Source organism: Agrobacterium sp. RC10-4-1 (assembly GCF_014138475.1).
Lineage (GTDB): Bacteria > Pseudomonadota > Alphaproteobacteria > Rhizobiales > Rhizobiaceae > Agrobacterium > Agrobacterium pusense.
In genome coordinates this window covers 399,442-457,112 of the sequence record NZ_JACJIT010000002.1, presented here as the reverse complement: position 1 = coordinate 457,112, position 57,671 = coordinate 399,442, and the positions used below count along the sequence as shown (strand labels likewise).

The following is a 57,671-nucleotide window of genomic DNA, read 5'->3' as shown; positions in this document are numbered from 1 at the left end:
GCGCCGCCGATCACAAGACCACGACCGCCCGCCTCATCGATAAGCTCCCATGCGGAATGACCTTCGGGGTTCTTGAAGGTCGAGCCGCCGGTCTGTTCGCGGATTGGCTGCACGGTTTCGCGGTGATGACGCACCGCATCCATATCGGCGCGGATTTTCGCCTTGTCCTCGGGATAGCCCTCGAAGAGCGCACCGGTGAAGATCAGGCCTGCGTCGGCGCCGGAATGACGATAGCTGTAGCCCATATCGGCATTGGAAAGCACATGCTGGTTGCCCTGACGGTCGACCGCGTAGACTTCCACGACACGTTCACGCGTCTCGCCGCCGTTTGCGCCCGCATTCATGCGCAGCGCTCCGCCGATGGAGCCCGGAATGCCGTAATAGAAGTGGAAGCCGCCAATGCCATTATCCATGGCCATGGCTGCAATATGCTTGTCCGGGCAGATCGCGCCCGCCTTGATGCGGTTTTCACCGGCAAGCTCCACCTGACCGAAGCCCTTGGCGGACAGGCGCACGACCACGCCCGGAATACCGCCGTCACGCACCAGAAGGTTCGAGCCGACGCCAACCACGGTCAGCGGCACATCTTCCGGCAGAATTTTCAGGAAGGCAATCAGATCATCCGTATCGTGCGGCTGGAACATCACCTCCGCAAGACCGCCGGCTCTGAACCACGTCACGCGGTCCATAGGCGCATCCGGTGTCAGACGTCCCCGCAATTCCTTTACCCCGTCGCCGAGCCTCCCCAGCAATTTAACCCCATCGACCTGTCTCATTCAGACTTTCCTGATATGCTCTTCAATTCCGAAGGCAGCGACGCTGCCCATTGCGTGATATTCCCAGCCCCCAAGAGAACCACGAAATCACCCGGATTCGCAATGGCTGCGACCTGTGACGCAAGGTCCTCCCGCTTTTCGAGGAAACGCGCGTCACGGTGGCCAGCGGCCTTGATGGCCGAAACCAGCGCTTCGGAGCTTGCGCCTTCGATGGGATCTTCGCCCGCTGCATAAACCGGAGCAAGAAGAATCGTATCGGCATCGTTGAAACAATGCGCGAAATCATCAAACAGGCTCGAAAGACGGCTGTAGCGGTGTGGCTGGTGCACGGCGATGATGCGGCCCTTGCAGGCTTCCCGCGCCGCCTTCAGCACAGCCTTGATCTCGACCGGGTGGTGACCGTAATCGTCAAAAACCTGCACCCCGTTGGCTTCACCCGTCAGCGTGAAACGTCGCTTGACGCCACCGAAGGAGGCAAGCCCCTTCTTGATGTCGGCTTCCGAGATGCCTAGACGATTGGCAACCGCGATTGCCGCTGTCGCATTCGAAACGTTATGGCGGCCGGGCATCGGCAGGACGAGGTCCTTGAAAGAGAAAATCTTGCCGGTGCGGCGACGGCGGATTTCCACGTCGAAGACCGAGCGCGTACCGTCGATGCGGACATTCGAAAACCGCACGTCGGCCTGCGGGTTCTCGCCATATGTGATGACTTTGCGGTCTTCGATGCGGCCAACCAATGCCTGCACTTCGGGATGATCGAGGCACATGACGCCGAAACCGTAGAAAGGCACGTTCTCGACGAACTGACGGAATGCGGCGCGTACGGCATCGAAATTGCCGTAATGGTCGAGATGTTCCGGATCGATATTGGTGATGACGGCGACGTCGGCCGGCAGCTTCAGGAAAGTGCCGTCGGACTCGTCGGCCTCCACCACCATCCACTCACCCTCACCCATGCGGGCATTGGTGCCATAGGCATTGATGATGCCGCCATTGATGACGGTCGGGTCGAGATTGCCGGCTTCTAGGAGCGTGGCGACCATGGAGGTCGTCGTCGTTTTGCCGTGCGTGCCGCCGATGGCGATGGCGTTACGGAAGCGCATCAGCTCGGCCAGCATTTCCGCGCGGCGCACGATCGGCAGGTGCTTTTCCCGCGCGGCGACGAGCTCCGGATTGTTCTTCTTGATCGCGGTCGAAACGACGACGACCTCTGCATCGCCGATATTGTCAGCCGTGTGGCCCACAAAAACCTCGATGCCCTTGTCACGCAGACGCTGCACATTGGCGCTGTCGGCCTGGTCCGATCCCTGTACCCGGTGGCCGAGATTGTGAAGCACTTCGGCAATGCCGCTCATGCCGATCCCGCCTATGCCGATGAAATGCACAAGGCCTATGGCTTTCGGCATCTTCATGCCCCAACTCCTTCAATGTTCTTCTTGAATTCCTGTACGGACCGGCCGGAGGCAATCGCCTCCACCAGATCGGCCAGCACATCCGCCGCGTGCGGTTTGCCGGTTGCCTTCGCCGCCGCCGCCGTTGCGGAAAGCCGCTCGGGTTCGGCAAGCGCCGAGGACAGCAGGCCAGAGAGCTTCTGCGGCGAGAGCTCCGCCTGCTTGATGACGCTTGCCCCACCCGCCGCCGAAAGCGCAGCCGCGTTCGCCGCCTGATCATGATCCAGCGCATGCGGATAAGGCACGAGGATCGACGGACGGCCGATCACCGAAAGCTCCGATACCGTCGAAGCGCCCGAGCGGCTGATGACCAGATCGGCCTCGCCGATACGCGACGCCATATCGCCGAAGAAGGGCGAAACATCCGCCTTCACGCCGAGCTTCTGGTAGGACGCGATGACGCTGTCCTTGTCTTCCGGCCGCGCCTGCTGGGTGACGACGATGCGCTTGCGCTGCTCGTCTTTCAGGAGGCAGATTGCGGCGGGTACCGCGCTCGAGAAAAACTGCGCGCCCTGGCTGCCGCCAAAGACAACGAGCTGGAAAGGCTCGCCTGTCTGCGAGGCCGTGTAGGGTATTTCAGATGCCGCCAGCACCGCTGGGCGCACCGGATTACCGGTCGCGACGGTCTTGTCGGAATATTGACCATTGGCGGGCGGCAGGAAGCCGCCGGCAATTGCCTTTACCCGCCCGGCAAGTGCCTTGTTGGCGCGGCCCATCACGGCGTTCTGTTCGTGAATGATCGACGGCACTCCAAGCCCGGTGGAGGCCAGCAGCGGCGGCACGGTCGGATAGCCGCCGAAACCGACAACCGCGACCGGCTTCAGTTTTGCGACCAGCCGACGCGCCGCGCGCAGGCCAACCCAGAGCTTCCAGAGCGAACCCGCCACGGAAATTGGGTTTTTGGAGCCGATGGTGGCAGACGGAACCACATGAATTTCATCTGCCGGAAACTTGCCCGCATAACGCTCGGCGCGACTGTCGGTGACGAGATGCACCTGATAACCGCGTGCCTTCAGCGTATGCGCCAGCGCTTCTGCCGGAAACACATGGCCGCCGGTTCCACCGGCGGCAAGAAGAACAATACCCTTGCTCATGATCGTTTACTCCGCGGGAACGCCGGAACCAACGCGGAAGAAACTCCGCTCCTGCGCCCGCTTTTCGGGTCTGTGGCGTGTCAATGCCAGAAGGAAACCGGCGGTCACGCATATCGCCATCATTGACGAACCACCATAGGAAATCAGCGGCAAGGTCATGCCCTTGGCAGGCATCAGTTCCAGATTGACGCCGATATTGATCATCGACTGCATGCCGATCTGCAGCACAAGGCCAGCCACGGCGAAGCGGCAGAAATCGTCCTTTTCCTTGAAGGCGTGCGACAGGCCGCGCAGCACGATGAAGGCGAAGATGGCAACAAGAAACATGCAGAAAACGATGCCGAATTCTTCCGCCGCAACCGAGAAGATGAAGTCGGTATGGCTATCGGGAATGATGCGCTTGACGATACCCTCACCCGGTCCGCGACCGAACCAGTCGCCACGAATGATCGCTTCACGCGCCGTGTCCACCTGGAACGTGTCGCCCTCACCCGTCCAGAAACGGTCGATACGGCCGGCCACGTGCGGCAGCATGAGGTAGGCGGAGATGATGCCGCCGACGCCGAGACCACCGAGCATGATGATCCAGAACCACGGCACACCCGCCATGAAGAACATGCCGCCCCAGACAACGGAAGTCAGGATCGTCTGGCCGAAGTCAGGCTGGGCGATGAGAAGTGCGGCCACGATTCCGAAGGTGATGATCGCAAAGAGATTGCCCGGAATTTCCGGATGGCGCGCCCGCTCTGCAAAAAGCCATGCGCAGACGATGACGAAAGCCGGCTTCATGAATTCCGACGGCTGGATCGAGAAAGTGCCGATGGAAATCCACCGCCGCGCGCCCTTCACCTCGATGCCGAAGAACAGTGCAAAGATCATCATCAGCAGCGAGGCGATCAGCATGATGACCGCCACGCGGCGCACCTGGCGCGGCGACAGGAAGGACAAGCCGACCATGATCGCCAGCGATGGCACCATGAACATGGCCTGACGCTCAACGAAAAAGAAGCTGTTGAGGCCGATACGCTCGGCAACGGCCGGCGACGCCGCGAAGGACAGCATCAGGCCGATGCCCATCAGCGCGATGAATGCCGCCAGAAAGAAACGGTCGATGGTCCAGAACCATTCCGCGACCGGACCGCGATCAACTCGGCTTACCATGGCCTTCAGCCCCCTTTTCCAGAGTGAACGAGCATCGTCATGCCATCGAGCGCCGCGACCTGCGCGACAAACGAATCACCTCTGACTTCAAAGTTCTTATATTGATCGAAACTTGCGCAAGCCGGGGACAACATCACGATATTGCCGGGCGTCGCGTCTTTTTCCGCATCCGCCGCCGCATGCTGCACGGCCTTGTCCAGGGTGCCGGATATTTCGTAGGGCACCGCTTCACCGAGCGTCGCTGCAAATTCCGCCGCCGCCTCGCCGATCAGATAGGCTTTTGCAATGCGCGGGAAAAGCGGTGAAAGGCTGGCAATCCCGCCGGCCTTCGGCAGACCGCCGGCAATCCAGTAAATGCGGTCAAAGCTCGAAAGCGCAGGTGCCGCCGCATCGGCATTGGTGGCCTTGCTGTCATTGACGAAGGTGACATTGCCGCGTCGGCCAACCGGCTGCATGCGATGCTTGAGGCCAGGGAAGGATTTGAGACCTGCACGAACTTCATCCTCGGAAACACCGACTGCAAGGCAGGCCGCAATTGCCGCCGCCGCATTTTGCGCATTGTGGCTGCCGCGAAGCGTCTGGATACCATCGAGATCGACAAGTAGCGACGAAGTTCCCCCATGCGCCCGCAGGATGCGGCTGCCCTCGGCATAAAGACCTTCGGAAACGACATTGCGCTTGGAAATGCGCTCAACCCTGACGCCGGCACGCTCAACGCGATCGGCAATCAGCGTCGAGTAGCTGTCGTCGACACCGACAATCGCCGTGCCGCTGCCGGCAACAAGCCGTTCCTTGACGTCGGCATAGTGCTGCATCGTGCCATGCCGGTCGAGATGATCGGGAGTGAGGTTGAGAAGAATGCCGGCAGTCGGATTGATCGTGGGTGCCAGGTCAATCTGGTAGGACGAGCACTCAACAACGTAGAAGCGCTGCGCCTTAGGCGGATCGAGGCTCAGTACCGCCGTACCGATATTGCCGCCAAGCTGCGTATCGCGACCAGCCGATTTCAGAATATGTGCGATCAGCGCCGTGGTGGTCGACTTGCCGTTGGTCCCGGTAATCGCAATGAAGGGGCAATCCGGCGCGTGGGCACGACGTTCTCGGACAAAGAGCTCGATATCGCCGATGATCTCGACGCCGGAGGCTTTCGCCAGATCGACGGACCAGTGCGGCTTCGGATGCGTCAGCGGCACGCCCGGTGCCAGCACGAAGGAGGAGAAACTCGACCAGTCAATCGTCCGAAGATCCGCCGTCTTGATGCCCTCGGCCTCGGCCTTTGCGACACTGTCGGGATTATCATCGAAAGCCACGACGTCGGCACCGCCGGCGACCAGCGCCCGGGCCGTGACAAGACCCGAACCGCCGAGCCCGAAAAGAACGACTTTCTTACCCTTGAACGACGTGACCGGGATCATCGCTCACCTCAGCTTCAGGGTAGCGAGGCCAAGCAGCGCGAGGCCAACGGAAATGATCCAGAAACGGATGACCACCTGGCTTTCCGTCCAGCCCTTTTTCTCGAAATGGTGATGGATCGGCGCCATCAGGAAGACGCGCCTGCCGGTGCGCTTGAACCAGAAGACCTGGATGATGACCGACAGGGTTTCCATGACGAAGAGACCGCCGACGATGACCATGACGATCTCGTGCTTGGTGGCGACTGCGATGGAGCCGATCAGGCCACCCAGCGCGAGCGAACCCGTATCGCCCATGAAGATGGCGGCGGGCGGCGCATTAAACCACAGAAAACCGAGGCCGGCACCGATGACGGCGCCGACAATAACGGCGAGTTCACCCGTGCCGGGCACGAAATTGATCTGCAGGTAATTGGCAAAAACGGCGTTACCGGCGAGATAGGCGATCACACCGAAAGTGGCGGCCGCGATCATGACCGGCACGATGGCGAGCCCGTCGAGACCGTCGGTCAGGTTCACCGCATTCCCCGCGCCGACGATGACGAAAGCACCGAACAGCACGAAGAAATAACCGAGATTGATCACAAATTCCTTGAAGAAGGGAAAAGCGATGGAGCTGCCGAGCGTGCCGCCATGCGGTGCCGAGGCAAGCGCCATCTTCATCATGAAGAACACGGCAATCGCCGCGATCAGGAATTCGATGCCGAGACGAGCCTTGCCGGAAAAACCCTTGTCGCTCTGTTTCGTCACTTTCAGATAATCGTCGTAGAAGCCGATGGCTCCGAAACCAAGCGTCACCATTAGAACGGCGACGACATAGACATTCGACAGGTCGCCCCACAGAAGCGAACCGCCGAGAATGCCGGCGAGGATCATCAAGCCGCCCATGGTCGGGGTGCCGGCTTTCTTGAAATGCGTCTGCGGCCCATCGGCGCGAATCGGCTGGCCTTTGCCCTGGCGCACGCGCAGCGAATTGATGATGGCCGGTCCAAACAGGAAGACGATCAACGCAGAGGTGAACATCGCCGCCCCCGCCCGGAAGGTGATGTACCGGAACAGGTTGAAGATTTGAATTTTATCCGACAGTTCGACGAGCCAGATCAGCATAATTGCCCTTTCAAAAGGCTATTTCAGACTTGGCGTTCCGTCTCGGGGAATGCCGGATACTTGTCAAGCAGGGCGGCGACAATCTTGCCGAAACCAAGCCCAAGTGACGATTTTACCATCAGCGCGTCTCCCGGTTGCACCCATTGCAGGGCGAAATCGGTGAGTTCCGCCGTCGTCGGGAACCAGATGACGGTGACGCTGTCAGGCAGCGCGTCCCGCAAAGCGGCCATCGCCTCGCCTGCCAGCCACACATGTTCGATACCCGCCGCAAGCAATGGCCCGGCCAATTCCTCATGCAGTTGTGCCGAAAATTCGCCCATCTCCAGCATGTCGCCGAGGACGGCAACGCGACGGCCATGGCCCTGCGTCGGCGTTTCCGCCAGCACCGCGATCGACGCCCGCATGGAGGCAGGATTGGCGTTGTAGCTTTCATCGATCAGAAGGAAGGAGCCGCCGTTGATCTGCAGATGGTGGCGCTGGCCACGCCCCTTCACCGCCTCAAGCGATCCCAGCGCTTCGAAAGCACGGTCGAGATTGGCGCCCGTGATCGCCACTGCGCCAAGCACCGCCATCGCATTGTCCGCAATGTGCCGGCCCGGAATGTTGAGATGCAGCTCGCTGGTTTCGCCGTTCAGGATCGCCCAGATCGTCGAGCCAGTCGTCGTGCTCTCGAAATCCGCGAGGCGGAAATCCGCCTTGGCATGCTGACCGAAGGTCAGGATGTGTTCGATGCCCTGCTCCTGCGCGGCCTCTTCAAGCTGCTCGAACTGGGCATTGTCACGATTGAGGATGACGGAACCGCCCTGCTCCACGCCCTCGAAAATCTCCGCCTTGGCGGCGGCGATCTCTTCGATGTTGTTGAAGTTGCCGAGATGGGCAGGCGCGATGGTGGTGATGATCGCCACATGTGGGCGGACCATCTTCACCAAAGGCCGGATTTCGCCGGAATGGTTCATGCCGATTTCGAACACGCCGAATTCAGTATCGGCGGGCATGCGGGCAAGCGTCAGCGGCACACCCCAATGGTTGTTGAAGGAAGCCACCGCCGCATGCACCCGGCCCGATGGCGCGAGCGCCTGCCGCAGCATTTCCTTCGTCGTCGTCTTGCCGACCGAGCCCGTCACCGCGATGATGCGCGCCGATGTTCTTTGACGCGCCGCGATGGCAAGCTTGCCAAGGGCTGCAAGAACATCTTCGACCACGATCATCGGCACCGTCAGGCGGCCGAGCGCTGGCAGCTTGGCTTCAGCAACGACCAGAAGTCCTGCCCCGTTGGCAACCGCGAAACTCGTATAGTCGTGACCGTCGACACGATCACCCTTGATGGCGAAGAAAGCTTCACCCGGCTTCACCGTCCGGCTGTCGATGGAAATGCCGGTGATTCCTGTCGGCAGGTTGCCCACCGGGCGTCCTGCGGTGATGGCGATCATATCGGCGACTGTCCATAACCAGCTCAAATTTTCGATCCTTCCAGCGCTGCCAGTGCAGTGCGCACCTGTTCATGATCGGAAAAAGGCAGTGTCACGGAGCCAACGATCTGCCCTTCTTCATGCCCTTTGCCCGCGACGATCAGCGTATCGCCATGCGACAGCATCGATACCGCATGGCGGATCGCCTCGGACCTGTCGCCAATTTCCAGAGCGTCGGGCGCCGCCGCCATCACCTCGGAGCGGATCGTCGCCGCGTCTTCCGAGCGCGGATTGTCGTCCGTGACGATGACGATGTCGGAAAGACGGGTCGCGACCTCGCCCATGATCGGGCGTTTGCCCTTGTCGCGGTCGCCGCCGCAGCCGAAAACGGTGATGATGCGGCCGGAGGTGAAGGGCCGGACCGAGGTCAGCACGTTTTCCAGCGCATCGGGCTTGTGGGCGTAATCCACATAGGCAAGCGCGCCGTTTTTCGTTTGTCCCACTAATTCGAGACGGCCGGCAGCGCCGACAAGCTTTTCGAGCGCCTTGAGCGCCGTTGCGGCGGGAACACCCGTCGACATGGCAAGACCGGCGGCAACAAGCGCATTGGCCACCTGGAAATCACCCGCGAGCGGGATATCGACTTCGTGGATGACGCCGTCATGATGCACTTCGATCATCTGCTTGTGGCGGAAATGCTCAACGCGCTTCAAAGCGAGATATTGCCCGTTCCGTCCGACGGTGCGGACATCGAGACCCGCTTCGCGCGCCGCATGAACCGCCTTGTCCGACCAAGGATCGTCGGCGAAGATCACGGCGGGAGCGCCTTTTTCCATCAGCGTACCGAAAAGCCGCATCTTCGCGGCCATGTAATCCTCGACGGTCGGATGGTAATCCATATGGTCGCGGCCAAGATTGGTAAAGCCGGCGGCAGAAAGGCGCACGCCATCGAGGCGGCGCTGGTCGAGACCGTGGCTGGAAGCTTCCATCGCCGCGTGGGTGACGCCCTCGCTCGCAAGCTCGGCCAGAAGCGCATGCAGCGTCACCGGATCGGGCGTCGTCAGCGCGCCATAATCCTCCCGGCCGGGAGCGATGACACCGGTTGTGCCGATCTGGGCTGCGGCATGGCCGGCGAAAGCCCAGATCTGCCGCACGAAGGAGGCAACCGAGGTCTTTCCCGCGGTGCCAGTGACGGCGACCATGGTTTCCGGTTGTTTTCCGTAAAAGCGGGAGGCGGCAAGGGAGAGATAAAGGCGTGGGTCGGTCACGACCAGAACCGGCACTTCGGCTTCCACCGCGTGCCCGGAAACAACGGCAACGGCACCCTTGGCAACCGCATCCTTTACATAGGTCGCACCATCAGCCTTGGTGCCAGAAACCGCAACGAACAGGCTGCCCGGCGCAGCCTTGCGGCTGTCTGCGGTGATCCCCCCGATTTCGATCGCCCCGATCTCAGACAGGAGCAATTCTTTCAATTCCGGAAACGCATTTCCGGATATATCTCGCAAATTCATCGACTGTTTCCGTCTTGTCCCCCCGGCACGAATCGCCGGAACATCATAAGCTAACAATCAATAAGACACGAGCAAGGCCGAGCCATCCTTGCCGAACTTCGGCTTCACACCCAGCACCGCCGCCGTGCGGCTGATGATATCGTGCACCATGGGTGCTGCGGACGTGCCGGCGAGTGCCGCGCCATTGCCCTTGTCGGTCTTCGGTTCGTCGATGAAGGACAGCACCACATATTGCGGATCATCCATCGGGAAAGCCGACAGGAAGGCGTTGAAGTTCTTGTCGTGCACATAACGGCCGTTGACGACCTTATCGGCCGTGCCGGTCTTGCCGCCGACGTTGAAGCCATCGACGCGCGCATTTCGGCCTGAACCGTTGACGCCGTTCCATTCGAAGAGGAAGCGCATATCCTTGCTGGCGCCGGGTTTCAGCACCTGCTTTGCCACCTGATCCGCCTGTTCACGGGTGCGCGGCAGGAAGGTCGGCTCGATGAGTTTGCCGCCATTGACGAGTGCCGCACCGGCAACCGCCGTCTGCAGCGGTGTGGTTGAAACGCCATGGCCGAAGGAGATGGTGATGGAGTTGATCTTCTTCCACTCACGCGGCTGCGAAGGCAGCGCTACTTCAGGCAGTTCGGTCTGCATGCGGGTGAGAAGACCAAGCCGCGTCAGGAATTCCTTGTGCCCTTCGGTGCCAACGGTATCGGCAATCTTGGCCGTACCGATATTGGACGAAAACTGGAAGATTTCCGGCACCGAGAGCATGCGGCCCTTGCCGTGGAAGTCCTTGATGGTGAAGCCGCCGATGCGGATCGGGTAACGCGCGTCGAACATATCACCGAGGCGGACGCGGCCCGAATCAAGACCCATGGCAATGGTGAAGGATTTGAAGGTGGAGCCCATTTCGAACGTGCCGTTCGACATGCGGTTGAGCCAGCCTTCTTTCGCGCCTTCGGCCGGGTTGTTCGGATCATAATCCGGCACCGAGGCCATGGCCAGCACTTCGCCGGTATGCACATCCAGAACCACGGCACCGGCGCCGATCGCCTGGAACTTGGTGATGGCCGAAGTCACGACTTCGCGCACGATGGACTGCACGCGCAGGTCGATGGAAAGCTTCACAGGCTCGAGCGGCTGATCGCTCGTCATGCCGAGCGCCGTGAGATCGGCAAGACCCTGGCTGTCGACGTAACGCTCCATGCCGGCAACACCGCGGTTGTCGATATTAACGTGACCGACGACATGCGCTGCGGTCGGCCCGCCGGGATAGAAGCGGCGTTTTTCCGGACGGAAGCCGATGCCGGGAATGCCGAGCGCGAGAATCTGGCTCTGCTGCTTTGGCGTCAACTGGCGGCGCAGCCACTGGAACCGCGAATTGGAGGAGAGCTTCTGATAGGTCGTGCGCTGGTCGAGATCCGGCAGGACGGTGCGCAGCTTTTCGATGGCCTCGTCAATATCGACGATACGATGGGGCTCGGCAAACAGCGAGACGGTGCGGATATCGGTGGCCAGCACCTCGCCGTTACGGTCGAGAAGATCAGGGCGCGACGCCATCAGCCTGTCGGCCGGCGCGATGCTCGACACCGTCTCCTGCTCTGCCATGCCATATTGCACCAGACGGCCGCCGACGACGGCGTAAAAGGCGACGAAACCGAAAATGAGAAGGCCGACGCGGCTTTTCGCCTGCGCCGCGCGCTTCTTGCGCGCGCCTTCAAACGCCGCATGATCGGTGTGGATGCCGGTCGTGCTGGCGGAAAAGTGAGCCTTGCTCTTCAAAACCATGGCGCGGGAGAGAAAAGACATCAGCGGTTCACCGATCCTGTTATCGTGTCGTCCATGTCGGTTTCATCACCGGCGGTGGCGGAGGCAACGGGCACGGGTGCCGGTGCCGGGCGAGAAACACGGGCACGCGGCGTAGGCACCGGCACGCCGTTGACGGCAATCTGGCCTGCCGGCGGTGATTTTGGCTTGGAAGCGCCACCCAGCGTCGCGCCGGGTTTGGAGCCATTGACGGCAGCGGCGATGACATCCTCGACGCTCATGCCTTCAGGCTCGGGAGGCTGCGGCAATTGCGAACGCAGCATCGGCAGCTCGCGCGGCTGCGCCAGTTGCGTCGGCAGTGTCGGCGAAAGACCGAGTTCCGTTTGATAGGCATTGACGAGACGGTGCAGACGGTTCGGCTGCGTCAGCAGCGCCCAGTCAGCGCGCAGGAGATCGATCGTATCTTTCTCAAGCTTGATTTCCGCCTCCAGCTTGCGGACCTCCTCAAGCTTGAGATCGGCCTTGTGCTTGATCGAATAGGTCACGACCGCCGCAGCGACCATGACCCCCATCAAGATGACATCGAAAGTGCGCAGCATATCAGCCTCCCATCTTTTCAAGGCTGGCGAGATCGGGAAGCTCGAATATCGAGAAATCCGCAGCGCGCGCCGGTGCCGTGGTGCGCAGGCCCGCGCGGAGCTTGGCCGAACGGGCCCGCGGATTGAGCTCCGCCTCCTCGTCGCTGGCAGCAATCATCGGCTTGCCGATATTCTCGAAAATGGAGGGCTTGTCCTCCACCATCGGCAGATGCCGGGAACCGGCTGCCTTGCCCGAACGGTCGGAGAAGAATTTCTTGACGATACGGTCTTCCAGCGAATGGAAGGTGACGACGACCAGCCGACCTCCGGGCTTCAGAACCTGCTCGGCGGCAAACAATGCCTGCGCCAGCTCACCCAGCTCATCATTGACGAAAACACGCAGCGCCTGGAAGACCCGCGTTGCCGGATGAATCTTGTCCTTGGCTTTCCGTGGCGTGACGATCTCGATCAGGCCCGCCAGATCGCGCGTGGTGCGGAAAGGCTCTTCCGCCCTCTTCTTCTCAATGGCGCGGGCAATGCGACCCGGCTGCTTTTCTTCCCCGAGAAAACCGAAGATGCGGATGAGATCACCAACCTTGGCGCGGTTGACGACATCGGCTGCCGAAACGCCGGAAGCGGACATGCGCATGTCGAGCGGGCCGTTCTTCTGGAAGGAAAAACCGCGCTCGGCCTCGTCGATCTGCATGGAGGATACGCCGATATCGAGAACGACGCCATCAAGGCCGCCCTCGGGCGCATGTTTCGCGAGATCGGAAAATTGCGATTGGATGAGCGAAAGCCGGCCGCCATTGGCTGCGACCATTGCCTGACCGCCGGAGATCGCCGTTGGATCGCGGTCTAGTGCGATGACATTTGCGCCGTGATCGAGAATGGCCTGGGTATAGCCGCCGGCGCCGAAAGTGCCATCCAGAATAATTTTGCCGGGGGCGGGTTCAAGCGCGCTGATGACTTCACGAAGCAGCACGGGGATATGGCGCTGAGGTCCGCCATCGGCATCAGAAGATCGTCCGCCAGAATTCGCCGCCATTGAGTGTCCCCGTCCTAGGCGGGGCGAGCAGCCGAAAAACCGCGCCCCGCTCTTGCTTCCGCCTGCGCCGCCAAAAACGCATCCGGTTGCCAAAGCTGAAAATGATCCGCTCGTCCGACGAAGGTGACCTCGGTAGAGATGCCGGTGAATTCCCGCACAAAATCCGTCACCATCAATCGACCTTCCTGGTCGAGCTTCATGAAAACACCGCCGCCGTGAACCAGCAGCGACATTGCGTTCGCTTCCGGCGAGAAGGCATCCATGGACGCAATCTGCCGCTCGTAGCGCTCCAGCAGATCCGGACCGCCGACACTGATTGCCGGAAACGCAAAATCCTGGAGACAGTAAAGCTCCTGAACGCCGCGCTTGGCCAGCACCGAACGAAACGGAGACGGAACCGAAACGCGCCCCTTGGCGTCGATCCTGTTCGTCACGTTCGATAAAAAGCGGTCCATTACTCAACTCGCCAAAACCGCATGCCGCAAAGCGATTCATCCGCCCCGCAGCCGACACCGGTACGCACGACACATCGCCAAGCGCCAGGGCGACATGCCCTGCAGCAGCCCCTTGCAGGCTCCTCACTCGTTTCAGCGATTGCGGGTCAAAAACACGACCCAATGTGGTGTGCATTTGGGATACCATGGGACACTATGGGCGTCAATGGGATGAAGCCGGCACGATACCGCCTTCGCATCGGAAATTCATAAGCCGTTAAGTTTAACGAATGGTTTACTTTGCGCGCAGCAACCCGCCTTCACGACGCAAAAATGCATCATGGAAAAATATATTTTCTTTTATGAAACAACAGGATGTCTTCATCCCGCCAAAATTTCCACCCTCGAAGCCGAAGAGGAAATTCGCCAGTTGGCCTGTAAGCCGGGTTCTGTATGGCCCCGGTTTGACCCGGAACGTGGCAGCCATTCATCTGGGACGGCATTTGCATGCCGCCTCGCGCAACCCACCCGGATGACGGGCCCGGAAACCGGCTGTGAACGGGCTTTCGCCCGCCCCGTGTCATCCCTATTCGGTCTTGCTCCCGGTGGGGTTTACCTTGCCGCCGCTGTTACCAGAAGCGCGGTGGGCTCTTACCCCACCCTTTCACCCTTACCATGCGGATGCATGGCGGTTTGCTCTCTGTGGCACTTTCCCTGGGGTCGCCCCCGCCGGACGTTATCCGGCACCGTATTTCCGTGGAGCCCGGACTTTCCTCACCTTACCGTCTTTCGACATTGGTAAAGCGCGGCTGCCCGGCCAACTGGCATGGGCTGCATAACCATGTTCCGCAGCGAAAGCCACCGAAAAGCGACGGCCAAGATTAAAGAAACGCGGGTTTGAAATCCGTCGAGAAAGCACCGTCGGCGATTTCTCCGTCTCGTAGCAGCAACGCGCCAAGCCGTCCGATCTCATCGGAGCTCTTGGCCGCCGTGCCGTTACCACCGGTCAGAACGGCGATGCGCGGCGAGGCTGTGAAACCAATGGCGGGATAACCGCTGCCGGTTTTGGAGACGACACAGGCGGCCATCGAGACACGCGAGAGATCGATGGCAGGCACCAGCGTTCCGACGATGTCAGCGAGATGATCCCGCACGCTTTCACGGCCGCCGGAGCGGAACCATTCCCGGATTTCCGGATCACTGCCGAGCCGCTTGTCATCGGGATCGCCGCCAATCTTCAGGTAGAATTTGCCATCGGGATAGCGGACCGGCGGCAGAAGATAGATATGTTTTGTCGTGTCGCGCGGCTCGTAGATCAGCGACGGCATGCCGGCATATTGATCCAGATCACCCTCATCTATCTCAAAGAAAGCAATGGTGCGTGCATAGACATCCAGCGCTACCGGCTGGGGCAACAGATCTTTGGTAATCGAGAAGCCGCCAGCCGCCACCAACACCCGGTCTGCGGTGTAAACCGCACCTGATGCCGTATGAACCGATGCCCGGCCACTTTCTTCCCGCGTGGAAACAACGATATCGTCGATCAGCGTAACACCCGCCTTTTCCGCCAGTATGGTCTGTGCTTTCACCAGCGCGCGGGGATTGACGTAACCGGCATTATTTCTCTCGAAGACGCCTTCGCAGCTCTGTTCGAAGGAGAAATAGGGAAAGCGGCTTTTCAGGCTCTGGTCATCCAGGAGTTCCGTGGAAACCCCGAGCCGAGCCGCCGCCTTCAGAACATCATCGACAAAGGGATTGGCGCCGCCCCGCTCAGGTCCAACCATCAGGCAGCCGACCGGCGCGTAAAACTCGACACCGCTGCGTGTGGCAATATCGCCATAACGTGCAATGGAACGGTTAGCGAGCAACGCCCAGTCGGCATCGCCATCGATGGTGCGGGTAATCCGCGCCTCGTCATAATGGCTGGCGAAGACGCCTTGATGCGATTTTATATCTGCAGGCTCACCGGGACCGATCAGCGCGACGCCATCCACTGTTTCGGCCAGATGGCGGGCGGCGGCGGCGCCCATCATGCCGCGGCCCACGACGATATATTTGAAATGTCCCGACATGCCGCCCCTCTTTACCCGCTCACTTCCGTCGAAACCTTTTAGCCGCTTCGCCCGAAAATGTCAGACGAAAACCGGGGCCATTTCGGCGGCGAACTCATCCTCTGCCAGCTGACCGTTCAAAAGCAGCACGGCTCCCAGCCGTCCGATTTCGTCCGAAGATTTGGCGGAAACGAAATTGCCGCCGGTCAGAACCGCGATGTTGGAAGATTGCGTATAGCCGATGTAGGGATAGCCGCTGCGGGTGATGGAGGCGACACAAGAGCCGGAGGTCACGGGGCAGCCGGCAAGCTCCGGCATCAGTGATAGCGCCCGCTTCTTCAAAAACTCCACCTCCTCAGGCGTGCCGTCCGAATGGAACCAGCCAACCGCTTCAGCCAGCGTTTCTAGCCTGCCCTTCTCGCTCTCGCCGCCGATCTTCAGATAGACCTTGCCGTCGGGATAACGCACCGGCGGCAGGATGTAGACGATGTCGTCCTCGGTCTCCGCGAGGACGATGGTGGATGGCATCGCTCCAAACAGGGCCTGCCTTGCCTCATCCAGTTCGAAAAACACGATGGTTCGGCCCGTTGCCGCCATATCGACCGGCGATGGAAGAAGTTCTGCCATGTTGGTAAAACCGCCGGCGGCTACGATGACCTTTTCGGCGGTGTGGATGGCCCCTTCGCGGGTCGAAACCTCAACGCCACGGGAGGTATCGCGAATATGCGCCACCGTCTCGCGCAGCAACCGTGCGCCCTGCGCTTCCGCAATGGCGCACTGCGCTTTCACCAGGGCGCGTGGATTGACGTGACCGGCATTCCGCGCCTCGAAATAACCGCCGTGATCGGCTGGCAGGGAGAACATCGAAAACCGGTCGGCAAGCACATCATGGCGCAGCGTCTCTATGCCAAGGCCTAGACGGTCGGCCGAGGAAAGGGCGCGCGAGACATAATCACCGGCAAGACCCTTGCCGTTGCCGGTGAACAGGCAGCCCGCTTCGGTGAAAAAGCGGATGCCGCTCTTAGCCTCGATCTCGGCATAACGGTGGATGGAACGTTGCGCCAGTTCCGCCCAGACGGGATCACCGTCAAACCCGCGAGTGATGCGCGCCTCGTCGTAATGGCTTGAGAACACGCCTTTATGGGTCTTGCGATCGGCGGGTTCACCCGGGCCGATCAGCGCCACGTCATCCGTTTGCACTGAGAGATGCCGCGCCGCAGCCGCTCCCATCATCCCGGCCCCGACGACGATATATTTGAAATCCGGCATGTCATGCTCCGTATCAGCTTTGCTTCTGACTACAGCATGCCGGGTGGAAGCGGAATCGCTTTTCGCAATTTCTCAGACGATGGAGGCCTCAGCCGGCCAGCAGCGCCTGCACCTTGCCGCAATAACGCTTGGAGACCGGGTTCATGCGGGTAGCGCCATGGCCGGCATTGTACCGCAGGATCGTGCTGCAAACCTGACCGCCGCCCAGCTGATGCGCCGTCGCCAGATATTGCATTCCCCAGCGAATATTGGTCTCGGGATCGTAGAGTGCCTTGGTCGTGCCGCGATAGCCCATCATCCGCGCCGTCGCCGGCTTGATCTGCATCAGCCCGACCTCGCCTGCGCTACCACGAGCCTTGGGGTTGAACTTGCTTTCAACCGAAACCACGGCATGCGCCAGATTGGTGGGAACGCCGTAACGCTTGGCATATTTGACGATCAGATCGGAATAATCGTTCCTGAGCGAAGAAGGCAGGCTCTTTTCTGGCATGGGATAACCGGGCTTGCGGAAGAAATTCTCCAGCGTCACGGTTTTGGTCTTCACGTCTTCGTCTTTGGCAAAAGCAATCCCCGCCTGCGAAGCGAGTACAGCAATACCCACTACGACAGCAACAACAACCCTGTTCATATGTAGAAAAAGTCTCCAGATCGGAGGACCGGAACAATGAATCGGCACAATTAGTCAACGCCCGGAAAGTCGATCGCGACTCTCCGCTGTCCGGTCTCCTTGATTGATATTGACGGCAGGTTCCCCTGAAGAACGTCACCGCATACAGTGCTGTTCTTAAACTTCCTCAATGCGGATTAACTGTGGCAACCCCAAAAAAGCGACTTGCGGAGCGCGGCAAACCGGGATTCGTTTTCCAGAATCTGCGTTCAGGCGACCGAAAATTTCGGCAGGCGGGCAATCAGCCGGTGCAGGGTGTCAATGGTGGAAAAATCCGCAATGCCATCCACCAGTGCGGGCCGGAAATGCCTCTGGAACGCCGCCACGGCGCCCTCGGTTTTTTCACAATAATTGCCCGTTATTTCAACGCCGTAACCATAGATGGACAGCATAGACTGCAGCGCTTCGACGGGCTGGCCATGGTCGCCGCGCTGGAAAAAACGCCCGCCGCGGATTGGCGCGGGTTCAACCCAATGGCCGACACCGTGCTGCGACAGGATGTCCCACGGGAATTTTTCGCCCGGATCGACCTTGCGGATCGGCGCCACGTCCGAGTGGGCAAGCACCCTTTCAGGGGCGATATGCCACCGCTGGCCGCAATCGCGACATAATTCGATGACGGCTTCCACCTGCTCCATGGGGAATTCCGGCAGCCCGCCGGGATGACCCTGATTGGCGATTTCGATGCCGATGGAGCGGGAGTTGATATCCTCGTCCCCGGCCCAGGAGCTTTTTCCGGCGTGCCATGCACGGCGGGTTTCCGGCACAAGCTGGATGATGCGCCCGTCTTCGAAAACAAAGTAGTGGCTCGACACCTGGCTTTCGGGATTGCAGAGCCACGACAGAGCACCATCGGCTGTCGTCATGCCGGTATAATGAAGAAGAATGATATCGGGACCGGGCACGCCGATCCTCTCGCCGTGATTAGGCGAAGGCGCAACAGTTGCGCCCCCGAAATCCGGGGTAAAATCCGGCAGACATTCACTCATGCGACGCGGCGTTCTTTCTCGATGGCCGCATAGGCGGCGTTGAGAGCCGCCATACGCTCATTCGCAGCCGCATGCAATTCCATGGGAACGCCACGGGCGATGAGCTTGTCGGGATGATGCTCCGCCACCAGCGAACGGTAACGCTTGCGGATATCCAGGAAGTCGTCGGACGGCGAAACACCGAGCACGCGGTAGGGATCGCGCCCATCCATATGCACATGCCGCGCCATGATCGTTTCGAAATGATCTTCGGTGATATGGAAGATTTCCGCGATACGGCCGAGGAAGGCAAGCTCACGCTCGTGGATCAGGCCATCCGCCTTGGCGATATGAAAAAGGCCGTCGATGACGCTTTCCAGCATCTCGCAATTATCGTGACCGGAACCGCAAAGACCGGCCAGCCGCTCCGCATAGGCTTCGTAACCCGCAACGTCCTGACGTGCGAGGTTATAAAGACGGGCAACGTTTTTGGCTTCTTCTTCCGGAAAATCGAAAATCTGCCTGAAGGCCCGTACCTCGGCATCGTTGACGATGCCGTCGGCCTTCGCCATCTTGGCGGAAAGCGCGATGATGGCCACGGAAAAAGAGACCTTGCGGCGCGTTTCCGGATCACCTTCGAACAGGGTGCGGATGGCTTCCACCACGCGACCAAGCGCGTTGCCTGCCGCGTCGCCGATTGCGCCGAGCAGCCGTTCCCACAGGGATGAAATTTGCAAACAGGCGAAATCGAACATCATGACCGCAAGCATGACGGGATATTGCCGCGAATGCAATATCCACAGCGGGTAAGCGGCATTAACTTTTATTCATCTTTGCGACAGTTTTGCTTCAGGAACAAGATAGCGGGGTGAACGGAACTCCGGGTTTTCCACAGGGCACTGGGCCCGTGTCCGCAATGGGCCTATTGAAACGATTATATTTGCCCGGTCAGGTCAAGCCGCTGAAAAAGCGCGAGAAATCGGCGTTTTTCTTGATAAATTCACTTTACACCTACACGCGGCTGTCGCATCCATTTGCCAGACATGTCCAGACATGTGTTTGAGTATACGCAAAAGGAGAGCCATGATGGCCAAACAGAAAGTCGCAATGCTGACCGCGGGTGGCCTTGCGCCCTGTCTCTCTTCGGCCGTGGGCGGCCTGATCGAACGATACAGCGATATAGCGCCTGAGATCGACATCATCGCTTACCGCTCCGGTTATCAGGGCGTGCTTCTGGGTGATCGCATCGAAATCAGCAAAGACATGCGGGAAAAGGCGCATCTGCTGCATCGTTACGGCGGCTCGCCGATCGGCAACAGCCGCGTCAAGCTTACCAACGCCGCCGATTGCGCCAAGCGCGGCCTCGTCAAGGAAGGCGATAATCCGCTTCGTGTCGCTGCCGAGCGGCTGGCGGCTGACGGCGTCACCATTCTTCATACCATCGGCGGTGACGACACCAATACGACCGCAGCGGACCTCGCCGCCTATCTCGGCGCCAACGGCTACGACCTCACCGTCGTCGGTCTGCCGAAGACGGTGGACAATGACGTGGTTCCGATCAAGCAGTCGCTTGGCGCCTGGACGGCCGCCGAAGTCGGCGCGTCCTTCTTCGACAATGTCAGCAACGAGCAGAGCGCAGCCCCCAAAACCTTCGTTATCCACGAAGTCATGGGCCGCCATTGCGGCTGGCTGACGGCGGCTACCGCCCGTGCCTATATCCAGAAGACCAACGGCAACGAATATGTCGAAGGCCTGATGATGAACACGCAGATGAAGAACATCGACGGCATCTACCTGCCGGAAATGGCCTTCGACATCGAAGCGGAAGCCGAGCGCCTGAAGGAAATCATGGACAGACACGGCTACGTCACGCTGTTCGTCTCCGAAGGTGCCGGCCTCGATTCCATCGTCGCTGAACGCGAGGCTTCCGGCGAAGCGGTAAAGCGCGATGCCTTCGGCCATGTGAAGATCGACACGATCAATGTCGGCGGCTGGTTCCAGAAGCAGTTTGCCAGCCTCATCGGCGCAGAACGCTCCATGGTGCAGAAATCAGGCTATTTCGCCCGCTCTGCCCCCGCCAATGGCGACGATCTGCGCCTCATCCAGGGCATGGTCGATCTCGCCGTGGAAAGCGCACTCAACAAGGTCTCCGGTGTCACCGGCCACGACGAAGACCAGAATGGCAAATTGCGGACCATCGAATTTCCGCGTATCAAGGGCGGAAAGCATTTCGACCTCTCTGCCAAATGGTTTACCGAAGTGATGGAACATGTCGGTCAGCCGTTCACAGCGGCCTGATTTTACGGTAGGCTAAAATAAGACGGCGACAGGGAGGGCAAGGAGGAAGAGAATGTCTGGACAGGCCTGGCTGATTTTTTGCGCAGCATGTGCCGCGGTGTTCGCACTCCCCTCTCCCCTTGTATTTTCTGTCGCCTCTTATGCCGCCATCCGCGGCAAAAAGACGCTTTTGGCTTCCGTCAGCGGCGGCGCTCTCGGTATCGTAACCGCCATGACGATTTCAGCCATTCCTGTGGCCGGCTTTGCCTATATGCCGCAGTCTTTCGTGGAAATCGTGCAATGGGCCGGACTCGGTTGGCTGATGCTGTTTTTCCTGTGGACTTTCGCCACTCCCGCCGCCCAGGCGGCCAATGCCGATAATGACAATCTGGCTGGCAAGTCCGGGAGCGGAACGTTCCGCGATTGTTATGCAACCGCCGCCCTGAGACCGCGCTATTTCACCTTCTTCCTGGCGCTGTTGCCGCAATTCATTTCCACCACCGGCAATGCGGTAGAGACGTTTGCCGTGGCGCAGGCCGCAGTCCTGCTTCTGGCTCTGGCCATTCTCATCGTGCAGGGGCTGTTTCCCGAATCGACTCTGGCACTGGTGCGGCGCATGTCTGGCGACAAGAAAATCCGCCAGAAGTACCGCACGCACTTCATTTCCGGCCGTGCGGTCAGCGCCGGATACAGACGCATCGCGGCCTGAAACACTGCAAGTCGCCTCCCGGCTTGCCGCTTTCCTTACAATAGGTTAATGAAGCTCGACGGGACACTGCCTGCTTCGCTCGACGCGGGGGTATCGAAAGACAGGCATAACGAAGGCGGCAACATGCGAAATTCGGGCAAATTCCGCGGAAGAAGGACACTTCTTCTGTCTTCCACCGTGGGTCTGGCACTGGCATTGAGCGCATGCACCAGCGTCGAATATACCGCGAAGGATGGGCCAAACGGCCCTAAAATCGCAACGGTCGACCCCGCGACCACTCCTGCGTCGACATCCGCGCAGCCGGTAGCGACCGAGGCCGCAGCAGCAACTCCGACAGCTGCATCGGTTCAGACCGCCGAAACCGCAGTCTCTTCTCAGGCAGCAGCACTTCCCACAGCCGTCGCCGTCAAGGGCGGACGCGTGGCGCTGCCGCCGGCTTCCGAAATAGCTGCCGCCGCTGCGATCACTGCCCAGATGCAGCCGCAGCAGACCGAGGTCGCCCAAGCCGCCGTGGCGGCATCTGCACCCACCGCGGCCGCAGCACTCGCACCGGCAAGCGCCGCTCCCGCGGCGGCAGCCATCGAAACGGCGGCTGCGGCGGCCAAACCTGCCTCCCATAATGCCGCGGCCGATCTGCCGCAGGTGGTTGCCGTCAAGGGCAGCTTCCCGCCGGCACCGCCGCCGCCCGGCTCACCCTCCATCGGCACCGAACTGACGGCCGAACGCAAAGTCATTCCGCTGCCCAAGCCGGACAGCACCGTTCTCGCCTATGCCGCCGGGCCGACCAACGCCGCCCTTGCCGCCATCCGGCAGAATGAAGCGATGACCGCGCCGCTTAATACGCCACCTGCCGGACGCGAAAAATTGAGCGGGCTGATTTCCAAATACGCCAGCATGTATGATGTACCGGAAGATCTGGTTCATCGCGTGGTGCAGCGCGAAAGCCGGTATAATCCCGGCGCCTATAACAGCGGTAACTTCGGCCTGATGCAGATCAGGCACGCTACGGCACGCTCCATGGGCTTCGATGGCCCCGCCTCGGGCCTGTTCGACGCCGAAACCAATCTCAAATACGCCGTCAAATATTTACGCGGCGCATGGGTGGTAGCGGGCAACGACCGCGACAACGCCGTCAGGCTTTACGCGCGCGGTTATTATTACGATGCAAAACGCAAGGGCATGCTGCACGTTCTGCGCAAGTGATCGCCTCTGGCGTCGCTCTGAGCGCGGCGCAGCCGTTTGCCTTCCTTGAACGTCGAGCATTTTCCTTTCGCCATCCCTGGTTTTGTCCCAAGGATTTGAAAACCCCGCAAATATCAGGACGTGCAGATCCTCGGGACGAGCCCGAGGCGACGTATCCGTAGCGGCGCGAGTTGCCTCCCCATCTGTGGCTGGGGCGGTTCTTTGTGTCCCGCAGTGCCGGCCCCGTCTGGTTTTCCAGCGTCTCCATCATTCCCCACCTTCGCCCACAGCCCCTGTCATCAAACTGTAGCGTCACGGCTGTAGACGCCTCTCAATCGACTGAGAGGTGAACAAATGACGAGTGCGGCACCCAAGACCGGCTTCAGCAAGAACACGAAACTGAAGTCCGCATTGCTCCAGCACAAGGCTCTCTCGAAAAGCGGCCTCTCCGAACGGTTCTTCGGCGTTCTCTTCTCCGGCCTCGTCTATCCGCAAATCTGGGAAGATCCCGAGATCGACATGGAGGCGATGGAGCTGGGCGAAGGTCACCGTATCGTCACCATCGGTTCCGGCGGCTGCAACATGCTGGCCTATCTCTCGCGCAACCCGGCCAGCATCGACGTGGTTGACCTCAATCCGCATCACATTGCGCTGAACAAGCTGAAGCTCGCCGCCTTCCGCCATCTGCCCGCCCATCAGGACGTGGTGCGTCACTTCGGCCGCGCCAATATGCGCAGCAACAGCCACGGTTACGATCGCTTCATCGCCGAACATCTCGATGCCACGACCAAGGCTTACTGGTCGAAGCGCACGCTTTCCGGCCGTCGTCGCATTTCGGTGTTTGACAGGAACATCTATCACACCGGCCTGCTCGGACGCTTCATCGGCGCAGGCCATCTCATGGCCAGGCTGCACGGTGTGAAGCTCACCGAAATGGCCAGGGCCCGGACGCTCGAAGAACAGCGCCAGTTTTTCAACAGCAAGGTCGCGCCGCTCTTCGACAAGAAGGTGGTCCGCTGGTTGACGAAACGCAAAAGCTCCCTCTTCGGTCTCGGCATACCGCCCCGCCAATATGACGAACTGGCAAGCCTTTCCGATGACGGCACGGTTGCCTCGGTTCTGAAGCAGCGGCTGGAAAAACTCGCCTGCAACTTTCCGCTGAGCGACAATTATTTTGCCTGGCAGGCCTTTGCACGCCGTTATCCGGAGCCGCATGAAGGCTCTTTGCCCGCCTATCTCAAGTCGGAATATTACGAGACAATCCGCAACAATACGGCGCGCGTCGCCGTGCATCACGCCACCTACACCGAGCTTCTCTCCAAAAAGCCGGCAAGCGCCGTCGACCGCTATATCCTCCTGGACGCGCAGGACTGGATGACGGATGTGCAGCTCAACGAATTGTGGTCGCAGATCAGCCGCACCGCCGCATCGGGCGCTCGCGTCATCTTCCGCACCGCAGCCGAAAAGAGCGTGATCGAAGGCCGGCTTTCCCCCGATATCCGTAATCAGTGGGTCTATCTGGAAGAGCGCTCCAGCGAGCTCAACGCCTTGGACCGCTCGGCCATTTATGGCGGTTTCCATATTTACCAGAGGGCTATGGCATGAAAACCGTCGGTGAGAATGTAAGTCTTGCAGATAGTGCACATGCGAGCCTGATGGACCGCATGTATCGCCACCAGCGGCATATCTACGATATCACCCGCAAATATTACCTTCTTGGCCGCGACCGGACCATTTCCGGCCTGAACGTACCAAAGGGCGGCACGCTCCTGGAAGTCGGCTGCGGCACCGGTCGCAACCTGCTGCTGGCCGGCCGCAGGTTTCCTGACGCCAAACTATTCGGCCTCGACATCTCCGCCGAAATGCTGCTGACCGCAGCCGAGAATTTCGCCGGCAGGGCGGAACGCCCGATTTTGCGCGTGGCCGACGCCACCGCTTTCCGCCCCTCCGAGTTCGGTCAGCCCGACGGGTTCGACCGGGTCATGATTCCGTATGCGCTGTCGATGATACCGGACTGGGAAAAGGCAGTGGAACAGGCGCTCAAGGCGCTGAAACCCGGTGGCGCGCTGCATATTGTCGATTTCGGCCAGCAGGAGCAGCTGCCGAAGTGGTTCCGCACGCTCCTGCACGGCTGGCTCACGCGCTTCCATGTTACGCCCCGCGCGAATCTTCGCTATGTTCTGGCCAATATGGCAGGCCGTTTTGATGGCAACCTCGAATTTGAGGAAATCGCCCGTGGTTACGCCTGGCGGGCTGTCATTACCCTTCCGGTCACTGAAGCGCAGCAACCGAAAATCCACCGCATCCTGGCCGAGGCCTGATTGCAGAAGGTAGAACGGACCCCGCGCAGCGCCGAGGGGCGTCACCGTCAAGGCTCCTGCAGCGCCTTATTCGGCGATGAATGCGCAAATCGCTTCAAATCCAGCGACTGTCGGGTGCAAAAAGCACGTTGCCACTTGCCATATCAGTTTGTTTACCATGTTATGCGTAAATCGGGAGATACGGCGCGCCGTTTTGGCGGCCGTATAGGGGCAATATTTTCATCAGGGTTCCAATGCGGCTGCGTTTATCGGCACTATTGTCGGCTTTGCTATTGATCGGCGGCTGCACCTCCACGAGTTACGATCTGCTCGAAACCGCGTCCGTATCCAAGCCAAAATTTTCCGATACCGACCCGCAGGATTTCGGCGTCAACAACCCGCACCGCCATGAGGTGCACGGCATCGACGTGTCCAAATGGAATGGCGATGTCGACTGGCAGACCGTGCGCAAGTCGGGCGTGTCATTCGTCTTCATCAAGGCAACGGAGGGGTCGGATCGAATCGATCCGAAATTCGGCGACCATTGGCGCAGCGCCGCAGCCGCGAATATTCTGCATGCGCCTTACCACTTCTATTATTTCTGCTCGACGGCAGACGCGCAGGCCGACTGGTTCATTCGCAACGTGCCGAAGGACGCCGTTACTTTGCCACCGGTTCTCGACGTGGAGTGGAACCCTGCCTCCCCCACCTGCAAGACGCGCCCGGCCCCCGGCATCGTACGCGCCGAAATGCAGCGCTTCCTCGACCGCATCGAAGCCCATTACGGCAAACGTCCGATTATCTATACCTCGGTTGATTTCCACCGCGACAATCTCGTCGGCCAGTTCAAGGACTATCATTTCTGGGTGCGGTCCGTCGCCGCGCATCCGACCAAGATCTATGAAGACCGGCAATGGGCCTTCTGGCAATACACCGCAACAGGCGTCGTACCCGGCGTAAATGGCCCGACCGACATCAACGTCTTTGCCGGAAGCGAGAAAAACTGGCGGAAATGGATCGCTTCGGCCAAATAGGACGGCCAAGAAGCAACACTTTCCAAAATTCGGCGTTGTTCAACCACGTCAGATCGCCCGATCCGTTTTTTTGTCGCAAACATATGGGTAAAGCGGGCTAACAACCTATCGAGGAAATTCCCATGCCCACGTTCCGGTCGCGCAGCATAATCTTTGCCGCCGCTCTGTCTCTTTTGTCTTCCAGCGCAGCCCTCGCCACGCCACCGGTTGCATCGCCTGACGATCCCAAGCAGGTGGCCTGCGGTGGTGATCTCGGTACGTTTCTTGAAGGCGTCAAGGCCGATGCGCTTGCCAAGGGCATTCCGGCAGATGCGATCCAGAAGGCATTGGCGGGCGCACAGATCGACCAGAAGGTGCTATCGCGTGACCGCGCGCAGGGCGTTTTCCGCCAGACTTTCCTCGAATTCTCGCAGCGCACCGTCAGCCAGGCTCGCCTTGATATCGGCCGCAAGAAGCTGCAGGAGCTCTCCTCCACCTTCGCCCGCGCCGAAAACGAGTTCGGCGTGCCCGCTGGCGTCATTGCCGCCTTCTGGGCCATGGAGACCGATTTTGGCGCCGTTCAGGGCGATTTCAACACCCGCAACGCGCTGGTAACCCTGTCGCATGATTGCCGCCGCCCGGAGCTCTTCCGTCCGCAGCTGCTCGCGCTGATCGAAATGGTTCAGCATGGCGATCTGGATCCTGCCACCAATACGGGCGCATGGGCCGGCGAAATCGGCCAGGTGCAGATGCTGCCGAAGGATATCATCGCCTTCGGCGTCGATGGTGATGGTGACGGCCACATCAACGTCAAGAGCAGTGCGCCCGATGCCATTCTGACGGCTGCAAAATTCATCCAGCACCTCGGCTTCAAAAAGGGCGAACCCTGGATTCAGGAAGTTTCCCTGCCCGAGAACCTGCCCTGGGAAAAATCCGGCCTTGGCGGCCCGCTGACCGCCGGCGAATGGTTTGCGCTTGGCGTCACCCCGCGCGATGGCAACAAGAACTTCGCCTCCCTTCCCGCCGCACTCATCATGCCGCAGGGCCGCAAGGGTCCGACTTTCCTTACCTATCCGAACTTCAACATCTATCTGGAATGGAACCAGTCGTTCATCTACACGACCTCGGCTGCCTATTTCGCTACCCGCCTGATGGGCGGCCCGGTCTATGACAAGGGCAACCCAGATCCCGGCTTTGATGACGCCACCATGAAGCAGCTTCAGACCAAGCTCGAAGCACGCGGCCATAATGTCGGCAAGGTGGATGGCATTCTCGGTTCTGGCACCCGCGTCGCCATCCAGAAGGAACAGCAGCGCCTCGGCATGCCGGCGGACGGCTGGCCTACGGCAGCTCTTCTACAGGCGCTTTAACCTGTCTTAACGCTGCTCTCCGGCCCTTAATCTGTCGGCCGGAATCAAGGCGGAAATCGTTAATCTCGACCGGATGACTGGGGATAAAACCCCGGTCATTTACTTTTTTTAAACACATGAAGCACTGCGTGATAAGAAAATAACCATTCATTTTCAGATAATTACGGAAATTCCTTTTTTGAGGCCCTGAAAGACGTGCTGCACCGCATCACAAAAACCGCTTTTCAACTGCCACAAAACGGTCATATTATCGAAGCTGTCAACAAGAGGAGGCACCCATGGGACTTACAAAATCTCTCAATGCCTTGGCAGTCGGTTTGGCGTTTTTGTTCGTAGCGATGATGCTTTTCATCTGACGAGACGTGAAGACCAAACGCAGTGAAGAACCGTAGATGACACGAATTTAAAAAGCGCAGGCCCCGAGGGACCTGCGCTTTTTTCTGTCCGAAAATAGACTGGCTGAAATCACGCGGCGCTGCGGCACAGACGCTCCAGACCCAGATTTTCAAGCACGGCATCCACCAGCGGCGCGCGGTTCATGGTATAGAGGTGGAACTCATTGACGCCGCGCCGCTGGAGATCGGCGATCTGCTCGGCCGCAACCTCTGCGGCCACGCGGGCGCGGCCCTCCAGATCCTCGTCATAGCCTTCAAAACGCTCATCCAGAAACGCAGGAATGCTTGTGCCGCAGCGTCCGGCGAAACGCTTGAGCTGGGTGAGATTCTGGATCGGCATGATGCCCGGAACCACCGGAATGGTGATCCCCGCCGCCGTAACCCGTTCCATGTAACGTTCGAACACGTCATTATCGAAGAAGAACTGCGTCAGCGCCCGGGTAGCGCCATTATCCGCCTTGCGCTTCAGCATGTCGATATCAACAGCTTCACTTGCGCTTTCCGGATGCTTTTCAGGATAGGCGGAGACCGAAATCTCAAAGTCGCCCAGCTCCTTGAGGCCCTTTACCAGCGCTGCGGCGTTCTCGTAACCCTGCGGATGCGGCTGGTAAGCCGTGCCGATACCAGTGGAGGGATCACCGCGCAGCGCCACGAAATGACGAACGCCCGCATTACGGAACTCGTCGACGACCTGGTGCACCTCATCGCGGCTCGCGTCCACGCAGGTCAGATGTGCGGCCGTCGCCAGGTGGCTGTCACCGATCATCCGGCGCACCGCGTCCAGCGTCGGCGCCTTGGTGGAACCACCGGCACCGTAGGTGACGGAGACGAAATCCGGGTTCCACTTCTTGAGCTCGGCAACCGTTTCCCAGAGCTGGGTTTCCATCTCGGCGTTCTTGGGCGGGAAAAATTCGAAAGACAACCGGATGTCGCCATCACGGCGTGCGGTTTCCGACCTCAACATATCATGCCCTCCCGGAGCGAAGTAAAACCGCCTCTTGCGCCACATCGTCTGCCATCAGCAGCCGCTGGTCGCGGGCAACCCAGATCGTGACGTCCAGAGCTTCGTCGGACGCCTTTTCAGAATGCAGATCGACGGCACGCTCCAGAGAAAGCCCAGCCTTCTTCATCCACTCTTCCATCAGCGGGTGCGAGAAGCCTAGCCGCACATGCGCGTGTTCGTCGCGCAGATATTCAAAGGAATGCGGCGCAAGATCGATGACGATCAACCGACCGCCCGGACGCAGCATACGCGCGGCTTCCGAAAGGGCGATCTCGGGCTGGTCGAGGAAATGCAGCACCTGATGGATGACAATCAGATCGAAATCCTGTCCCTCGAGCGGCAGATTGAGAATATCGCCATGGCGCACAGAGGCGTTCACCACGCCCGCCTTGTCGAGATTGGCGCGTGCCACCGAAAGCATGTCGCGGCTCGCATCCACGCCGATGGCACGGCGATAAATGCCGCTCAGAAGCTGCAGGATACGGCCGGTGCCCGTGCCGAGATCGAGCAGCGAATCGACGGGCGTGGTGCCCACCAGCTTCAGCAGCGCGCCTTCCACGGCTTCGTCGCTGACATGCAGGCGACGCAGTTCGTCCCAGGCGGACGCATTACGGCTGAAATAATCCTGCGCACGCTCCGCCCTCACCCGCTTGACGGCGGCCAGTCGCTCACTGTCACGCTGAAGAACCGCGTCGGAAGGCGAGGCCGCTGCAAGCAACTGCCGAACGACACCCGCAGGCTCGCCATCCTGCCGCAAGCGAAAATAGGCCCACGCACCTTCCTGATAACGCTCGATCAGCCCCTCTTCCGTCAAAAGCTTGAGGTGACGGGAGATACGCGGCTGCGACTGGCCAAGGATTTCGGTAAGGTCGGTCACCGTCAGATCGCCGGCCGAAAGAAGCGCCAGCAACCGGAAGCGCGTCGGCTCACCCGCCGCCTTCAGGAGATCCACCAATTTGTCCAGACCGAACGCCACTCTGCCGCGCCTCGCAAGCTAATCAACATATAAAGATATCTTTATGTCGATGTGGCGCGAGATGCAAGCGCAAAGTGCCGCGCGAGACGATCATCTCCACTTATTACACGGAAAAAGGCCCGCTTTGCGGCGGGCCTTTTTTGAAGTTATGACAAACGGATCAGCGTGTCAGACGCTTGTAGCTCACGCGGCCGGGCTTGATGCTTTCCGGGCCGAGGCGACGGACCTTGTCCTTTTCGTAGTCTTCAAAGTTGCCTTCGAACCATTCCACGTGGCTGTCACCCTCGAAAGCGAGAATGTGGGTCGCGAGGCGGTCCAGGAACATGCGGTCGTGGCTGATGATAACGGCGCAACCGGCGAAGGCTTCCAGCGCTTCTTCGAGCGCCGCCAGCGTTTCCGTATCAAGGTCGTTGGTCGGTTCGTCGAGCAGCAGTACGTTGCCGCCCGCCTTCAGCATCTTGGCAAGGTGCACGCGGTTGCGCTGACCACCCGAGAGGTTGCCGACCTTCTGTTGCTGATCGCCGCCCTTGAAGTTGAAGGCGCCGCAATAGGCGCGCGAGTTCACTTCGAACTTGCCGAGCTTGATGATGTCGTTGCCGCCGGAGATTTCTTCCCACACGGTCTTGTCACCCGCCAGCGCGTCACGGCTCTGGTCGACGTAACCGAGCTGAACGGTGTCACCAACAGTCACCGAGCCGCTATCAGGCTTTTCCTGACCGGTGATCATTTTGAACAACGTCGTCTTACCGGCGCCGTTCGGGCCGATGACGCCCACAATACCGCCCGGGGGCAGCTTGAAGGACAGGTTCTCAATCAGCACGCGGTCGCCATAGGATTTGGTGAGGTTCTCAGCCTCGATGACGACGCGGCCCAGACGCTCGGCGACCGGAATGACGATCTGCGCATCGCCGGGACGGCGGTTTTCCGCTGCTTCCACCAGCTCGTCATAGGCCTTGATACGCGCCTTGGACTTCGTCTGGCGGGCCTTGGGGCTGGAGGCGATCCATTCCTGTTCGCGGCTGATGGCCTTCTGACGCGAAGCATCTTCGCGGGCTTCCTGCTGCATGCGCTTGGCTTTCGCCTGCAGATAAGCGGAGTAATTGCCCTCGTAAGGAATGCCGCGACCACGATCGAGCTCGAGAATCCAGCCCGTCACGTTGTCGAGGAAGTAGCGGTCGTGGGTGATCATCATCACGGCGCCGGGATAGTCGCGCAGGTGCTTTTCGAGCCAGGCGATGGTTTCAGCGTCCAGATGGTTGGTCGGTTCGTCGAGCAGCAGCAGGTCCGGCTGCGACAGCAGCAAACGGCACAGTGCCACGCGGCGGCGCTCACCACCCGAAAGGCCGGTCACCGGCGAATCGCCGGGCGGGCAGCGCAGGGCGTCCATGGCCATTTCGACCTGATTTTCGAGGTCCCACAGGTTCTGGCTGTCGATGATGTCCTGAAGCTTCGCGCCCTCTTCCGCCGTTTCGTCGGAATAGTTCATCATCAGCTCGTTGTAGCGGTCAACGATCGCCGTCTTGCTCGCCACGCCTTCCATGACGTTTTGCATCACGGTCTTGTTTTCGTCGAGCTTCGGCTCCTGCTCGAGATAACCGAGCGTCGCACCTTCAGCGAGCCAGGCCTCACCGGTATATTCCTTGTCAAGGCCGGCCATGATCTTGAGAACGGTCGACTTACCCGCGCCGTTCGGGCCGAGGATACCGATCTTGGCGTCAGGGTAGAAGGAGAGATGCACATTCTCCAGAACCTTCTTCGCGCCATAGGACTTGTTCAGCCCAGCCATGTGATAGATGAATTGACGTGCCATTGTAGCGAATGCTCCACATCGGATTTTTAAGAGTACGTATCGGGAAATTTGCCGCTATGTAGGGTAAATAGGACCTTGGGGCAACCTCTGGCACGATTATGACCCCATGATTATGACACGCTGCGCGATGAGACGACGGGTGCGACGATGAATGAGACGACCGATAACTTCGCATTCAGCCGGATTGAGAGGCTGGAAGCCCCTTCTGGCGCATCCATCGCCTTCCGTCATCAACCTTCCGCCCTTGCTCCCGCCCGCGGCGTGCTGATGATCTGCCACGGCCTTGTGGAACATGCCGGCCGTTACCGCCGTTTTGCCGACGTCATGTCGCAGCAGGGTTTCGAGGTCTATGCCCACGACCATCGCGGCCACGGTCGCACGAAAGCAGCGGATGCGCCTCTTGGCCGCTTTGCCTGGAAGGATGGCGCGGACAAGGTCGTGGCCGACGTCATGGCGATGCGCCGGCTGGCCGGCGAGCGGCATCCCGGCCTGCCGGTGATCCTGTTCGGCCACTCCATGGGGGGCCTCGTGGCGCTCAATACCGCTGTCAGTTACCCCGACGCCTTCGATGGTCTGTCGATCTGGAATTCCAATCTCAATCCCGGTCTTATGGGCCGTTTCGCGCAGATTGTGTTGCGGCTGGAAAAAATGCTGAAAGGCTCGGATGTGCCGAGCGCCATCCTGCCGAAAGCCACTTTCCGCGCCTGGAACGCGAAAATGCCGGAAAAGCGCACCCATGCGGACTGGCTGAGCCACGACAAGGCGGCGGTGGACGCCTATGTGGAAGACCCGCTCTGCCAGTTCGAGGCGAGCGTTTCCCTCTGGCAGGATGTCTTGGCACTCTCCTATCGCGGCCCGAAACTTATCGAGCGTCTGCCGAAGGCTTTGCCGCTTTTGCTGGTGAGCGGTGATGAGGACGCCGCGACCAACGACGGCAGGGAGATCGTGTGGCTTGCCGAACGTTTCCGGGAGGCGGGCTTCAGCCGTGTCGAGCACACGATTTACAAGGGCATGCGGCACGAGACGCTGAACGAAATCGGCTGGCAGGCCGTCGCGGCGGATTTTGCCGCCTGGTGCGGCCGCGTCGTGGATGACAGTAAAACGCCTTCCCCGTCATTCCGGCCTTGAGCCGGAATGACGGAATTAGGGGACTCTCAAAATACCGAATGTCGAAGCTGCCGTATCAGCCCCAGTTTAGTGCCGTTCCAAAACGGAATAAGTCCATGAGATAAAATCACATGCGACGCGGCAAGCAGCGGTCTATAAACCGGCAGACACCAAGTACCGGGGGATAGATGACCGACAAGCCGAACAGGAAACCGCCGCTATCGGGCATCCGCGTCATCGAATTGGCGCGTGTTCTCGCCGGTCCCTGGGCGGGGCAGATGCTGGCCGATATGGGCGCAGACGTTATCAAGGTCGAAAACCCCGAAGGCGGCGATGATACACGCGCATGGGGACCGCCCTTCGTTGAGAGCAATGACGGAGAAAACCTCTCCGCCGCCTATTACCACGCCACCAATCGCGGCAAACGCTCCATCGTCGCCGATCTCAAAACACCCGAGGGCTGCGAACTGGTGCGCCGGCTGGTGCGCACCGCCGATGTCGTCATCGAGAATTTCAAGCGCGGCGGGCTTGCAAAATATGGCCTCGATTACGAAAGCCTGAGGGCGCTCAATCCAAAGCTGATCTATTGCTCCATCACCGGCTTCGGCCAGACCGGGCCCTATGCCGATCTCGCCGGATACGATTATATCGTGCAGGGCATGTCCGGCTTCATGTCGATTACGGGCGAAGCCGATGGACAGCCGATGAAGGCAGGCGTGGCGGTTGCCGATATCTTCACCGGCATCTATTCCGTATCGGCCATTCAGGCGGCCCTGATCCACGCCATTCGATCTGGCGAAGGCCAGCATATCGACATGGCGCTTCTCGATGTGCAATCGGCCGTTCTCGCCAACCAGAACATGAATTACCTGATCTCCGGCAGGCCTCCCGTCCGGCTCGGCAACGCCCACCCAAATATCTCCCCCTATGAGGTGGTGCCAACGGCCGACGGCTTCCTGATCCTCGCGGTCGGCAATGACGGTCAGTTCCGCCGCCTCTGCAATATCCTCGGCATCGGCGCGATCGCCGATGACGAGCGATACGCGACAAACAAGGCCCGCGTGGCGCATAAGGTCGAGGTGCGGCAGATCGTTTCCACGGAGACGCTGAAATGGCAGAAGCGCGATCTTCTGACCGCCTGCGAGAAGAACGCCGTCCCCGCCGGACCGATCAATTCCATCGAGGAAATGTTCGCGGATCCGCAGGTGAAGGCACGCGGCCTCCGTATCGATCTGGAGGCGGAAGACGGCACTGTCATCCCCGGTGTCCGCACACCCATTATCATGTCTCAGACGCCGCTGCGTTATGAACGCCCGAGCCCTAAGCTCGGCGAACATCAGGCGCAGGTGCTGGCCGAACTGGAAAACATCGAAAGGACCACGACGCCATGACTGCAGCCGGAATGAAAAGAACAGGCGGGCAATTGATCGTCGAAGCGCTGAAGGCCAATGGTGTCTCCCGCGTTTCCTGCGTTCCGGGCGAAAGCTATCTGGCCGTTCTGGATGCGCTTTATGAAAGCGGCATCGAAACCGTGGTCTGCCGTCAGGAAGGCGGCGCCGCCATGATGGCCGATACCTGGGGCCGGCTGACGGGCGAGCCTGGCATCTGCATGGTGACCCGTGGCCCCGGTGCCACAAATGCCTCGGCCGGCCTGCACATTGCAAGGCAGGATTCCATTCCGATGATCCTGTTCATCGGTCAGGTGCAGCGGGATGCCCGCGAGCGCGAGGCCTTTCAGGAAGTGGAATATCGCCGCGCCTTTACCGAATTCGCAAAATGGGTGGGCGAGATCGATGATGCCCGCCGCATTCCCGAATTCGTTACCCGCGCTTTTGCCGTCGCCACTTCCGGCCGCCCCGGCCCCGTGGTGCTGACGCTGCCCGAAGACATGCTGGTGGAAGAGGTCGAAGCTCCCGAGGCAAAGCCCTATACGCCCGTCGAGGCACATCCAGGCCTGTCGCAAATGGCCGCCTTCGCCAAAATGCTGGGCGAGGCAAAACGCCCGGTCTTCATCGCCGGCGGCACCCGCTGGTCCGAGGAAAGCGTCACGGGCTTCAAGGCTTTTGCAGAAAAGCACAAACTTCCCGTGGGCTGTTCATTCCGCCGCCAGATGCTGTTTGATCATATGAGCGCCTCCTACGCAGGCGATGTCGGCATCGGCATCAACCCGGCACTGGCCAGGGAAATCAAGGAAGCCGACCTCGTGGTGCTACTCGGTGGCCGCCTCTCCGAAATGCCCTCCTCCGGTTATACGCTGCTCGATATTCCCTACCCGTCACAGAAGCTCATCCATATCTATCCGGAGGCGGAAGAGCTCGGCCGCGTCTATCGGCCGGACCTCGCTATCTGCGCCTCCCCGAACGATTTCGTTGCCGCGCTTGCCTCCATCGATCTTGCCGGCAATGCCGCCTGGGCCGATCGCACGGCCTCAATGCATGAGGCCTATCTCAAATGGTCAACGCCGCCGCAGACAGGCCCCGGCGCCGTGCAGATGGGTCCGATCATGGACTGGATCGAGGCGAACGTTGCTGAAGACGCCATCTTCACCAATGGCGCCGGCAATTACGCCACCTGGCTGCACCGCTTCCACCGCTTCCGCCGTTTCAACACGCAATCGGCCCCGACATCAGGCTCCATGGGTTACGGCCTGCCGGCGGCGGTGGCCGCCAAGCACCTGTTCCCGGAGCGCGAGGTGATCTGCTTTGCCGGTGACGGCTGCTTCATGATGCACGGGCAGGAATTCATCACCGCCGTGCGTTACGGGCTGCCAATCATCACCGTGCTGGTCAATAACGGCACCTATGGCACGATCCGCATGCATCAGGAGCGGGAATATCCCGGTCGTGTCAGCGGCACCGATCTCGTCAATCCGGATTTCAACGCCTTTGCCAAAGCCTATGGCGGACACGGCGAAACGGTGGAAAGAACGCAAGACTTCGCCGCCGCCTTCGAACGGGCACGGGCAAGCGGCAAACCGGCGATCATCGAGGTGAAGCTGGATGCGGAAGCGATCACGCCGACGCGTACCCTGACGCAGATCAGAACCCGAAGCTGATAACGCGCATGGACATGGCTTCGGCATGGTGTAAATCCTGACTGTGACTCACAGCTTAGGAAACGCCATGCCGGATACAGCCCCTCCCGTCATCACCCCACGCGGCGCGAAGATCGAGCCCTCGGCCGGCGCGCCTTTCGAGGCAGTGCGCGTGGCCCGCGATGTGCTGCACACGTCCCGCACGGCAGCAATCGCCACGCTCGATCCCGTCAGCGGTTATCCCTATACAACCGCGACCAATATCGGCATCGAGCCGGATGGCACGCCGTTCTTCTTCGCGGCCGGGCTGACGCTGCACGCCCGCAATATGGAAAGCGATTCTCGTGTCTCGCTGACACTCGCCCCTTTCGGCAAGGGTGACGCGCTGACGCTGCCGCGCCTGACACTGGTGGGCAGGGCGGAACAAATCAGCCCGGATGAAGTGCCGATCGCCATCGCGCGCTACATTGCCCGCTACCCCAAAGCGAAACTTTATCTCTCCCTTCCCGACACAAGGCTTTACCGGCTGCGGACGGAAGGCGTGCAGATTAATGGCGGCCCGGCCCGCAACGCCAGCAATATCATCCCCGCCGATCTGCGGACCGATCTGTCAGGCGCAGAAGAACTGATGGCGGCGGCGGAAAGCGAAGCGACCCGCCTTAACGCCATCAAGGGCGAAGCAGCTCGGCTCGCCGTTCTAGCTGGCGCAAAGGCTGGCCGATGGACGATCACCTCCATCGATCCGGATGGTATCGATTTCGCCTCGGCCAGCGATCTGGCCCGGCTTTGGTTTACGGAGCGGGTGACGACGCTGAAGCAGTTTGAGAAGGCGCTTGCTTCGCCGGTGAGGTGACGGACGCAAGCGATTCAAAAAACATGAAAATTGCTTCTACTTGGCATTTTGTGGCCATGTCGCCGCGCCGCGCCGTCGCTCCGGACTAGATCCGGGGTCCAGCGCGATCAAGTCCCTTGATCGCGAAAGATTCTTTTCACGGCGCAGACGCGCCGTGGCTGGATGCCGGGTCAAGCCCGGCATGATGGGGCGAGTTTTTGACCCCATCCTATCAAAAAAGGCCGGGCCGCATTCCGCGACCCGGCCTTTTCTTAAAGATCAGACTGATGCTCAGAGAGCAGCGGTGACGATGAATTCAACCTTGTAATCCGGCGTTGCCAGCGCGGCTTCGCTGGTGGCGCGGGCCGGCGGGTTTGCCGGGTCGATCCAGCCTTCCCAGACAGCATTCATTTCGCCGAAGGTGGACATGTCGGAGAGGTAGATGATGGTCTGCAGGATCTTCGACTTGTCGGAACCGGCAGCAGCCAGCAGGCGGTCGACTTCAGCGAGAGCCGACTTGCTCTGTTCCGTCACGCTCGTACCTTCACCAACCTGGCCGGCCAGATAAACGGTGTTGCCGTGAACGACGGCGCCGCTCATGCGCTTGCCCGGCTCGATACGCTTGATGGTCATGGAAAACTCCTGTTGATTGGCACTTGAAAAATAGAATGATGCGCGAAAAATCAGCCGCGCAGGTGATGGGTCTTTTCGTAGATCGCCGTGGAGCGCGCGCCGGAACGGCAATAGCCGAGCATCGGGCGCTGCAATTCATCGAGCGCATCCACCATGCCGGCAACGGCATCGGCATCGACGCCGTAGCGGCCGACCGGCACATGCATGATCGTCAGGCCAAGCTGCTCTGCACGCTCGGCAATATCGGCAAAAAGCGGCTGACCGTCTTCTTCGCCGTCCGGGCGGTGGCAGACGATCGACTTGAAGCCGAGTGCCTTGATCTCATCCAGATCGGCGACGCTGATCTGTCCAGTTACCGAATATTCGTCGTCTATGCGCCTGATATCCATGTCATGCCTCCTGAAACCGGCGTCCGCGCCGCTGGCCGTCATCCTTGAAATCCGCATCCGATGTAAGCGGTCAAATCCCATGCGTCAATGATGCGCGGTCTTCATTCGGTACGGCTCAGAGGATGAAAAAGCGCAGACCGAAGGAACGGCTTTCCCCCGGCTGAAGAATATTGAACTCACCGGCGGCCTCAAGCTCGCTACGCCCCACCCAGCGATGCGAAACCGGCTCGATGCCGAGCACGTTCGCCGGTGCCTGCTGGTTGCGCCACATCTGCAGATGGGGCAGCGTCTCCGTGCGAAAACGCACGGTGAGCGTCTTCCCGCCAATGGCCGCAATCGGGCCGAGTTTCAATTCCGCCCATTCAGTCTTGCCGGCCGACACGCAGAAAACAGTGCCCGGCTCCTCGCCAAAACGCAAGCCATGGCCGCCGCCATCCAGCATTGCGCCTTCAAGCCGCACCGCATCGTCAAACAGGCGAGCGCCGACATTCATATGGTACATCAGGAATACTGGGATCGGCCGCCCGGACGTATTGACGATCCTGTCATCGAGGCTGACCTCGCCGCTTTCGCCATCGATCTTCCATGTCCGTTCCAGCAGCGCCGTGCCGCCATCGGCAAGCTTCACGGGAACCTCGACGCGCGCCAGCGCATTGGACTCGAGAACATCGAACGCGGTGATCGTTGCGGGATGCGAGGAGAAGGAGCCATGCAAGGGATATCGACGCCCCTCGCGGTCACCATCAATCGGTTCGGGATGACGGATATGATCGGGACCACAGGTAAAAAGAAAGCCTTCAAGCGAGTGGTCGATACGCGCATCGCCATCATCGGGAATAGCGCGGCCGGGCGCGATGTCTATGCCATCGACGACGCAGGCGCCGATATCGAAAACGGAGGTCTCATCGAGGAAAATGCGTGGCGATCTGCCAGCCTGAAACGAACGCAAGACAACCTCCCTGTGGCAGTAAAAACGCATGGTTCACGGAAACGCTACTAACCGTGACGGAAATTAAGATTGCATTAACCGCGAATTCACCTTTTTCACAATAGGGTCAAGATTACGGTGTGTTTATCGGTGACGAAGCAAGGGATAGCAGAATCGTGAAACAGTTTCTTAACGCAGCTCTGGGCCTGACGATCGCCGTGGCGTCGATTTTCGCTCCGCTACAGGCTGGCGCGCAGCAGCGTTATGGCGAACAGACCATGCTGGTTACGCCGGATGGCCGCGTTCTCGATTTCATGCCGGAACGTGGCGACATCGTCATCAGCCGTGACGCAATGGGTCGTACCGTGTTCTACGACCAGTACGGCAACCTGCTGGCCACCGAAATGCCCTCCGGCTACCAGCAGCGGCAGCAGGTACGCCAGCGCGACACCACCTATTATCCACCCGCCCCCGGTGGCCAGTATCGTGAGCCGCCGCGCGACTACGGTTATCAGGACAACGGCAACGTGCGCGATTATCGCGAATATCGCGGCGACGGCTCCGATGAGAATCTCTACACCGGTTCCGTGCCAGCCCCCGGCGCGGTGGAAAGCGGCCCGCTCGGCCAGCCGATGCCGGGAGAAAGCACCACGGCCGCCGTTCCGCAACCGGACCACCTGATCGAGCGGCATACGCCGGTAACGACGCCGGTCAACCGTTCCCGCCAGGAAATCGTCGCGCTCCAGACCTTCCTCGACCGCGAGGGCATCTCCCCCGGCGTGATCGACGGGAAGATGGGCGACAATGTCAACAAGGCCATAGCCGCCTGGCAGGACATGACGGGCGAAAAGCTCGACCCGAACAATTCAGAAGACATTCTGGAACGCCTGCGCGCCTCGGGCGGCATGCCGATTGTGGATTACACGATCACCGCCGCCGATGCCGCCGGCCCCTACGTGGCCTCCATCCCGGACGACTATGCCGAGAAATCGCAGCTTCCTGCCCTTTCCTTCACGTCGACCTCGGAAGCGCTGGCCGAACGCTTCCATATGGATGAGAACTATCTGAAAGAGCTGAACCCCGGCGTCGATTTCTCCGTGCCCGGCACTATCATCAAGGTCGTCAATCCCGGCGAGGCGAAGAAGGGGCAGGTCGCCCGCATCGTTGCGCACAAGGGTATCAAGCAGGTCTTCGCCTATGGCCAGGACGGCAATCTGATTGCCGCCTATCCAGCCACGATCGGCTCCACGGACACGCCCTCGCCAAGCGGCACCCATACGGTAGAGCGTATCGCGCTCAATCCGGGCTACACCTATAATCCCAAGATCAACTTCAAGCAGGGTCAGAACGACAAGATCCTGCAGATCCCGCCGGGCCCGAACGGTCCTGTCGGCACGGTCTGGATCGCCCTGTCGAAGCCGACCTACGGCATTCACGGCACGCCGGAACCCTCGAAGATCGGCAAGACGAACAGCCATGGCTGTATTCGCCTGACCAACTGGGATGCCACCGAACTGGCGAAAATGGTCCGTCCCGGTGTGGTGGTCGAATTCGCGGAATAAATCGACTGGAAGAAAAGGAAAAAGCCCGGCGGTCCGGGCTTTTTTAGTTATGACGTTTCAGTCGCGCTTTTCCGTCAGGAAATATAGCAGCGCGGTTACCGGAAGAGCAAAGCCGATCCAGGAGGCGGCTTGCCATTCGCCAACCGCATAGGCCCAGCCGCCAACGGCGGAACCAATTGCACCGCCCATGAAGAATGTCGCCATATAGATGCCGTTCAGGCGGCTGCGGAATTCCGCCCCCAGCGTGAAGATCGCCCGCTGCCCGAGCACCAGATTGGTGGTGACACCGAAATCCAGAACGATTGCGGCAATGACAAGAATGGCGAGCGCCAGATGCGATCCCTCAGGCGCAAGATGCGTGACGGCGAAAGAGAGTGCTACCGCCAGCAGTGCAAAGAATGTCGCCGCCCGCGTCCAGCCGCGATCGGCCATCCGCCCGGCAATCGGGGCGGCGACGGTGCCGGCCGCACCAGCCAGTGCGAAGAGTGCGATCTCACCCTGGCTGAGATTGAAATGCGGCCCACTCAGATAAAGAGGCGTCGTGGTCCAGAACAGGCTGAAGGCCGCGAAGAGAAAGGCATGATAGATCGCCCGCCGCCGCAGGACGGGCGTGTGGAGCGCCAGCCGGCCCATCGAAGCCATCAAGGCGCCATAGCTCAGCCGCGCTTCAGGCATACGGGTCGGCAGGAGCCGGAAAAGCACCACGGCAAGAAGCGCCATGACGGCCGCAGACGTCAGAAACACACCGCGCCAGGAGACAACTTCCGACAGAAGGCTGGAAACCGGCCGCGCCAGCATGATGCCGGCCATCAACCCGCTCATGACATTGCCGACCACCCGCCCGCGAATGGCGTGCGGCGCCATATGGGCCGCATAGGGAACGATGACCTGCACCGCCACCGAACTGACCCCTACTAGGAAGGCTGCGATCAGAAACGGCGTCGCATGTGGCGCGAATGCTGCGGCCGCAAGGGAAAGCACCGCCATGGAGACGGAGCCGACGACCAGCTTGCGGTTTTCCACGAGATCGCCGAGCGGCACGACAAACAGCAGACCGATACCGTAACCAATCTGTGTCAGGGTCACGATCAGCCCCGTCGCGCCAGCGGAAAGACCAAGCTCCGCACCGATGATGCCGGCAAGCGGCTGACCATAATAAAGATTGGCCGCGATCAATCCGCAGGCTGTCGCCAGCAGGAAAGTCAAAGCCGGGGAAATGGATGGTGCCTGAATATCATCCCCATCAATCACACGCGTCGTCATCATTTTCTCCAATATGGAAACAATCGTTTCCTAAATATTCACAAAATTACTCGGCAAGCCTCATGGCAATATCCACCACGGCCACCATGTCTTTAAGGCTCCGCCCTGTCTTTCCCACCACGCGCATACCGTACATCATGCACAGCATCGCCCGCGCAAGATCATCGGGATCGGCCTTGGACCGCACGGAACCATCCTTCTGCCCTTCGGCAACAAGGCGGGCGACGATCCGCTCCCTCGCCTTCACGGCCCTCTCGACTACAACGGCGATGTCGTCGTCCAGTGCCGCCAGATCAGCAGCGGCACCAACCACCAGACATCCGTCGGAGCCAACACCGCCGTAGGATCGTTCGGCGTAAAACATCAGCCCCGCTCTCAGCCGCTCATAACCGGTGTCGAAACCGGCCACAGCTGCCTCGAAACGCTCGGTCTGTATGATCCTGTAGCGCTCCATCGTCGCGATGAAGACGGCTTTCTTATCCTTGAAGGCCTTGTAGAGGCTACCCTGGGCCAGCTCCATCGCATCGGTAAGATCGCCTACCGAGGTGGCGTGATAACCGCGCCGCGAGAATACCTTGATCGCGCCATCGAGCGCGCGTTCAAGATCGAACTCGCGCGGGCGGCCGCGATGGCGCTGTTCCGGGGAATGGGGCTGGCTGAAATTGCTCATGAGCGGAATATAGGAAACGATCATTTCCAAATCAAGCAAAAATTTCGCGCCATGAAGAGGACGTGGGAGCGCCTCGTAAAGGCCGCCTCTTCTCCGCATTTTGGTGGGGAACCCATTTCACCAAACCGTCGCACCGTCGCCGCAACCGGGCGGGATTCGCAACGCGAGGTCAGGCAGCCCTGCGTGTCACGAGACGTGCCAGGTGCGCAACGCGCCTCGGAAGTCTTTTCGGCAGGAGGTTGATGACTTCCTCGGCAAAGGCCGCCGCATTTTCTACCGCCTTGTCGATATTGCTGACCTTCTTGCCATCCAGACAGAGAAGCGTGCCGCCATAGTCGAAAATATCGCGATAGGCCGCCCGCTCGACAATCGCCGTGTTGAGCACGGAGACGTTCTTTTCCGCCAGCAGCATCTTGACGAGCAACAGCGAACGCGTTGCCACCATGGCGTTGACCCGTGTCAGCACGATGGAATGGGCGATCGCCTTGCCCATCTTGCGGTTCAGGAATTCTATGTGATCGAGAACTTCGGCAGCGCCACGCGCATCCATGGCCGATCCCTGTACCGGGATCAGAACATGATCGGAAATACCCAGAGCCATGGTCAAAAGCGGCGTTTTTGCGCCGGGCAGGTCAATGATGAAACAGTCTGTATTGGCCCGGTTTTCGCGAATGTGGCCTTCAAGCGAAGCCATCGTCACATGCGAAATCACTGACAGGTTTTCTACCATGCCCGAGAGTTCGTACCAGCGGGAAATCCACAATTGCGGATCGGCATCCAGAACCGTCACCCGATGGCCGCTACGGGCGAGTTCGGTCGCCAGAAGCAGCACGGCCGTGGTTTTTCCCGCGCCGCCCTTGGTATTGGCGAAAGTGATGACTGACATGATACCCCCTGTTTGTCAGAGCCGTTTCATGCTCATTCACGCACCGACGCACTTCATGGTGCTTTCCATAATCTTAACGAACAGGGTTAATAAAACACTAATAACGATTACGCCGCGTAACAAAAAGCCCGCGATGGCGTCGCGGGCTTCATGGATTAGAGGTCGTATGGTCGCCGGCACCGATGCGGGGTACAGCGTCGCCGCAGGTTTCTTCTCCCCGCCGGGGAGAAGAAACAAGCGGCACCCTCTCAACCTCTCACAAACCCGGCGATCAAAGGTAACTCCTTAAAAGCAAGCCTCAAAAAGCGCCTTGGTATTCTCAAGCGTCATCGGCACCGGATTGCCACCGCAGCTCGGGTCCTTGATCGCTTCCGCCGCCAGTTCGTCGATACGATCCGGCTTGATGCCCATGGCGGTGAGGTTCTCAGGCACGCCGAGTTCCTTGCGAAGCTCCAGCACATAGTCATAAAAGCCGTCGAAACCGCCGGAAATGCCAAGATAGGCAGCGGCGCGGGCAATCTTGTCCTCGATGGCAGGACGGTTGAAGCGCAGCACCGCCGGCATGACGACGGCATTGGTCATGCCGTGATGGGTGTTGTAGACAGCGCCGATCGGATGCGAGAGCGAGTGAATGGCCCCCAGCCCCTTCTGAAAGGCAACCGCCCCCATGGCCGCCGCCGCCATCATGTTGGTGCGGGCTTCAATATCCGTACCGTCCTTATAGGCGCGCGGCAGGAATTCCTTGACGAGACGCAGACCCTCCAGCGCCACACCGGCGCTCATCGGATGATAGAAGGGCGAGGAATAGGCCTCCAGGCAATGGGCGAAAGCATCCATGCCCGTGCCGGCCGTGATGACTTTCGGCATACCAACCGTCAGCTCCGGATCGCAAATGACGACGCCGGGCAAGAGCTTCGGATGGAAGATGATCTTCTTCACATGCGTCTGCGAATTGGTGATGACGCTGGCGCGACCGACTTCCGAACCGGTGCCGGCCGTCGTCGGAACGGCAACGATAGGCGCGATCTTGGAAGCGTCCGCCCGTGTCCACCAGTCGCCAATATCCTCGAAATCCCAGACCGGGCGGGTCTGCCCAGCCATGAAGGCGATGGTCTTGCCAAGATCGAGGCCCGAGCCGCCGCCGAAAGCGACGACGCCGTCATGGCCGCCATCGCGATAGGCCTTCACACCCGCTTCCATGTTGATTTCATTCGGGTTCGGATCGACCTCGGCGAAGATCGCCCGGCCGAGACCCGCCTCTTCCAGCACATCCAGCGCATGCGCGGTGATCGCCATATTGGCAAGGCCGCGATCCGTAACGAGAAGCGGCTTCTTGATACCAAGCGTCTTGCAGGCTTCCGCCAGTTCCTTGATCCGGCCACGGCCAAGCTTGACGGCGGTGGGATAGCTCCAGTTGGCGACGATATTCATTTCGTGACTTTCTTCAGATGGTAGGATTTCGGACGGGTCAGGTTCTGGAAACCGAGGACGGAGAGCGAACCGCCACGGCCCGTTTCCTTCACACCGGTCCAGCAAAGCGCCGGGTCGAGATAATCAGCGCGGTTCATGAACACGGTTCCGGTTTCGATCTCGCGGCCGATGCGCCCGGCACGGGCGGCATCCTGCGTCCACAGCGAAGCAGTCAGCCCGTATTTGCTGTCATTCATCAGCGCGATGGCTTCGTCATCGTTCTTCACCTTCATTATACCGACCGCCGGGCCGAAGGTTTCTTCGGTCATGAACTCCATGGAGTGATCGACATTGACGAGGATTTGCGGCGCGACATAGGCGCTTTCGCCATCATCGGCAGGGAATAGCTTCGGATCTACCAGCGCTTTCGCGCCCTTGGCAACTGCATCCGCGATCTGCGCACGCACCACCTTGGCGAAACGTTTGTTGGCCATCGGCCCGAGCGTCGTTTCCTGCTCCAGCGGATTGCCGAGCTTGTAATTGGAAACCCACGCGACCGACTTCTCGACAAAGGCGTCATAGAGGTTTTCGTTGACATAGATGCGCTCGATGCCGCAGCAGCATTGCCCGGAATTATAGGTGGCGCCATCCATCAGCGTATCGACGGCGGCATCCAGATCGGCATCCTCCATCACATAACCGGGGTCCTTGCCGCCAAGTTCAAGACCTAGACCGGTGAAGGTGCCGGCAGCGGCGCGCTCGATGGCGCGGCCACCTTCCACCGAACCGGTGAAGTTGACGAAGTTGAAAAGGCCTTCGGAAATGAGCGCCGAGGTCGTACCGTGGTCGAGGAAGACATTGATGAAGACATCGTCAGGCACACCGGCCTCGACAAAAGCCCGCACCATGCGCTCGCCCACCAGCAGCGTCTGCGCCGCATGTTTGATGACGACCGTATTGCCGGCCATCAAAGCCGGCGCGACGGTGTTGATCGCCGTCATGTAAGGATAGTTCCAGGGCGCTATGACGAAGACCACGCCATGCGCCTCACGCTCGATGCGGCGTTCGAAATTGCCGCTTTCCTCGATGACGAGCGGCGCCAACGCATCGGCTGCAATGGAGGCGACATAGTTGGAGCGTTCGTTAAACCCCTTGAACTCGCCGCCATAGCGCACCGGACGGCCCATCATATGGGCAAGTTCCGGCACGACCTCATCCACCATCTCGTTGAGGCGTGCGACACCTTTCAGAACCAACTGAACGCGGTCCTCAAGCGGGCGTCGAGCCCAGTCCTTCTGCGCCTTGCGCGCCTTTGAAACGGCGGCCCGTGCCGCCTCCAGCGACATCGCCTCCCGCTCGGCATAAACCGAGCCGTCGATGGGCGAGATATTCTGGATCATGGTCATGATGTTTTCCCGTAATGATTAGGCCCGTTCGAAACCGCGCGCCACTTCCCAGTCGGTCACGCGGCGGTCGTATTCTTCCTGTTCCCACGCCCCGGCGCGGACGTAATGATCGATCACATCGTCGCCAAAGGCGCTGCGCAGCATTTTCGATCCGTCCAGAAACGCAGTGGCGTCACGCAGCGTCTTGGGTATCTCGCGCACATCCTTGCCGCCATAGGCATCGCCGACAAATTCGGGCTCAAGTTCAAGTTTATTTTCGATGCCGTCAATGCCTGCTGCAAGCAGGGCAGCCATGGCGAGATAGGGGTTGAGATCGGAGCCGCCCACGCGGCATTCGATGCGGATGCCCTTGGTATCGGCGCCACAGAGGCGATATCCCGCCGTGCGGTTGTCGAGGCTCCAGATCGCCTTCGTGGGCGCAAAGGTTCCGGCCATGAACCGCTTGTAGGAATTGATGTAGGGCGCCAGAAAATAGGTGATCTCGCTGGCATGGGCCAGAAGGCCGGCAACATAATGCCGCATCAGTTCGGACATGCCATGCTCGGCGTCCTTGTCCAGAAAAGCCGGGGTCTTGCCGTCGAGGCTCCACAGCGACTGGTGAATATGCGAAGAACTGCCGGCGGCATTGTAGTTCCACTTAGCGAGGAACGTCACGGCCTTGCCCTTGGACCAGGCGATCTCCTTGGTGGCGTTCTTGATAATGGCGTGCCGGTCGGCCATGGTCAGCGCCTCGGCATAACGAACGTTGATTTCCGCCTGACCGGGAGACGCCTCGCCCTTGGAATTTTCAACCGGAATGCCGGCACCCTGCAGACCCTTGCGCAGCGCCCGCATAACATCCTCTTCCTTGGTTGTCTGGAAGATATGGTAATCTTCATTATAGCCGCTGGCGAGGTTCAGCCCCTTATAGCCGCCGGCGCGCGCCGCGTCGAAGGTCTGGTCGAACAGGAAGAATTCCAGCTCGGTCGCCATATAGGCCTTCAGCCCCATGGCCTCCAGCCGCGCCACCTGCTTTTTCAACAGTGCGCGCGGTGAATGGGGCACCTCTTCGTGTGTGTGATGATCGAGAACGTCGCACAGCACCAGCGCCGTGCCTTCCAGCCACGGCACACGCCGCAGCGTCGAAAGATCGGGCTTCAGCACATAATCGCCGTAACCCTTTTCCCAGCTGGACGATTTGTAACCGGGAACGGTTTCCATTTCCATGTCGGTAGCGAGTACGTAATTGCAGCTATGGGTTTCCTCATAGGCGCTTTCAACAAAAAACTCGGCCTGAAACCGCTTGCCCATCAGACGCCCCTGCATGTCCACAAGGCAGGCCAGAACCGTGTCGATGCGGCCCTCAGCGACATCCATTTTAAGCGCGTCGAATGTGTAGCTCGTCATTTTATCCGTCCCCTTTAGTGTCGTGACCGGGCGGCCGTATCCGGCCGCCCGTTTGTTTGAGCATCAGGCCTTTGCAGCCGCCGCTGCCATGGCAGCCTGCTTGTGCTCCAGCGCGAATTCCTCTTCCGGCGAGAGGATGAGGCGATGACGGCCGATGAAAGCGAAATAGGCGATGGCGACCGCAAACCAGACGGCGACCCAGAGCACGCCCTTTGTGAAGTTCGGATCCTGGATCTGGTAGAGCAGCGTGACGATGGCGATGATGATTGTCAGCACCGCACCGGGAATGCCGAAGGGCGAGCGGAACGGCCGCTCGATATGCGGCAGGTTCTTGCGGAGCAGGATGAACGAAATCGCCTGCATGATGTAGGAGAACATCGCGCCGAACACGGCCATGTTCAAAAGCACGCTGCCGATGATGCTGCCGCCCTGTTCCGCACCCAGCGCGAACCAGATGACCAGCATGACCGCGAGCCCGACTATGGCGCCGGTGATGTTGGCCACGTATGGCGTGCGGTATTTCGAATGCGTGATCGACAGCACGGTCGGAAAGTAACCCGCACGCGACAGCGAATAGATCTGGCGGCCCTGCGCATAGAGGATCGTATGAAAACTTGCGATCAGGCCCGTGAGAGCCACGAGACCAAGCAGCACCACGCCGCCATCGCCATAGATCGCCTTGAAACCGTCCAAAAGCGGCTCAAGCGACGAGCTGAGATGGAAGGCGCCGACGCCCGGCAGCGACGGGTTGAGCAGCACGATCATGAAGGCCGAAACCATCAGCGTGACCATGCCAAGGATGATTCCCTTCGGCATGTCGCGTTTCGGATCGACGGATTCCTCAGCCGCGAGCGGCAGCTGCTCGATGGCGAGGAACAGCCAGACCGCGAAAGGCAGCGTGGCGAGAACGCCCGAAAAACCGAACGGGAAGAACGAGCCACCGCCCTCCGGCAGTTCCACCGCCTTGCCATCAGGTCCGACGCCGATGTTGAGCGCAAAACGCGAAAAATCGATATTGGGAATGGCACTGATCCAGAAGAACACCAGAACGGCGAGCGAAATCAGCGTGATGACGAGCGTCACCTTGAAGGAAAGCTCGAGCCCGAAGACGTTGAGAGCAAGGAATATAGCGTAAAACGCTATCCACACGAAGGGTGAATAGGCCGGATCGAGGCCGAGAATCGAGTTCACATAGGCTGTGATGAAGGTGACGACGACCGCCGGCGTCAGCACATATTCAACATTCTCGCAAAGGCCGGTGATGAAGCCGCCCCATGGGCCCATGGCCGTGCGGGCGAAGGAATAGGCCGCACCCGTGTGTGGCAGCGCCGGGCTCATTTCGGCGATCGAGAATGTCAGCCCAAGATACATGATGGCGATGATGATGCCCGCCACCAGCATGCCGCCCCAGCCGCCGGTGGAGAAACCGAAATTCCATCCGGAAAAATGCCCTGATATGACCGCGCCGACGCCAAGCGACCAGAGCGACCACACGCCCGCATAACGGGATAGTCCGCGTTTTTCGAAATAGGATGCATCAGCTTTCTTGTAGCTGACGCCTGACGATGAACTGTCCATGCCCTTCTCTCCTGATAAGAAAAAAACAAGCCAGTCAGCCGTTATTGGCCGATTGTGCCCCAGTCTTCGGCGCCATCAGGAAACTCCCGGATCGCGCCGCACGCATCTGCTGTTCCCGTACCGCTTCGTTTTCCGGCTTCTTTGACCGGATGGCGGCAGTCTCCCTTCGACGCCTGACCCCGGTGTGTTCACCATCGGCCGGCCCCTGCTCCCTCACTCGTCGATCGATGCGAGTGCCTTCCCCATAAGCTCGTGTAGAAATGCGGCGATGTTCGCCTGCTCTCCTTCATCGGCGATCAGATCGTTGCGGATCTCGATCATGACGTTCAAAAGCCCGTCCGGCAGCGCATGCAGTCGCAACGTATGCGTCACGCCATCTTCCGGGCCATAAGGATCGTTGCGATTGACCGTGAGCGAGGCCCCTTCGGCGCCTGTCAGCATGGCGTCAGCGAGACGGCTGTCGGTATCATGCAGGATGCCGATCTCAACCTCGCGGAACCGGCCATGATAAACCGGCGTGAAACTGTGGATGGTCACCACCACCACCTTGCGGCGCTTCGCCTGCCGCTCGGCGATGATCTCGCTCACCCGGTCGTGAAACGGCACATACAGCGCTGACGTTCGGGCAAACCGCTCCGCTTCGGTGAGGTCGAAATTGCCGGGAATATCATACACTTCGCTTCTCACCGGCATGGCGGACGGCGATTCGGGGGGCCTGTTGCAATCATAGACCAGGCGGGAAAACCTCTGATAAATGAGCGTCGCGTCGAGCTTCTCCGAAAGCAGACGGGCAACGGCCAGAGCGCCGGGGTCCCATGCCACATGACTTGAAAGAACCTCGGGCGACAGGCCGAGCGTGCCTAATCTTTGCGGGACGGTGGCCGAAGCATGTTCGCAGACGAGCAGGACATCGCCCGCCGCACCGGCATTCTCGATGCCAACGGCCTGCCCTTCCGCTTCTGTGAAAAACCGCGAACGCACCGTCATGCACGTACCCCACCCGGAAAACCGTCTTCCCTAACGGCGAAAAGAATTCTTCACATTATGGCGGGAGTCAAATGGAATTTTGAAATTTTCTCTTCATTTTTCCATTGACTCAATCACGGGCAGAGATGTTTATTTTAGCCCACACACCGGCAGAAAGACCGGAAGGGGAAAGATTTGCGCAACACCGCGGCCACCGTGTCGGACGTCATCCATGCCCATTACGACGCGCTGACACGTTCCGAAAAACGGCTGGCAGAAAGCCTGCTCGGCAATTATCCGGTGTCCGGCCTCGGCAGCATCACCACGATTGCCGAAAATGCCGGTGTTTCCACCCCGACAGTGGCGCGGATGGTGCAGAAGCTCGGCTATAAGGGCTACCCCGAATTTCAGGCGCATCTGCACCAGGAGCTGGAAGCGACGATCTCCGGTCCGGTGGCCAAACATGACCGCTGGGCAACCAACGCGCCGGGCCTGCACATTCTCAACCGTTTCGCCGACGCCATTACCGGCAATCTGCGCGATACGCTTGGGGATCTCGATACCGCCGTCTTCGACAATGCCGCCGCGCTGCTTTCCGACCGCAAGCGCAGCATCTACTTCGTCGGCGGGCGCATCACCGGTGCGATTGCCGAATATTTCTTCACCCACATGCAGGTGATCCGGCCGAAGACAACGCTGATGTCGTCCAACTCCAGCGCCTGGCCGCAATATATGCTGAATATGAGCGCCGGCGATGTGCTCGTCATTTTCGACATCCGCCGTTACGAGCACGATATGACGACGCTGGCAGAGGTGGCCAAGGCAAATGGGGTGCAGATCATCCTCTTTACCGACCAGTGGACATCGCCGGTGGCGCGTCATGCGCTGCATATTTTCCGGGTCAAAATAGAGGCCCCGTCCGCGTGGGATTCGTCTGTCGTTACGCTTTTTGTCGTCGAGGCGCTGATCGAAGCGGTGCAGAGCGGCACGTGGGACGAGACCAAGGAACGCATGAACGCACTGGAGGGCCTGTTTGAACAGACACGCCTGTTCCGACGCCCTGACAGAACGTGAATATGCGTAGCCGGCATACGACTTGACGCCGATGCCGCACGCTGATTGGATACCTGCGATCGCTACCAGCACGATAAAGCAGGGGAAAAACCAAGCTGGGGAACGCATCTGGTCTAACGGACAAAAACGGTCAACTCCCGCAATTGCTGGCAAAAAGCCCGATAATGGCGGAAAATGGGTTTAAAGTGGCGGAATCCGGATAAATGAATTGCCATCCAGCCGTCACATTAGCTTCATCGAGAATCCGTATCAGCGTCCGCAATATGAGAACACGAAGAGGAGAAAAAAGTGATCTCTCACTGCCGCCGACTGCTTGCTACAACCACCGCACTGGTCATCGCCTCCACCGCTATTGCCGCCGCTGAGCCGAGCGCCGAACTGATCGCCGCCGCCAAGAAGGAAGGCATGCTGACCACCATCGCCCTGCCGCACGACTGGTGTGGTTACGGCGACGTGATCGCCGCCTTCAAGGCGAAATATCCGGAAATCACCGTCAATGAACTGAACCCCGACGCCGGCTCCGCCGACGAAGTCGAAGCAGTCAAGGCAAACAAGGACAATAAGGGCCCGCAGGCGCCTGACGTCATTGACGTCGGTCTTGCTTTCGGCCCGCAGATGAAGGCCGAAGGCCTGCTGCAGCCCTACAAGGTCTCCACCTGGGACGAAATTCCTGACAACGTCAAGGATTCCGAAGGTTACTGGTACGGCGATTATTACGGCGTGATGTCGTTCTTCGTGAACAAGGATCTTGTCAAGGAAACGCCGAAGGACTGGGCAGACCTTCTGAAGGCTGACTATTCCGGTCAGGTCGCGCTTGCGGGTGACCCGCGCGCCTCCAACCAGGCTATCCTCGGTGTTCTCGCCGCCGGTCTTTCAACCGGAGCAAAATCCGGCAAGGAAGCCGGTGAAGCCGGCCTGAAATATTTCGCCGACCTCAACAAGGCTGGCAACTTCCTGCCGACTATTGGCAAGGCCGGTACACTTGCACAGGGTGCCACGCCGATTATCGTTGCCTGGGACTATAATGCGCTATCCTGGAAGAAGACGCTGAACGACAACCCGCCGACGGAAGTCGTCGTTCCCGAGAAGGGCGTTCTCGCCGGTGTTTACGTGCAGGGCATTTCCGCTTACGCCCCGCATCCGAATGCTGCCAAGCTGTGGATGGAGCACCTCTACTCCGACGACGGTCAGCTCGGCTGGCTGAAGGGTTATTGCCACCCGATCCGCTTCAACGCCATGGTCAAGGCCGGCAAGGTTCCGCAGGACCTGATCGACAGCCTGCCGCCGGCAGCAGCCTATGAAAAGGCGATCTTCCCGACGCTCGAGGAAGTCGATGCCAACAAGGCGGCCGTCACTGGCGGCTGGGATAGCGTTGTCGGCGCGAACGTGAAGTAAATTGTTGAAAACGCACCCCGGCCGATCAAAGCCGGGGTGCTTCTTTTATAATATAGACCTTTATAGACAGACCGTTTGAAAACGGCGTTTGGGGACAAGGATGCCATCAACCAACACCGGCGGACCATCCGACGCGCGCAGAAAGCTGCCGCTGCATTGGATAGGCGTCGTACCTTTTGCCGTTTTTGTGCTGCTGTTTCTGATTATGCCGACGATGAAGATCGTCGTTGGCGCGTTCCAGCGGACAGACGGAACTTTCACGCTTGAAAACATTGCAGGGCTTTTTACCGCATCCATCCTTTCGGCCTACTGGATCTCGATAAAGATCAGCCTCGCTTCTGCAGCGCTCGGCTGCCTGATCGGCTTTGCCGTCGCCGCGGCCGTAGTGCTCTGTGGTCTGCCGCAGCGTATCCGCGGACCGCTTCTCACCTTTTCAGGCGTCGCCTCGCAATTCGCCGGGGTACCGCTTGCCTTCGCCTTCATCGCCACGCTTGGCCCGGTCGGCCTCCTGACCGTCTTCCTGAAGACGCAGATCGGCATCGATCTCAGGATGCTCGGCTTCAACATCCTGTCCTTCTGGGGTCTCACCGTCACCTATCTGTTCTTCCAGATTCCGCTGATGATCCTCATCATCACGCCCGCTCTTGACGGCCTGAAGCGCGAATGGCGCGAAGCGGCGGAAATTCTCGGAGCCACCGGCTTTCAATATTGGCGCATGGTGGCCTTTCCGATCTTGCTGCCGTCGCTGCTCGGCACCATGTCGCTGCTGTTTGCCAATGCCTTCGGCGCAGTGGCCACCGCAATTGCGCTCACCGGCTCCTCGCTCAACATCGTACCGATCCTGCTCTTCGCGCAGATTCGCGGCGACGTTCTCGGCAATCCGCATCTCGGTTACGCGCTCGCCTTCGGCATGATCGTCGTGACAGGCATTGCCAATGCACTTTATATCTGGCTGCGCGCCCGCAGCGAAAGGTGGCTGAAATGAAGCGTTTCTTCGCCTGGGGCGCGCTGATTTTCGGCCTGCTCTATTTCGCCCTGCCGCTGATCGGCATGACCAATTTCTCGCTGAAAATGCGGCGCGGCGAATATTCTTTCGACGCTTATGCCAAGGTGCTGGGCGACCCGCGCTTCCAGGAAACCTTCAGCTATTCCGTCGTCATGGCGCTGTTCACCATCATTTTCGGCGTCCTGCTGGTGGTGCCGACCGCCTATTGGGTGCGTCTGAAACTGCCGGGCCTGCGCCCCTATATCGAATTCATCACGCTTCTGCCGCTGGTCATCCCGGCCATCGTCATCGTCTTCGGTTATATCAGGCTTTACAACACCTCCAGCTGGCTGCCGCTGACCGGCACGAGCTTCGGCACCAACCTGCTTCTGATGTTCGGTTATGCCACGCTCGCCCTGCCCTATATGTACCGCGCCGTCGATACCGGCCTCAGAACCATCGACGTGGCGACACTGACGGAAGCGGCGCAGAGCCTTGGCGCGGGCTGGACGACCATCCTTTCGCGCATCATCCTGCCCAATGTTCTGGTCGCCGTGCTGTCGGGCGCCTTCCTGACCTTCGCTATCGTCATCGGTGAATTCACCATGGCAGCCCTTTTGAACCGCCCGGCCTTCGGCCCCTACATGCAGCTGCTGGGTGCCAACCGCGCCTATGAACCGGCAGCGCTTGCCGTGATTTCCTTCGGCATTACCTGGGGTTGCCTCGGTCTGATCCAACTCGTTTCACGCTACCAGAAGGGCGCGCCTCCCAAGGCCTGAGGACAATATTTCATGAGCTTTTTGACACTTAGCAACATCAAGAAATCCTTCGGCTCCGTCCAGGTCGTACATGATTTCAACATGGCCATCGAAAAGGGCGAGTTCGTCTCCTTCCTCGGGCCATCGGGCTGCGGCAAGACCACGGTACTGCGCATGATCGCCGGTTTCGAAATCCCGACCGGAGGGTCGATCGTCATCAACGGCAAGGACCAGACAACGCTCCGGCCCAACCAGCGCAATATTGGCATGGTGTTCCAGGCTTATGCGCTGTTCCCGAACATGAACGTCTATGAAAACGTCGCCTTCGGCCTGAAAGTCGCTGGCAAACCGAAAGCCGAAATCGACGCGCGCGTGAAAGAAATGCTCCAGCTCATCCACCTGGAGCATCTGGCTGACCGTTATCCCTACCAGATGTCGGGTGGCCAACAGCAACGCGTGGCGTTGGCCCGTGCGCTCGCGCCGAAGCCGGAAGTGCTTTTGCTGGACGAACCGCTCTCGGCACTCGACGCCAAGATCCGTGTTTCGCTGCGCGAGGAAATCCGTCAGATTCAGCAGAAACTCGGCATCACTACCATTTTCGTGACCCACGATCAGGAAGAGGCCCTGTCGATTTCCGACCGCATCGTTGTCATGAATGCCGGCCGCGCCGACCAGATCGGCTCGCCCTTTGATATCTACAACACGCCCGCGACCCGCTTCGTCGCTTCCTTCGTGGGCACGCTGAACCTCATCGACGCGATCGTGGCGGACTCCTCATCCAACACCATCCAGGTCGGGGAGCAGCAGATCACCCTGCAAAAGCCGGTCAATGCGGCAAACGGCGAAAAAATCACCCTTGCCCTGCGCCCTGAAGCGGGTTCGCTCGGCAGCGACGCGAAAGGCGATGTCGCCATTTCCGGCACGGTCACCTCCAGCCAGTTCCTCGGCTCGGTCATCCGCACCCGCCTCGATCTCGGCGGATCCACGCTGTCATTCGACATGTTCAACGATCCCGGCACAGCACCGCCCGCCGTCGGTGAGCAGGTCACGCTGAAATTCGCAGCCGGCGACCTGATGCTCATCAAGGACTAAAACGCTTTTCCAGACGCAAAACCGCTTCGCCCATTTGCGGGAGATGGTAGAGCAGGTATGACTTCGAACCTGCATACCAACGATGTGAGGCCATGATGCGCGCGCTTTATTACGAACGATTCGGTGAGACCCCCGTTGTCGCGTCCCTGCCGGATCCGGAACCGACAGATGGCGGTGTGGTCATCGAGGTAAAGGCCACCGGCCTTTGCCGAAGTGATTGGCACGGTTGGATGGGACATGACCCGGATATTCGCCTGCCGCATGTTCCCGGCCACGAATTCGCCGGGGTGATTGCCGCTGTCGGCAAAAACGTCACCCGCTTCAAGACCGGCGACCGCGTCACCGTGCCCTTCGTCTCCGGCTGCGGTCATTGCCATGAATGCCGCTCCGGCAACCAGCAGGTCTGCGAGGCGCAGTTCCAGCCCGGCTTCACCCATTGGGGCTCCTTCGCCGAATATGTCGCCATCGATTATGCCGATCAGAACCTCGTGCATCTGCCGGATACGATGAGCTACGCCACCGCCGCCGGCCTCGGTTGCCGTTTCGCCACCTCCTTCCGTGCCGTAACCGATCAGGGACGCCTGAAGGGCGGCGAATGGCTGGCGGTGCATGGCTGCGGCGGCGTCGGCCTCTCCGCCATCATGATCGGCGCCGGCCTCGGCGCGCAGGTCGTCGCCATCGACATTGCCGAAGACAAGCTCGAACTTGCGCGGCAGCTCGGCGCGACCGCCACCATCAACAGCCGCGCGGTTGCCGATGTTGCCGAGGCGGTTCGCGAGGTGACGGGTGGCGGTGCACATGTCTCTGTCGATGCGCTCGGCCACCCGCAGACCTGCTGCAACTCCATCAGCAACCTGCGCCGGCGCGGCCGCCATGTGCAGGTGGGGCTTATGCTCGCCGACCACGCCATGCCCGCCATTCCCATGGCGCGGGTGATCGCGCATGAGCTGGAGATCTATGGTAGCCACGGCATGCAGGCGTGGCGTTATGAGGACATGCTGGCTATGATCGAAAGCGGCAGGCTCGCGCCGGAAAAGCTGATCGGCCGCCACATCACGCTTTCCGAGGCCGCAACCGCCCTGCCCGCCATGGACAGCTTCAGGGAAAGCGGCATCAGCATCATCGACCGTTTCGAATAGGGATAATGGCTTTTGACACGGGGCACCGTTTAAGTGTCTTCCGTCAGGAGGAGCCCAACATGCTGTTTCTCGATAGCGTAACCACAAAAGAGAACCTCGACGGAAGCGACGTCTATCCCTTCTCCGTCCCTGCGCTGCGCCATCTGCAACGTCTTGAGTTCAAGACGCCGATCACCTTTTTCGCCGGCAATAACGGTTCGGGCAAATCAACACTGCTGGAAGGACTGGCGGCGGGAATGACTGCCTATGCCATCGGCAATCACGGTCAGGTAACCGGCGACCTTTACCTTCAGCACGCCGAGACCGTGGCGAAGTCGTTCTATTTCGCCCGCAAGAAATATCCGAAAATCCGCATGTTTCTGCGCGCCGAAGACGTGCTTGGTTATATCCGCCGCCAGAATGAGGAAGCGCTGGACGATTTTCGCTGGGAGCGGGAAAAGGCACTGAAAAAAGGCGAGGATTTTCCAGAGGAAACGCCCGAGACATTTCGCAGGATCGTCAGGAACAATATACTCGACCGCCGTTCCCACGGCGAAGGGTTTATGGACATCATGCAGCAGAGGTTGCACGGTGCCGGTCTTTATTTTCTGGATGAACCGGAAAGCCCGCTTTCAATGCAGAAACAGCTCGAACTCGCCGCGCTCATCCGCCATGCGGCCGATCGAGGCGGGCAATTGATCATCGCCACCCATTCGCCCGTCCTTCTGGCCATTCCAGAGGCAACGATTTATCATTTCGACGAGGATGGCATCACCGAACGTCTTTATGACGAGTTGGAGACCATAATCTTCCTGCGGCGCTTTCTCGACAGCCCATCGAAATACCTGAGTGATTGAACAGCATAAGGCTTGAAATCGCGCTGCGCTTGCCGCATTCCCATAAGTAATACGAAATTTAGAAAAGAAGCAGCCTCATGTCTCCCACCACCACACCGGCGGCAGCCCGGCCCCTCAATAGCCAGGATTACAAAACGCTCGGCCTTTCGGCCCTGGGCGGTGCGCTCGAATTTTACGACTTCATCATTTTCGTATTTTTCGCGACCGTGATCGGCCATCTGTTCTTCCCGCCTGAGATGCCGGATTGGCTGGTGATGATCCAGACCTTCGGCATCTTTGCCGCCGGTTATCTGGTGCGGCCGCTGGGCGGTATCGTACTGGCGCATTATGGCGACCGTTACGGCCGCAAGCGTGTCTTCGCTTTCTCGATCCTCTTGATGGCTCTTTCCACGCTGGGCATGGCACTGATGCCGACCTACGCCACCATTGGCGTGGCCGCTCCCATCCTGCTCATCATCCTGCGCATGCTGCAGGGTGCCGCCATCGGCGGTGAAGTGCCCGGCGCCTGGACCTTCGTTGCCGAACACGTGCCCTTCCGCCGCGTCGGCCTCGCCTGTGGTTTCCTCACCTCCGGTCTTTCCTTTGGCATCATGCTGGGCTCGTTGATCGC

At 59.9% G+C, this 57,671-nt stretch carries 51 protein-coding genes and 1 other RNA gene (2 of these 52 only partly in view); 20 read left to right on the top strand and 32 right to left on the bottom strand.

The genetic code is table 11. The features are described from left to right. From murB to FHW77_RS06420, 18 genes are all read right to left on the bottom strand, one after another. A protein-coding gene (murB, locus tag FHW77_RS06505) for a UDP-N-acetylmuramate dehydrogenase (protein WP_004442789.1) crosses the window boundary here: on the bottom strand, positions 1-776 show its 5' portion. The gene continues 190 nt to the left of window position 1, outside the view; the window shows 776 of its 966 coding nt (coding positions 1-776); the start codon lies at positions 774-776; its stop codon lies beyond the left edge, outside the window. After that, positions 773-2,188, bottom strand: a complete 1,416-nt coding sequence (murC, locus tag FHW77_RS06500; RefSeq protein ID WP_004442790.1) for a UDP-N-acetylmuramate--L-alanine ligase — start codon at positions 2,186-2,188, stop codon at positions 773-775. Before murC ends, murB begins: the two co-directional genes overlap by 4 nt. Beyond that, positions 2,185-3,321, bottom strand: coding sequence for an undecaprenyldiphospho-muramoylpentapeptide beta-N-acetylglucosaminyltransferase (gene murG / locus FHW77_RS06495; RefSeq protein ID WP_004442793.1), 1,137 nt, complete (start codon positions 3,319-3,321; stop codon positions 2,185-2,187). The genes murC and murG overlap by 4 nt, the downstream gene beginning before the upstream one ends. A 6-nt stretch (positions 3,322-3,327) precedes the next feature. Then, a complete protein-coding gene (gene ftsW, locus FHW77_RS06490; RefSeq protein WP_004442795.1) occupies positions 3,328-4,482 on the bottom strand; it encodes a putative lipid II flippase FtsW in 1,155 nt (384 codons plus the stop codon). A 5-nt stretch (positions 4,483-4,487) separates the two neighbouring features. Beyond that, positions 4,488-5,897 carry a UDP-N-acetylmuramoyl-L-alanine--D-glutamate ligase gene (gene murD / locus FHW77_RS06485; RefSeq protein WP_004442796.1) on the bottom strand — a complete coding sequence of 470 codons (1,410 nt, stop codon included), beginning with the start codon at positions 5,895-5,897 and terminating at the stop codon, positions 4,488-4,490. A 3-nt stretch (positions 5,898-5,900) separates the two neighbouring features. Next, entirely contained in the window at positions 5,901-7,001 is a 1,101-nt protein-coding gene (mraY, locus tag FHW77_RS06480; RefSeq protein ID WP_003522196.1) for a phospho-N-acetylmuramoyl-pentapeptide-transferase, read from the bottom strand. 23 nt (positions 7,002-7,024) lie between these two features. Then, positions 7,025-8,458 (bottom strand): UDP-N-acetylmuramoylalanyl-D-glutamyl-2,6-diaminopimelate--D-alanyl-D-alanine ligase, encoded by a 1,434-nt coding sequence (locus tag FHW77_RS06475; protein WP_004442800.1) that lies wholly within the window; start codon positions 8,456-8,458, stop codon positions 7,025-7,027. Then, the gene (locus FHW77_RS06470; RefSeq protein WP_182590362.1) at positions 8,455-9,924 is read right to left on the bottom strand and encodes a UDP-N-acetylmuramoyl-L-alanyl-D-glutamate--2,6-diaminopimelate ligase; all 1,470 of its coding nucleotides are present in this window, start codon (positions 9,922-9,924) and stop codon (positions 8,455-8,457) included. The genes FHW77_RS06475 and FHW77_RS06470 overlap by 4 nt, the downstream gene beginning before the upstream one ends. Positions 9,925-9,981: 57 nt before the next feature. Further along, positions 9,982-11,724 carry a peptidoglycan D,D-transpeptidase FtsI family protein gene (locus tag FHW77_RS06465; protein WP_004442804.1) on the bottom strand — a complete coding sequence of 581 codons (1,743 nt, stop codon included), beginning with the start codon at positions 11,722-11,724 and terminating at the stop codon, positions 9,982-9,984. Continuing rightward, positions 11,724-12,281: a cell division protein FtsL gene (gene ftsL, locus FHW77_RS06460; protein WP_004442805.1), complete on the bottom strand. Its 558-nt coding sequence runs from the start codon at positions 12,279-12,281 to the stop codon at positions 11,724-11,726. Before ftsL ends, FHW77_RS06465 begins: the two co-directional genes overlap by 1 nt. 1 nt (position 12,282) lies before the next feature. Then, positions 12,283-13,308, bottom strand: a complete 1,026-nt coding sequence (rsmH, locus tag FHW77_RS06455) for a 16S rRNA (cytosine(1402)-N(4))-methyltransferase RsmH (protein ID WP_044459621.1) — start codon at positions 13,306-13,308, stop codon at positions 12,283-12,285. A gap of 14 nt (positions 13,309-13,322) precedes the next feature. Further along, positions 13,323-13,763 carry a division/cell wall cluster transcriptional repressor MraZ gene (gene mraZ, locus FHW77_RS06450; protein ID WP_004442807.1) on the bottom strand — a complete coding sequence of 147 codons (441 nt, stop codon included), beginning with the start codon at positions 13,761-13,763 and terminating at the stop codon, positions 13,323-13,325. 401 nt (positions 13,764-14,164) lie between these two features. Beyond that, positions 14,165-14,567: RNase P RNA component class A (gene rnpB / locus FHW77_RS06445), an RNA gene on the bottom strand. Positions 14,568-14,623: 56 nt separating this feature from the next. Beyond that, positions 14,624-15,814: an NAD(P)/FAD-dependent oxidoreductase gene (locus FHW77_RS06440; RefSeq protein ID WP_044459622.1), complete on the bottom strand. Its 1,191-nt coding sequence runs from the start codon at positions 15,812-15,814 to the stop codon at positions 14,624-14,626. A 60-nt stretch (positions 15,815-15,874) separates the two neighbouring features. After that, entirely contained in the window at positions 15,875-17,062 is a 1,188-nt protein-coding gene (locus tag FHW77_RS06435; RefSeq protein WP_004442809.1) for an FAD-dependent oxidoreductase, read from the bottom strand. 88 nt (positions 17,063-17,150) lie between these two features. Further along, positions 17,151-17,690: a lytic transglycosylase domain-containing protein gene (locus FHW77_RS06430; RefSeq protein ID WP_004442810.1), complete on the bottom strand. Its 540-nt coding sequence runs from the start codon at positions 17,688-17,690 to the stop codon at positions 17,151-17,153. Between the two features lie 248 nt (positions 17,691-17,938). Next, positions 17,939-18,718, bottom strand: coding sequence for an N-acetylmuramoyl-L-alanine amidase (locus FHW77_RS06425; RefSeq protein ID WP_004442811.1), 780 nt, complete (start codon positions 18,716-18,718; stop codon positions 17,939-17,941). Continuing rightward, complete coding sequence (locus FHW77_RS06420; RefSeq protein ID WP_034498855.1) at positions 18,715-19,455, bottom strand: J domain-containing protein; 741 nt, start codon at positions 19,453-19,455, stop codon at positions 18,715-18,717. Before FHW77_RS06420 ends, FHW77_RS06425 begins: the two co-directional genes overlap by 4 nt. A gap of 328 nt (positions 19,456-19,783) precedes the next feature. Between FHW77_RS06420 and FHW77_RS06415 the strand changes: the two genes are divergently transcribed. From FHW77_RS06415 to FHW77_RS06385, 7 genes are all read left to right on the top strand, one after another. Continuing rightward, the gene (locus FHW77_RS06415) at positions 19,784-20,995 is read left to right on the top strand and encodes a pyrophosphate--fructose-6-phosphate 1-phosphotransferase (protein ID WP_004442813.1); all 1,212 of its coding nucleotides are present in this window, start codon (positions 19,784-19,786) and stop codon (positions 20,993-20,995) included. A 52-nt stretch (positions 20,996-21,047) separates the two neighbouring features. Continuing rightward, positions 21,048-21,683 carry a LysE family transporter gene (locus FHW77_RS06410; protein WP_004442814.1) on the top strand — a complete coding sequence of 212 codons (636 nt, stop codon included), beginning with the start codon at positions 21,048-21,050 and terminating at the stop codon, positions 21,681-21,683. A gap of 123 nt (positions 21,684-21,806) precedes the next feature. Further along, positions 21,807-22,886 (top strand): lytic transglycosylase domain-containing protein, encoded by a 1,080-nt coding sequence (locus tag FHW77_RS06405; RefSeq protein ID WP_004442817.1) that lies wholly within the window; start codon positions 21,807-21,809, stop codon positions 22,884-22,886. Positions 22,887-23,219: 333 nt separating this feature from the next. Beyond that, the gene (locus FHW77_RS06400) at positions 23,220-24,470 is read left to right on the top strand and encodes a BtaA family protein (protein WP_004442818.1); all 1,251 of its coding nucleotides are present in this window, start codon (positions 23,220-23,222) and stop codon (positions 24,468-24,470) included. After that, complete coding sequence (locus FHW77_RS06395; RefSeq protein WP_004442821.1) at positions 24,467-25,186, top strand: class I SAM-dependent methyltransferase; 720 nt, start codon at positions 24,467-24,469, stop codon at positions 25,184-25,186. The genes FHW77_RS06400 and FHW77_RS06395 overlap by 4 nt, the downstream gene beginning before the upstream one ends. Before the next feature lie 233 nt (positions 25,187-25,419). Next, positions 25,420-26,199, top strand: coding sequence for a glycoside hydrolase family 25 protein (locus tag FHW77_RS06390; protein ID WP_004442823.1), 780 nt, complete (start codon positions 25,420-25,422; stop codon positions 26,197-26,199). Positions 26,200-26,321: 122 nt separating this feature from the next. Beyond that, complete coding sequence (locus FHW77_RS06385) at positions 26,322-27,548, top strand: lytic murein transglycosylase (protein WP_004442825.1); 1,227 nt, start codon at positions 26,322-26,324, stop codon at positions 27,546-27,548. A 465-nt stretch (positions 27,549-28,013) separates the two neighbouring features. Here FHW77_RS06385 and metF read toward each other — a convergent pair whose 3' ends face one another. The 3 genes from metF to ettA form a co-directional block, all read right to left on the bottom strand. Then, entirely contained in the window at positions 28,014-28,907 is an 894-nt protein-coding gene (gene metF, locus FHW77_RS06380; protein WP_004442827.1) for a methylenetetrahydrofolate reductase [NAD(P)H], read from the bottom strand. Position 28,908: 1 nt separating this feature from the next. After that, positions 28,909-29,922, bottom strand: coding sequence for an ArsR/SmtB family transcription factor (locus tag FHW77_RS06375; protein ID WP_004442828.1), 1,014 nt, complete (start codon positions 29,920-29,922; stop codon positions 28,909-28,911). A 160-nt stretch (positions 29,923-30,082) separates the two neighbouring features. Next, complete coding sequence (ettA, locus tag FHW77_RS06370) at positions 30,083-31,732, bottom strand: energy-dependent translational throttle protein EttA (RefSeq protein WP_004442830.1); 1,650 nt, start codon at positions 31,730-31,732, stop codon at positions 30,083-30,085. A gap of 147 nt (positions 31,733-31,879) precedes the next feature. Between ettA and FHW77_RS06365 the strand changes: the two genes are divergently transcribed. The 4 genes from FHW77_RS06365 (at position 31,880) to FHW77_RS06350 (ending at position 36,726) form a co-directional block, all read left to right on the top strand. Further along, a complete protein-coding gene (locus FHW77_RS06365; protein ID WP_004442831.1) occupies positions 31,880-32,860 on the top strand; it encodes an alpha/beta fold hydrolase in 981 nt (326 codons plus the stop codon). Between the two features lie 167 nt (positions 32,861-33,027). Further along, positions 33,028-34,230, top strand: a complete 1,203-nt coding sequence (gene caiB, locus FHW77_RS06360; RefSeq protein WP_004442833.1) for a succinate--glutarate CoA-transferase — start codon at positions 33,028-33,030, stop codon at positions 34,228-34,230. Then, positions 34,227-35,894 (top strand): thiamine pyrophosphate-binding protein, encoded by a 1,668-nt coding sequence (locus FHW77_RS06355; protein WP_004442835.1) that lies wholly within the window; start codon positions 34,227-34,229, stop codon positions 35,892-35,894. The genes caiB and FHW77_RS06355 overlap by 4 nt, the downstream gene beginning before the upstream one ends. 67 nt (positions 35,895-35,961) lie before the next feature. Next, positions 35,962-36,726 carry a HugZ family pyridoxamine 5'-phosphate oxidase gene (locus tag FHW77_RS06350; RefSeq protein WP_004442836.1) on the top strand — a complete coding sequence of 255 codons (765 nt, stop codon included), beginning with the start codon at positions 35,962-35,964 and terminating at the stop codon, positions 36,724-36,726. A 270-nt stretch (positions 36,727-36,996) separates the two neighbouring features. On the opposite strand, the gene FHW77_RS06345 is transcribed toward FHW77_RS06350, so the two are convergent. The 3 genes from FHW77_RS06345 to FHW77_RS06335 form a co-directional block, all read right to left on the bottom strand. Next, complete coding sequence (locus FHW77_RS06345; RefSeq protein WP_004442838.1) at positions 36,997-37,338, bottom strand: RidA family protein; 342 nt, start codon at positions 37,336-37,338, stop codon at positions 36,997-36,999. 50 nt (positions 37,339-37,388) lie between these two features. Further along, a complete protein-coding gene (locus FHW77_RS06340) occupies positions 37,389-37,727 on the bottom strand; it encodes a protein tyrosine phosphatase family protein (RefSeq protein ID WP_003522797.1) in 339 nt (112 codons plus the stop codon). Between the two features lie 115 nt (positions 37,728-37,842). Next, positions 37,843-38,676 (bottom strand): aldose 1-epimerase family protein, encoded by an 834-nt coding sequence (locus FHW77_RS06335; protein ID WP_182590361.1) that lies wholly within the window; start codon positions 38,674-38,676, stop codon positions 37,843-37,845. A gap of 155 nt (positions 38,677-38,831) precedes the next feature. Between FHW77_RS06335 and FHW77_RS06330 the strand changes: the two genes are divergently transcribed. Next, positions 38,832-40,217, top strand: a complete 1,386-nt coding sequence (locus tag FHW77_RS06330; protein ID WP_004442842.1) for a L,D-transpeptidase family protein — start codon at positions 38,832-38,834, stop codon at positions 40,215-40,217. 57 nt (positions 40,218-40,274) lie between these two features. Here the strand turns inward: FHW77_RS06330 and FHW77_RS06325 are convergent, their stop codons facing one another. From FHW77_RS06325 to FHW77_RS06290, 8 genes are all read right to left on the bottom strand, one after another. Further along, entirely contained in the window at positions 40,275-41,480 is a 1,206-nt protein-coding gene (locus FHW77_RS06325; RefSeq protein WP_004442844.1) for an MFS transporter, read from the bottom strand. 46 nt (positions 41,481-41,526) lie between these two features. After that, on the bottom strand, positions 41,527-42,174 hold the full coding sequence (locus tag FHW77_RS06320; protein ID WP_004442845.1) for a TetR/AcrR family transcriptional regulator: 648 nt from the start codon (positions 42,172-42,174) through the stop codon (positions 41,527-41,529). Positions 42,175-42,319: 145 nt separating this feature from the next. Further along, entirely contained in the window at positions 42,320-43,036 is a 717-nt protein-coding gene (locus FHW77_RS06315; protein ID WP_004442847.1) for a ParA family protein, read from the bottom strand. A 285-nt stretch (positions 43,037-43,321) separates the two neighbouring features. Beyond that, positions 43,322-44,467: an iron-containing alcohol dehydrogenase gene (locus tag FHW77_RS06310; RefSeq protein ID WP_034498788.1), complete on the bottom strand. Its 1,146-nt coding sequence runs from the start codon at positions 44,465-44,467 to the stop codon at positions 43,322-43,324. Beyond that, a complete protein-coding gene (locus FHW77_RS06305) occupies positions 44,464-45,852 on the bottom strand; it encodes an aldehyde dehydrogenase family protein (RefSeq protein WP_004442851.1) in 1,389 nt (462 codons plus the stop codon). Before FHW77_RS06305 ends, FHW77_RS06310 begins: the two co-directional genes overlap by 4 nt. Before the next feature lie 18 nt (positions 45,853-45,870). Continuing rightward, complete coding sequence (locus FHW77_RS06300) at positions 45,871-47,238, bottom strand: glutamine synthetase family protein (protein ID WP_004442854.1); 1,368 nt, start codon at positions 47,236-47,238, stop codon at positions 45,871-45,873. Positions 47,239-47,301: 63 nt separating this feature from the next. Then, entirely contained in the window at positions 47,302-48,816 is a 1,515-nt protein-coding gene (locus FHW77_RS06295; RefSeq protein WP_004442855.1) for an amino acid permease, read from the bottom strand. 213 nt (positions 48,817-49,029) lie between these two features. After that, complete coding sequence (locus tag FHW77_RS06290; protein WP_004442857.1) at positions 49,030-49,803, bottom strand: N-formylglutamate amidohydrolase; 774 nt, start codon at positions 49,801-49,803, stop codon at positions 49,030-49,032. Between the two features lie 174 nt (positions 49,804-49,977). On the opposite strand from FHW77_RS06290, the gene FHW77_RS06285 reads away from it, so the two are divergent. The 8 genes from FHW77_RS06285 to FHW77_RS06250 form a co-directional block, all read left to right on the top strand. After that, positions 49,978-50,856 carry a MurR/RpiR family transcriptional regulator gene (locus tag FHW77_RS06285; protein ID WP_004442858.1) on the top strand — a complete coding sequence of 293 codons (879 nt, stop codon included), beginning with the start codon at positions 49,978-49,980 and terminating at the stop codon, positions 50,854-50,856. Between the two features lie 288 nt (positions 50,857-51,144). Beyond that, positions 51,145-52,251: an ABC transporter substrate-binding protein gene (locus tag FHW77_RS06280; RefSeq protein ID WP_004442860.1), complete on the top strand. Its 1,107-nt coding sequence runs from the start codon at positions 51,145-51,147 to the stop codon at positions 52,249-52,251. A 100-nt stretch (positions 52,252-52,351) separates the two neighbouring features. Then, entirely contained in the window at positions 52,352-53,236 is an 885-nt protein-coding gene (locus FHW77_RS06275; RefSeq protein WP_182590360.1) for an ABC transporter permease, read from the top strand. Beyond that, complete coding sequence (locus tag FHW77_RS06270) at positions 53,233-54,015, top strand: ABC transporter permease (RefSeq protein ID WP_004442862.1); 783 nt, start codon at positions 53,233-53,235, stop codon at positions 54,013-54,015. The genes FHW77_RS06275 and FHW77_RS06270 overlap by 4 nt, the downstream gene beginning before the upstream one ends. A 12-nt stretch (positions 54,016-54,027) precedes the next feature. Further along, the gene (locus FHW77_RS06265) at positions 54,028-55,086 is read left to right on the top strand and encodes an ABC transporter ATP-binding protein (RefSeq protein ID WP_004442863.1); all 1,059 of its coding nucleotides are present in this window, start codon (positions 54,028-54,030) and stop codon (positions 55,084-55,086) included. 95 nt (positions 55,087-55,181) lie between these two features. Continuing rightward, positions 55,182-56,225, top strand: a complete 1,044-nt coding sequence (locus FHW77_RS06260) for a zinc-dependent alcohol dehydrogenase family protein (RefSeq protein ID WP_004442864.1) — start codon at positions 55,182-55,184, stop codon at positions 56,223-56,225. 59 nt (positions 56,226-56,284) lie between these two features. Continuing rightward, entirely contained in the window at positions 56,285-57,061 is a 777-nt protein-coding gene (locus FHW77_RS06255; RefSeq protein WP_004442865.1) for an AAA family ATPase, read from the top strand. Positions 57,062-57,138: 77 nt separating this feature from the next. Continuing rightward, positions 57,139-57,671: the start of an MFS transporter gene (locus FHW77_RS06250; RefSeq protein ID WP_004442867.1), read on the top strand. 799 nt of this gene lie beyond the right edge of the window; only the first 533 of its 1,332 coding nucleotides appear in the window; its start codon is at positions 57,139-57,141; its stop codon lies beyond the right edge, outside the window.

Excerpts from the sequence above, each read along its gene's own strand:
- murC (WP_004442790.1), bottom strand. The coding sequence starts at position 2,188 with ATGAAGATGCCGAAAGCCATAGGCCTTGTGCATTTCATCGGCATAGGC.
- murG (WP_004442793.1), bottom strand. The coding sequence starts at position 3,321 with ATGAGCAAGGGTATTGTTCTTCTTGCCGCCGGTGGAACCGGCGGCCAT.
- ftsW (WP_004442795.1), bottom strand. The coding sequence starts at position 4,482 with ATGGTAAGCCGAGTTGATCGCGGTCCGGTCGCGGAATGGTTCTGGACC.
- murD (WP_004442796.1), bottom strand. The coding sequence starts at position 5,897 with ATGATCCCGGTCACGTCGTTCAAGGGTAAGAAAGTCGTTCTTTTCGGG.
- mraY (WP_003522196.1), bottom strand. The coding sequence starts at position 7,001 with ATGCTGATCTGGCTCGTCGAACTGTCGGATAAAATTCAAATCTTCAAC.
- FHW77_RS06470 (WP_182590362.1), bottom strand. The coding sequence starts at position 9,924 with ATGAATTTGCGAGATATATCCGGAAATGCGTTTCCGGAATTGAAAGAA.
- FHW77_RS06465 (WP_004442804.1), bottom strand. The coding sequence starts at position 11,724 with ATGTCTTTTCTCTCCCGCGCCATGGTTTTGAAGAGCAAGGCTCACTTT.
- ftsL (WP_004442805.1), bottom strand. The coding sequence starts at position 12,281 with ATGCTGCGCACTTTCGATGTCATCTTGATGGGGGTCATGGTCGCTGCG.
- rsmH (WP_044459621.1), bottom strand. The coding sequence starts at position 13,308 with ATGGCGGCGAATTCTGGCGGACGATCTTCTGATGCCGATGGCGGACCT.
- mraZ (WP_004442807.1), bottom strand. The coding sequence starts at position 13,763 with ATGGACCGCTTTTTATCGAACGTGACGAACAGGATCGACGCCAAGGGG.
- FHW77_RS06440 (WP_044459622.1), bottom strand. The coding sequence starts at position 15,814 with ATGTCGGGACATTTCAAATATATCGTCGTGGGCCGCGGCATGATGGGC.
- FHW77_RS06435 (WP_004442809.1), bottom strand. The coding sequence starts at position 17,062 with ATGCCGGATTTCAAATATATCGTCGTCGGGGCCGGGATGATGGGAGCG.
- FHW77_RS06430 (WP_004442810.1), bottom strand. The coding sequence starts at position 17,690 with ATGAACAGGGTTGTTGTTGCTGTCGTAGTGGGTATTGCTGTACTCGCT.
- FHW77_RS06425 (WP_004442811.1), bottom strand. The coding sequence starts at position 18,718 with ATGAGTGAATGTCTGCCGGATTTTACCCCGGATTTCGGGGGCGCAACT.
- FHW77_RS06420 (WP_034498855.1), bottom strand. The coding sequence starts at position 19,455 with ATGATGTTCGATTTCGCCTGTTTGCAAATTTCATCCCTGTGGGAACGG.
- FHW77_RS06415 (WP_004442813.1), top strand. The coding sequence starts at position 19,784 with ATGGCCAAACAGAAAGTCGCAATGCTGACCGCGGGTGGCCTTGCGCCC.
- FHW77_RS06410 (WP_004442814.1), top strand. The coding sequence starts at position 21,048 with ATGTCTGGACAGGCCTGGCTGATTTTTTGCGCAGCATGTGCCGCGGTG.
- FHW77_RS06405 (WP_004442817.1), top strand. The coding sequence starts at position 21,807 with ATGCGAAATTCGGGCAAATTCCGCGGAAGAAGGACACTTCTTCTGTCT.
- FHW77_RS06400 (WP_004442818.1), top strand. The coding sequence starts at position 23,220 with ATGACGAGTGCGGCACCCAAGACCGGCTTCAGCAAGAACACGAAACTG.
- FHW77_RS06395 (WP_004442821.1), top strand. The coding sequence starts at position 24,467 with ATGAAAACCGTCGGTGAGAATGTAAGTCTTGCAGATAGTGCACATGCG.
- FHW77_RS06390 (WP_004442823.1), top strand. The coding sequence starts at position 25,420 with ATGCGGCTGCGTTTATCGGCACTATTGTCGGCTTTGCTATTGATCGGC.
- FHW77_RS06385 (WP_004442825.1), top strand. The coding sequence starts at position 26,322 with ATGCCCACGTTCCGGTCGCGCAGCATAATCTTTGCCGCCGCTCTGTCT.
- metF (WP_004442827.1), bottom strand. The coding sequence starts at position 28,907 with ATGTTGAGGTCGGAAACCGCACGCCGTGATGGCGACATCCGGTTGTCT.
- ettA (WP_004442830.1), bottom strand. The coding sequence starts at position 31,732 with ATGGCACGTCAATTCATCTATCACATGGCTGGGCTGAACAAGTCCTAT.
- FHW77_RS06365 (WP_004442831.1), top strand. The coding sequence starts at position 31,880 with ATGAATGAGACGACCGATAACTTCGCATTCAGCCGGATTGAGAGGCTG.
- caiB (WP_004442833.1), top strand. The coding sequence starts at position 33,028 with ATGACCGACAAGCCGAACAGGAAACCGCCGCTATCGGGCATCCGCGTC.
- FHW77_RS06355 (WP_004442835.1), top strand. The coding sequence starts at position 34,227 with ATGACTGCAGCCGGAATGAAAAGAACAGGCGGGCAATTGATCGTCGAA.
- FHW77_RS06350 (WP_004442836.1), top strand. The coding sequence starts at position 35,962 with ATGCCGGATACAGCCCCTCCCGTCATCACCCCACGCGGCGCGAAGATC.
- FHW77_RS06345 (WP_004442838.1), bottom strand. The coding sequence starts at position 37,338 with ATGACCATCAAGCGTATCGAGCCGGGCAAGCGCATGAGCGGCGCCGTC.
- FHW77_RS06340 (WP_003522797.1), bottom strand. The coding sequence starts at position 37,727 with ATGGATATCAGGCGCATAGACGACGAATATTCGGTAACTGGACAGATC.
- FHW77_RS06325 (WP_004442844.1), bottom strand. The coding sequence starts at position 41,480 with ATGACGACGCGTGTGATTGATGGGGATGATATTCAGGCACCATCCATT.
- FHW77_RS06320 (WP_004442845.1), bottom strand. The coding sequence starts at position 42,174 with ATGATCGTTTCCTATATTCCGCTCATGAGCAATTTCAGCCAGCCCCAT.
- FHW77_RS06315 (WP_004442847.1), bottom strand. The coding sequence starts at position 43,036 with ATGTCAGTCATCACTTTCGCCAATACCAAGGGCGGCGCGGGAAAAACC.
- FHW77_RS06310 (WP_034498788.1), bottom strand. The coding sequence starts at position 44,467 with ATGAATATCGTCGCCAACTGGAGCTATCCCACCGCCGTCAAGCTTGGC.
- FHW77_RS06305 (WP_004442851.1), bottom strand. The coding sequence starts at position 45,852 with ATGACCATGATCCAGAATATCTCGCCCATCGACGGCTCGGTTTATGCC.
- FHW77_RS06300 (WP_004442854.1), bottom strand. The coding sequence starts at position 47,238 with ATGACGAGCTACACATTCGACGCGCTTAAAATGGATGTCGCTGAGGGC.
- FHW77_RS06295 (WP_004442855.1), bottom strand. The coding sequence starts at position 48,816 with ATGGACAGTTCATCGTCAGGCGTCAGCTACAAGAAAGCTGATGCATCC.
- FHW77_RS06290 (WP_004442857.1), bottom strand. The coding sequence starts at position 49,803 with ATGACGGTGCGTTCGCGGTTTTTCACAGAAGCGGAAGGGCAGGCCGTT.
- FHW77_RS06275 (WP_182590360.1), top strand. The coding sequence starts at position 52,352 with ATGCCATCAACCAACACCGGCGGACCATCCGACGCGCGCAGAAAGCTG.
- FHW77_RS06270 (WP_004442862.1), top strand. The coding sequence starts at position 53,233 with ATGAAGCGTTTCTTCGCCTGGGGCGCGCTGATTTTCGGCCTGCTCTAT.
- FHW77_RS06265 (WP_004442863.1), top strand. The coding sequence starts at position 54,028 with ATGAGCTTTTTGACACTTAGCAACATCAAGAAATCCTTCGGCTCCGTC.
- FHW77_RS06260 (WP_004442864.1), top strand. The coding sequence starts at position 55,182 with ATGCGCGCGCTTTATTACGAACGATTCGGTGAGACCCCCGTTGTCGCG.
- FHW77_RS06255 (WP_004442865.1), top strand. The coding sequence starts at position 56,285 with ATGCTGTTTCTCGATAGCGTAACCACAAAAGAGAACCTCGACGGAAGC.